Raw genomic sequence first — 57,671 nt, forward strand, 5'->3', positions numbered from 1 at the left:
TCGAAGGTCTGGCCACCGGGCGAGGTAAGGGTGCAGTTGAAGCCGTAGAACCGGTTTCCGGCGGACCAAAAGTTCTTCAGCGCGCCCGGGTCGACCCGGTAGCCGCGATCGGTCAACGTCGCGAGCAGACCCTCGATCGCCGGCCGGTAGTCGCCGCCCGGCGGCAACACCAGGGAGAAGCGCAGGACATCGTTCACACTCTGAGCGAATTCGGTGACGGGAATGCCCTCAGAAACCGCCTCGTCGTCGTACTTGCGGGCCAGGGATTCGGCGCTCTTGAGGCGGTTTTTCACGCCGGTCAGCGCGATGGTCCGGTCCAGGCCCAAGGCGGCCGTGACCGCCTCACCCGCCGCCACCAGATCTTGCTGCACCCCGTCGGCGGTGTCGTGGGCCTGCCGCCGCAGGTCGTCGAGCACCGCCTGATCGGCTGCGTTGAGCTGCACCGGACGGGTCGGGCTCGGCGGTCTGCCGAGCAGGACCGGCTCGCGATCGGCACCGAAGAGATGGCCCGGCAGCAGGCTCCGCTGTTCGGCCGCCCGGAACAGCGCGATCTCACCGAAGGTCTGGGGCACGGTGCCTTTCGCGTACGCGACGCGCCCCTCGGCGCCACCGGGCACCCAACTCCCGTTCGGCAACTCGATGATGTCGACGCCGAGCGCGGCATCTTGCTGTCGGCCCGGCGACCACTCCCGTGGCCAGTCCGCCAACCGGTCGCCGGGGGCGTGCACGACCATCGGCACCACCGTCAGGCCAGCCCGACGGGCCGCCCGTAGGCGCTGATTGTCCAGCGAGACGAGCGAACCGTCGCCCCAGCGGACACCGTGCACCGGCCCGCCCCGCCACCCGCTGGCGCGCATATCCTCGACCAGATCCTGGGCGGTCGTGCCGTCGCTGGTCCGTGGACTCACGCTTCGCCGGCTGAACTGAATCTCGGCGGGCGAAACCAGGGCGGTACGCGAGAGCGTGGCAGCATATCCCGCACGCTCCTCCCGCGAAAGCGTCCGTGGGTCGAGTCCCAGGTCGGCGAAGCTGGCCGAGCCGACACCGAGCGCCAGCAACTCGTCCGGGTCCGGGTCACGCAGCATCTCGGCCGGTGCGAGCCGCACCGGGCCGGTCCCACCGGCCGACGGCGGAACGGCGGCGCGCGGGGCAGACGTGCCGGGCAGCGCCTGGTCGAGCAGGTGCAGGCGATTGACGTACGCGTCGTCGCCGGTGGCGGTCGGGGTGACGGTGGCCGTTGGCCGGGGCGGCTCCGGGGTTCGTGGCGGCGCCGGCAGCGTCCCCTGCCCGTCTCCCGGGCTGACCCGCTGATGCGGGATCGAGGACGTGACGTTGCCGGTCCCGGCCGCCACGGCGGGGACGGCCGGTGCCGTGGCTGTCGGGACCGTACCGGGCCCGGTTGGGTTCGGTCCCGCCGATGCTGGTGGTGCCGGCGGCTGGACCGGCACCTCCGGACCGGTAGCGGGAGCGGGTGTGACCGAAGAGAGCGTCGGCGCGGTCGAGGTCGCCGGTACGGGCGGCACGGTCGCCTCGGCAACCGAGGTGGCCGCCGCCCCGATCGTCGCCGGGTTGATCGGGTTTTCGGCGGCGCGGTCGATCGCCGGATCGGTGGTGTCGGTCGGGACAGCGATCGTGTCGGTCGGGACGGCGATCGTGTCGGTCGGGACGGCGATCGACCGGGCCGGAGCCGGGACGGGATCGGTCTGGCCGCGCACTGCGGGTTGTGCGGGGCTGGCAGCGACGGGATCGGCGGCGTCGAAGGGCACGGCGGAATCAGGGCTCATCCCCACAGGTGGAGGGGACGGGGACGGGGACGGGGACGGGGACGGGGACGGGGACGGGGACGGGGACGGGGACGGGGCATCGAGCCGCAGGTCCAGGCCGTCGCGCAACAGGTCCGTGGTCTGGCCGACGGCGGCGCCGCTCGCCCCGGAGGTCGCGGCCCGCGCCGCGTCCTCCAGACCGCTCAGGCCCTGACCGGTGGCGAGACCAGCCGCGTTCTCCGCCAGTATCTCGCCGAGCGCCTCCCGGCCGACCTGCTCGGCGAAACGACCGCCCCGGCCGCTGACGTGGTTGCCCAGTCCGGTCACCGAGGCAGCGGCGCCGCCCGCGAACCCGCCCACCGCCGACGTACCGAGCGAGCCGGCGTCCAGGCCGTCGCGGCGTCCGGTGCCGTTCTGGTAGAGCTGCGTGCCGAGATCCGTGGCGACCTCCTCGGCCGCCTCGGTGAGCCCGTCCGCGCCGGCGCGGCGCGCGAAACCGCGTACGCCCCGGTCGGTCACCTCACGCGCGGCCTTCTCGGTGGCCTCGCGTACGCCCTGCCGCAGTGTCTTGGCGGCGAGCCGGGCCACCAGCCGGCGGAAGATCTGCTGAACCACCGCCCGGGTGGCCGCCATCGCCGCCACGGCTGCCGGGGAGGCCGCGCCGAGGGTGAGTACGACCGCCACGGTCATCGCGAGCAGTTCCACGACCAGGATGCCGACCTGGATCCACACCTCGATTTTGGCCGCCTCGATGTCGCAGCCGCACTCCTCGACCAGGGTCCCGAGTTCGTGACTGACCCTCAGCAGGAGCAGCATCGGCGCGTCGTCGCCAGCGGCGAGCCGGCGCCACGCCTGGTCGAAGGCGGCGCCGACCTCGCCGGTGTGGCCGTACCCGGCCAGCGCCTCCCGCGCCGAGGCGTACGCGTCGTCAACCGGCCCGGCCATCGCGGACGCCGCCGCGAACCACTGGTCGGCGAGGTCCCAGACGGCCCGCTCGTCGCCCTCGGGCCATTCGGCGCCGAGCACCCACTCCAACCCTTCGTGCACCCAGCCGGGCACCTCCCAGGGCAGCAGGTCCAACGGATGCGGGACCGGACTGGGCAGCACGCTCATGCGACGGACGCCTCTCGGGATCGTCGTGGCCGGTGGTCAGGTCGCGTCGGTGGTCAGGTCGCGTCGGTGGTCAGGTCGCGTCGGTGGTCAGGTCGCGCTTCGTCCGATCCGGTGACCGCTGGCGGCGTCGGTCGCCACGGTCGCCTCGACCGAGTCCGCGAGGTCCCCACCGAGTTGCTCGAGACGGGAACCCACACCGCGCCAGGTGGCCAGGACGGCGGCTTCCAGCCCCCGGTACTGCCGTTCGAAGGCCGCGCCGATGTCGTCCGTGCCCCACGGCTGGGTCGCGCTCGCGGCCTCGATCTCGCCACCGAGCCCGGTCCACTCGGCGCCGATGGTCGTGCCGGAGCGGGCCAGGTCGGCGGCGGCCCGGTGGACCCGATCGGGATCGAGCCAGAGGTCCCGCTCAGCCATCCCGGTCGGCCTCCGCCCGCAGTTGCGCGTCGCCCCGCCGCAACAGCGCACCGAAGTCACCGTCGCGTACGAAGTCGAGCGCGCCGGAGCCGGCCGGCAGGTAGCCGCCGACGAGGTGCTGCACCGAAGCGCTCACGGCGCTGGCGGCCCGTTGCACGGTCTCGGTGATCGTCGCGGCCAGGGCCTCGGCGTCCCGATCCCGGTAGATGCCCGGGTCCAGTTCGAGCCGGAGCAGTTGACCCCGGGGGCCGACGGTCGCGCAGACGCGGCCGTCGGCGGAGCGCTCGGTAGCGGTGAGGTCGGCCAGCCGCTGTTGCAGTTCGTCCAAACCGGACCGGAGCTGCTGGTACTGGCCGTACACCTGGTCGAAACGGGCCCTGCGTGCCCGGTTCGCGTCCCGGTCCGCGGTCTGCGCCACCGCCACCCTCCCCCACGCCGTCCCGGCACCGGGCCGGCGGAAATTAACTGTCGGTATCGCAGGACCATACCGGCTGACGCGAAGCGACGGGGTCCGGTAGTTTCGCGGACGACGTCCGGCTGACGGGAACGGGGAGACTTACACATGATCAGCCGCCAGGAAGCAGAGGCGATCGCCGATACCTGGGCCCAGCGGGAGACGCTACGGCTCGGCCGTCCGTGTGTTCCGACCCTGGACGAGTTCGACCTCGGCTACCTGGTTTCGACCAACCCGCCGCTGCGACCGTCCACTGTCACCGGCGCCGCGACGACCACGGTGATCGACAAGGAGACCGGTGAGGTGTCGAGCTGGCCGGGGCTGTCGCCGGAGGTCGTACGCGAGTTGTACCGCACCGACCGGGTCCGGCGTACCGGGCGGTTGGATCCGGCGGTGGCGCCGGAGCGGACGGCCCACCGGCAGCCGACGCCCGGCGCCCGCGCCCACCTGACGGTCCAGCACGACCTGCACATCGGTCACGCGGCAAAGGGCGACCTGCGGCTCCGACACCACCGTCTGGTCCGGGACCACCTCGACGGCCTGCCGGCGGGACATCTCGTACGCGGCGGCGACCGGCACGCCGAACTGGTCGTCGTCTCGGACGTGCTGCACGAGTACGACCGCCGACGGCGGGCGACCGGCCAGCCGCCACTGACCCAGCGGACGGCCCGGGAACTCTTCGACAGCGCCCGGCTGGAGGTGTTCCGGATTCGGGAGCCGGGTGACCCGGCCGGCGGGGCGACCGAGCGCCCCTGTGACTCCTGCGTCCGAGCGCTCGTCCACTTCGGACTGTTGCCCTGGTCGTACCTGGCCTTCGTGGAGGAGTGGCGGCCGTCGCCACAACCGCTGCCCGACCCGGAGCGGTTCCCGGCCGAGGTCGGTTACGCGCTGGTCGACGGGGGTTGGCGCCCCGGCTTCGGCGATCGACTGCTGGCCACCGAGGCGATCGCCAAGGTGTGCGCGGTCGCCGGTCGGCAACACCGGCACCGGGGCTTCGAGGCGGCCGAGCGTACGCTGACCGCGTTTCCCGGGCTGGTCTGCGGCCGACGCGGTCCGGGTGAGCGGGTGTGGATCCGGCGGTTCGAGATCAACCCGAGCGGGGCCGCGCACAGCGTGGAGAGCCTCGCCACCTTCGGTGCGCTGGTCGGCGTACGGCTCTTCCCGATCGGCACCGAGGACGGCGACAGCATCCTGGCGGTGGACGAGCGGGGGCGGATCTTCGCGCTCGACGAGGCGGGCGAGTGGTTCCTCGGCGCCGACATCGACACCGCGCTCACCAACCTGCTGCTCGGTCGCCCGCCGGCCCGGGTGCGGGACGACGGCACCTGGTGACGGCCGTCCGCTACAGGTCGATGCCGGTCAGGACCATGGTCCGGGTCTCGGTGTAGTCGTCCATCGCGCTGCGTACGCCCTCACGACCGACCCCGCTCCCCTTGACCCCGCCGTACGGCATCTGGTCGGCCCGGTACGACGGCACGTCGCCGACGATCACGCCGCCGACCTGGAGCGTGCGGTGTGCGGTGAACGCGGTTTGCAGGTCGTGCGTGAAGACCCCGGCCTGCAACCCGTGCGCCGAGTCGTTGACCACGGCGAACGCGGCCCGGTCGTCGGCGACCGGGGCGACCACCAGGACCGGCCCGAACGCCTCCTCGGTCCAGACCTTGGCGTCGCCGGGCACCCGGGTCAGCACGGTCGGCGGGTAGGAGTTGCCGGACCGCCGGCCGCCGATCACCAGCGTGCCACCGGCCGCCACCGCCTCGTCCACCCACTCCTCGACCCGCCGCGCGGCGGCCTCGTTGATCAGCGGTCCGACCTCGGTCCCGTCGTCGAACGGGTCGCCGGTGCCCAACGCCGCTACGGCGTCCACCAGCCGGGGCAGGAAGGCGTCGTGCAGCCGGTGGTGCACGAAGACCCGCTGCACCGCGATGCAGCTCTGTCCGGCCTGGTAGTTGGCGAAGGTGGCGATCCGCCGCGCCGCGAAGTCCAGGTCGGCCTCGCCGGCCCAGTCCGCGCAGACCACCGCGGCGGCGTTGCCGCCCAGTTCGAGCGTGACGTGCTTGTCCGGTACGGCCCGGCGGATCGCCGCACCGACCGGCCCCGATCCGGTGAACGACACCACCGGCAGGCGCGGGTCAGCGGTCAGCTCGGCGGCCCGCTCGTTGGGGAGCGGCAGCACGGAGAGCAGACCCGCCGGCAGGCCGCTGCCCGGCCCGTCCGGCTCGGTAACCTCGGCCAGCAGCTCGCCCAGGAGCAGGGCGCTGAGCGGGGTCGCCGGTGCCGGTTTGACCACGATCGGGGCGCCCACCGCGAGGGCCGGCGCGACCTTGTGCGCGACCAGGTTGAGCGGGAAGTTGAACGGCGTGATGCCGAGCACCGGGCCGCGCGGCACCCGCCGGACCAGTGCCAGTCGGCCGGTGGCGGTCGGCTCGGTGTCCAGTCGCTGCAACTCGCCCGCGAACCGGCGGGCCTCCTCGGCAGCCCAGCGGAAGGTCGAGACCGCCCGCGCCACCTCGATCCGGGCCCACCGGACCGGTTTCCCGCTCTCCGAGGTGATCAGCCGGGCCACCTCTTCGGCCCGCTCGGCGAGTCGATCCGAGACGTGGTCCAGCGCGGCGGCCCGGACGTGCGCCGGCAGCGCGGCGGCGTTGGCGGCGACCGCGTGCGCCGCCGCCACCGCCCGTTCCACCTGTTCCGGGCTGGCGACACTGGTTCGGCCGACCACGCGCCCGTCGTACGGGTGCCGGACGACCACCGGCTCGTCACCGTGGGTCGGTCGGCCGGCGACGAAGATCGGGGCTGGTTCCACGACCGGCAGCCTACTTCCGCCCGGAGCCGTGGCGCCCGGTCGCGCTGGTGTGATCAGCCGCGCACCCTTGGCTCCACCCGGTCGCGGTGGCCGATCAGCTACGCACCCTCGCCTCGACCTCGCGGTACTGCTCGATCGGACGCAGCGGCACGCCGCCGGGTACGTCCATCGCCGCCAGCAGGGCCGAGCCGTCCGGGTCGTCCGGGATCTCGCCCTCGGTGCCGAGGAAGTAGTGGACCATGAACTGGTGCAGCGGCGGGCTGGCCATCGTGTCCGCGCCGTCCGGGCCGTACAACTCGGGGGCGACGTGCAGGGCGAGCAGCAGCAGTCCGTCGACCCGGGCGAGCCCGGGGGCGAGCGCCGGTTGCAGGTAGGGCACGTCGAGCAGTCGCGCGCCGCGCCGCTGGTAGAACCGGAGCCGGGCCGCCGGGTCGCCGTACGCCGGACTGCCGGTGTGGTGGGTCGGGCTCTCCACCTCGGCCAGGATCGCGCACGGGGCGTACCCGGACCGCCAGCCCTCGACGACCTCGGCGTAGAGGTACCCGCCGATGCCGGTCCCCCTGGCCCCCGGCGCGACGACCAGGTAGCTCAGCAGCATCAGCCGGGTGCTCGGCGACCACTCGCCGACCAGCCCGGCGAGCAGGCCACCGTCGCCGTCGACCACCACCGACGCGACCAAGGTGCCGGCGCCGAGCTGCTCCCGCAGGTCGTCGAGGGTGACCAGTTGGTCCGGGACGAACGAGGTGGCGAGCAGCTCGCGGTGGAACGTCTCCAGCAGTGGCCCGTCGGCGAGGTCGACCAGCTTCATTCCCTTGTCCCTCCGACCACCCCGGCGGTGGTTGTGTTGGCCCGGCGCTTGCGTGGGCGACGCGACCGCCGGTTCGGGACGGCGTCCCGCTGGATGCGGTGCAGGCCCCAGCCGACGACGGTCGCGAGCAGGACCACGATCGCCACCAGGCCGGTGGCATAGAGCCGCTCGACGTTGTAGCCGGCCTGGATGATCTGCATGAGACCGGAGAGACCGACGGTCGCGATGGCGCCCAACAACACATCGTTCCAGTGCCGGTTCGCCTTGTCACGCCGTTCCTGCCGCTCGGCCTCCTCCCGTTCCCGGGCCTGGCGAGCCCGCTCCTCCCGTTCCCGCTGCTCCCGCTCGGCCTGCGCGGCGTACGCCTCCCGCTCGCGCAGCGTCCGGGCCAGCGCGTCGTTGCGCTCCCGCTGACGGCGTACGGAGGCGTCCACCAGCGCACCGATCCGGTCGCCGAGCACGTCGTCGATCATGCCCTCGAACTCGCCGCGCAGGGCGTCGAACTTGGCGGCGGCGAGGAGCCGGTCGATGGTCAGCCGCACCACCGGCGACATCACCAGCGACGGCGCGGTGACGAACATCAGGCTGAGCCGGCTCGCCATGACGAACTGGTGCAGGCGGAGCTGCTGTGCCTCCAGCCCGCCCTGCATGTCGGCCAGTTCCTGGGTCACCCGCTCGTACTCGGCCGGGTCGGTGCCGTCCGGGTCGGCGGTCGCGTCCCGCCGCTCCAGCCGCTCGACCATGGTCGACAGTTGCGCCATCACCTGGTCGTAGTGCTCGGCGATCTGGTCCTGCCAGCCGGCGAACATGCCCTCCAGGGTGGCCACGAACTCGGCCGTCTCCAGCACCATGTTGGCCGCGTAGTCGGGCGTCCCCGGCACCACCATGAGCGTGGTGTTACAGGTACGCAGCAGCAGGTCACCGGCGAACGCGGGCGCGTCCACGATGGGCAGCGCACCCGGTTCCACCCGGTAGCGCAGCCACTCGGCCATCGAGTTGATGCCGTTGCGGATGGGATGGACCAGCGGCTGCGCGCCGACGGCGGTCGCCGCGTCCCGGGCGAGTGCCACCGGCACCGGCTCCGCCCCGTCCGGCGGGACCAGGGAGCCCCGCTCGACCGAGACCATCACGTGGTACATCCCGGGCCGCCCGCTGCGGCGTACCGCCAGGCCGGAGCGGTCGGCTAGGTGCTCGGTGACGTCCCGGATCACGTCGGTGGCGAAGTTGGCCAGCCTGGGCCAGACCCGATCGGCGGGGCCGGGCGTGGCCGAGCGTAGCGGGCTGCCGAGTTCGACCAGGTCGCCGTACTCCGGCACCGGCCGGATCATCGCCGCGTAGACCTGTTGCGGTGTCGCCCCGACCAGGTCGCACTCCAGTCGCAGGTAGTGGTTGCCCAGCTCGGACAGGCGCAGCTCGACCTTGAGTACGGTCGGCTCCGCGTCGGGCCGGTCGATGTCGGCGAGTTCGAGGTCGGGCAGGGTGACCGCCATGCCCCGGTACTGCCGGCCGAGCGGGTCGTCGCCCTTCCAGATGTCGTCCAGCAGCAGGTCGCGGGTGACCATCGCCTGCGGGTGCTCGGCGATCGACCACCCGGCCACCGTCCACTCCTCGGCGGTACGGCGGGCGACCTCGACCATGTGCTGGGAGAAGGTCGAGGTGCCCTGCTCGGGTACGGCGTGCGCCGGCCGGACGGGTCCGGTGCTGCCGTACAGGCCGAACGGGTAGAGGTAGACGAGCTTGGCGTGGTCGATCCGGACCCACGGCTCCTCGGCCACCTCGGCGAGCGCCTCGACGTTGTGCCGGTGGGCCCGCAACTCGCTGCGTTCACAGTCGTCCGGACGGCCCTCCTCGGCGGCGCGCAGCGCTTGCGCCGCACCGACGAGGTCGCTGCCGCCGTACTCGAAGTGGTCGTGCACCGCCTGCGCGGCGCGCGCCAGCGACGCGTAGTAGCTCTCGTCCCGCCGTGCCTGCACCGCGAGGTGTTCGGCGATCGCCGACGGTCCGACCGCCTCCGCTCCCTGCGCCACGGCACGCGCGAGGTCGCGGGTGTCGCCGGACATCCGGGCCCATGCCGCCAGGCTCCCGCAGGACGCGGCGTTGAAGGTGGCGATCTCGCTGATCAGCACGCCGAGCAGGTCCAGCGCGAGCCGGGTCAGTTCCGGATCCGCGCAGCGGCCGGCGGCGACGAGCCGCGCCCCGGACCGGCGGGCGAATCCCATGACGGTCACGATCAGGTCGATGTCCCAGGCCGCCTGCCACGCCTGGTCACACCGGAACTTCAGGTAGAGCAGCAGGAGCGGGCCGCCGTACGGCACCGGAGCCGCGGCCTCCAGGGCACGTTCCAGCGCGGTGGTGACCAGCCCCTGCGCGTCGCGGTTGTGGTCGTCGGCGTTCCAGAACGCCAGCCGGTCCAGGAGTCGGAGGTCGGCCTCGGCACACGGGCTCTCCGGGGTGAGCAGGTGCTCGCCGAGCCACTTGCGCAACGGTCGCATGTCGCCGTCGGCGAGGGCGTCCAACAGTTCGGCGTACGTGTCGTCGACCCGAGCGTTCATGGCGACTCCAGAGGGCTCCGGGTGCTGGTGGGCTCCCTCGCACTATCCCCTGTGGAGGCAAACGCGCATAGATGTCCGTACCGCCCCTTGTCGGGGACGGTCGGTGCACTCGTTGTGTCCGCTCGGTTACTTCGCGGGCGGAATCACCCTCAGATGGCCTCGCCGACCGGTCTGTTGCCCGGTGGGCAGGTCGATGTCGACCTCGTCCTGGCGTTGCACCGGGCGGGCCGCCTCGCGCACCGCCTCGGCGAGGGCGACCAGGTCGTCGGTGGTGGGTGGCGGCGGCTCGAACTCGCCCTCGTGCCGCACCACGTCCCAGCCGCGCGGGGCGGTCAGGCTACGGGCGTGCTGCTCACACAGGTCGTACGTGTGCGGCTCGGCGAAGGCGGCGAGCGGACCCACCACGGCGGTCGACTCGTTGTAGACATAGGTCAGCGTGGCGACGGCCTGACGGGGACAGCCGTTACGCGAACAACGCCGTGGTGACCTCACGGCGGCACGGTATCTCTCTTACCGCCTTCAACACACCGCTTGGCGGTACGACACGCCGATCGTCTCAGCCACAATTCGGGCAACCGCCCCGGCGCCGACCGATCCCGCTCCGACACGGGTCGATCCGCGATCCGGGATCCGGCCAACCTGGGTCTACCCTGTGCACATGACCAGTCCGGACCATCGCCGGCCGGGACCAGGGCACCGTACCCGTCGGGACCGGCACGGCCGCGGCCTGCGCGGTCGGCTGGTGCCGGCGACCGTGCCGCTGGCGCGTACCAAGGCCGAGATCTTCGACGATCTTGTGTTGGACACCGTCGAGACGCTCGAACGGCGTTTTGCCAAGGAACTCGCCGGCGTGGAGTTCGCCGTCGAGGACGTACCCCCGGACCTGAACGTCTACGACTCGGACGTGCTGGAGGACGGCGAGGTGCCGTTGGCCCGGCTGCTGCCGGGCCGGCCGGGCCGGCAGGAGGTGCCGCCCCGGATCGTGCTCTACCGCCGGCCGCTGGAGTTCCGGGCGATGGACCGGGAGGACCTGGCCGACCTGGTCCACGACGTGATCATCGAACAGGTCGCGAACCTGCTCGGCGTCGATCCCGACGAACTGGCCTGAGCCGGGCGGCCCCCACCGCCCGGCCGGCGTACGTCAGGCGACCCGACGCTTGAGCTTGCGGCGCTCCCGCTCCGAGAGTCCGCCCCAGATGCCGAACCGTTCGTCGTGCCCGAGCGCGTATTCCAGGCATTCGGCCTTGACCTCGCAGCGCGAGCAGATCCGCTTTGCCTCACGGGTCGAGCCGCCCTTCTCGGGGAAGAACGCCTCGGGGTCAGTCTGCGAGCAGAGCGCCCGCTCCTGCCACTCCGGCGCATTCCCGAGCAGGTCGGCCACCTCGAGTCGGCCGTCCATCAGATGCCTCCTTGATCGCGCGCCGGCAACGAGGCCGGCGCAACCCCCCACGCGGAAGGCGTGTTTTTGTCCGTACGGTGGCAGTTTGATGTGCTCCGTTCGAACGACCCCACCCGAAATTACACGGGTGTAATGCGTGCGTCGTCAAGCCGAACCTGATAAGTGGGGTCACTCTCCCGGTACGTCCCGGACCACTCGCGGAGCCGTCCGGTGTCGACGCCTGCCCTACCGATTGAGACCGGTCAGGAGTAACGCCCCATCGGCGAGTTGCTATCGAAATCCGGCGTGGCGCGAGCCGACACGCCAAGCAGGCTCGCGGCGTGTCCCGACAACTGTCGGATATCCAACCCTGGATCCGATCGTCCCGCAGGTTGGTCCGGCGCCTCCGTCGCGCCGGCCGGGCACAGCCATCCGGCCGGGCACCGCGAGCCGGCCCGGGTGCGTCCTCCGGTGAGGATCAGCCGGCGTGACCGTAGGCGGTGGTGCGGCGCCGCGCCGGGCGGCCGGCAGCCGCCGCGATCGCCTCCAACTGCGCGACCGTACGGGCGGAGCCGTTGTCCGAGCCGGCCATCCGGGAGATGGTCTCCTCCATCAGGGTGCCGCCGAGGTCGTTGCAGCCGCCCCTGAGCATCTCCACCGTGCCCTCGTCACCGAGCTTCACCCAGGAGCACTGGATGTTGTCGATCCGGCCGTGCAGCAGCAGCCGGGCCATCGCGTGCACCACCCGGTTCTCCCGCCAGGTCGGGCCGGGACGGGCGATGCCGGCCAGGTAGATCGGCGCGTTGGTGTGCACGAACGGCAGCGCCACGAACTCGGTGAAGCCGCCGGTGCGGTCCTGCACCCCGGCCAGCACCCGGAAGTGGCCGAGCCACTGCCGGGGGTGGTCGACGTGTCCGTACATCATGGTCGAGCTGGACCGGATCCCCAGCTCGTGGGCGGTGCTCACCACCTCGACCCAGGTCGCCGCCGGCAGTTTGCCCTTGGTGAGCACCCAGCGCACGTCGTCGTCGAGGATCTCGGCGGCGGTGCCCGGGATGGTGTCCAGGCCGGCGTCGCGCAACTCGGTGAGCCAGTCCCGCACCGGCACGCCCGCCTTCGCCGCCGCGGTGACGATCTCCATCGGGGAGTACGCGTGCACGTGCATGCCGGGCACCCGCGCCTTCACCGCCCGGACGATGTCCGCGTACGCGGTGACCGGCATCTTCGGGTCGATGCCGCCCTGCATGCAGACCTCGGTGGCACCCGCCTTCCACGCCTGCTCGGCCCGGTCGGCGACCTGCTCCACGGAGAGCCGGAACGCGTCGGCGTCCCGCTCCCGCTGGGCGAAGGCACAGAACCGGCACCCGACATAGCAGACATTGCTGAAGTTGATGTTGCGATTCACCACGTACGTGATGTCGTCACCCACGGCCGAACGACGTACGTCGTCGGCGATCCGGGCCAGTTCGTCCAGGGCCGCCCCGTCGGCGGCGAAGAGCGCCATCGCCGCGTCCTCGTGCCGTGGCTCCAGCAGCGCCGCCGGATCCTCGGCCGCCAGCTTCAAGCCGGCCAGCAGGTCGGCCGACGGGCGTTCGGCCGCCGCGCCACCGGACCGGGCAACCGCCTGTGCGTCCAGGCTGACCTGGGCCGCGAGCTGCGTCCAGTCACCGTAGACACTGTCGAAGTCGCCGCGCCGGTCGTCGGTCCGCCCGGTGGTGTCGATGGTGGCGTGCAGGTCGGTACGACCACCCGGCACAAAAGCGTCCTCCGGCTCCTGCCACGCTCGGCCCACCGGCCGGGCCGACTCGACCGCGAGCCCGGTCGCCGGGTCGGCGAGCGCGCTCACGTGCGGGTCCAGCCGGGGGTCCAGCCACGGGTCGCCGCGCCGGACGTACTCCGGGTAGATGGTCAGCCGTTCGCGCAGGGTGAAGCCGGCCGCCGAGGTCTGCTCGGCCAGCTCGTCGAGCTGCGGCCAGGGACGCTCCGGGTTGACGTGGTCCGGCGTCACCGGCGAGACCCCGCCCCAGTCGTCGATGCCGGCCCGCAGCAGCAACTCGAACTCGCCCGCGATCAGGTTCGGCGGCGCCTGGATCCGGGCCCCCGGACCGAGCAGGATCCGGGCCACCGCCACGGTGGCGGCCAGGTCGTGCAGTTCGGCATCGGCCATGCCGCGCATCGCCGTGTCCGGCTTGGCGCGGAAGTTCTGCACGATGACTTCCTGGATGTGACCGTATTCCCGGTCGCTGCGCCGGATCGCGAAGAGCGCGTCGACCCGCTCGGCCGGAGTCTCACCGATGCCGATCAGGATGCCGGTGGTGAACGGCACCCCGACCCGACCGGCGTCGTCGAGCACGCGGAGCCGTACCGCCGGCTCCTTGTCGGGTGAACCGAAGTGCGGGCCACCCGGTTCGGACCAGAGCCGGGTGGCGGTCGTCTCCAGCATCATGCCCATGCTCGGCGCCACCGGCTTGAGTCGCTGCAACTCGGCCCAGGAGAGCACACCGGGATTCAGGTGCGGCAGCAGTCCGGTCTCCTCCAGCACCGCTACCGCACAGGCCCGTACATAGTCCAGTGTGGAGTCGAAGCCGCGCTCGTCCAGCCACTGGCGGGCTGCCGGCCAACGTTCCTCCGGGCGGTCGCCGAGGGTGAACAGCGCCTCCTTGCAGCCCTGGGCGGCACCCTCGCGGGCGATCGCCAGCACCTCGTCCCGGTCCAGGTAGGCGGCCGGCAGCCGGTGCGGCACGGTGGCGAAGGTGCAGTAGTGGCAACGGTCCCGGCAGAGCCGGGTCAGCGGGATGAAGACCTTCTTGGAGAAGGTGACCACGCCGGGGCGGCCGGCGTCACGCAGCCCGGCGTCCCGAATCGCGCCCGCGACCGCGAGCAACTCGTCCAGCAGGTCCCCGCGCGCGGTGACCAGCGCCGCCGCCTCGTCGGTGTCCAGCGCCCGACCGTCGGCCGCGCGTCGCAGCGCCCGGCGCACACTCGCCTCGGTCGGACCGGAGTCGTTACGATCAGCCACCCGTGCAGCCTAGGCCGTGCCGGCGACAAGATCGCAGGATGCCGGTCACATCGAAGACAAGGACTTCGAGCGCCTGACCGAGCCGCGCCGCCGGCCGCCGGCCGCCCGCCGTACGGTGCCTGGCGTACGGCGCCTGGCGGACGGCGCTGTACGACGCCGGAGCGGGACGTCCGACGACGCCCCGCTCCAGCCACCGCTCAACGCTGGTACGGCTCCGTCGGCTCGTCGCCGATCCGGGTCGCGGGCGGCTGGGCCCCCGCCGTCGGCTGCTGACTCGCCGGGTTGATCAACTGGGTCCGCTCCTCGGCGTCGCCGCTCTCCGCCGTCCGCTGCTGGATCACCTCGGTCGACTCACCACCAGCGCCGCTGGCCGACGCGAAAGCCGACGGCCCGGAAGCCGACGGCGTGGAAGTCGGGGCGGCGAAGGGCGAAGCGGGAGCCGGAGGAGGGCTGAACGGTGCCGGGCTGAACGGTCCGCCGGAGGCCGGAGGAGCGAACGGTGGCGCCGAGGCCGGAGTCGGGCTGGCCGCACCCGGAGTGGCCGGCGGGGCCGACACCCCGGGCCCGGAGGTGGGCGCCGCCGGAGGCGCCGAAACCGGTGGCGCGGAGGCCGGAGCCGGTACGCCGTATCCCCCGCCTGGCTGCCCGTACCCCGGCGCAGGGAAGCCCGCCGGGTACGACTGCTGCGGGTAGCCCGGCTGCGCCGCCCCGGCCGGTGGGTAACCCTGCGGGTAGCCCTGCTGCGGGTAGCCCTGTGCCGGATATCCCTGCGGGTAGCCCTGCTGGGGGTAACCGGGCTGACCGTAGTAACCCGGCTGCGGCTTCGGCTTGGGCACGTAGTAGAGCGTCCGCCAGACCCTGAACACGGTGTACGCGGCGACAGCGAAGATCGCCAGGTACGCGAGTCGGGCCAGCAGCCCGGTGAACGCCTGCCGGAACTCCGCCTCGGCCAGGGTGCCGACCAGGTAGGCGAGCACGGTGATGATCCCGAAGAACGCGGAGATCGCGTACTCCACCACGGCGATCTGGGTGATCAGCTTGGCCCGCCGGACGACCGGCTGGACGTGGGTGGCGAGCAGCACGGCGAGCACCGGCAGCAGGATCGCGGTGAGCCCGACGAAGTCGAGGAAGCTGTCGCCGGCCCGACGGGTGAACTCGTCGCCCTCACCACGCGGCACCAGCAGGTTGATCACCGCGACGAAGAGCAGCAGCGCGTTGGCGCTGACCAGCGCCAGGGCCGCCGGCTCCCGCAGCGGCTGGGTTATCTGTCGGGCCTGCGCCGGGTCGACCGGCGCGGGCCCAGGCTGACTGGTCAAAGCTCCCCCTGGGGCGGTTTGCGGACGGGTGCCGCGGTCGAGCCTAGTCGCCAACCCACACGACGGCGCGGCACGCGGGGTGAGCGAGGATGGACGGATGCACATCGTGGTACTGACCGGCGGCATCGGCGGGGCCCGCTTCCTGACCGGCGTACGCGCCCACGCGCGGGAAACCGGCGACGAGGTGACCGCCGTGGTCAACGTCGGCGACGACGTGATCATGCACGGGCTGCGGATCTGCCCCGACCTGGACAGCGTGATGTACACCCTGGGTGGTGGCGCGGATCCCGAACGTGGCTGGGGTCGGGTCGGCGAGACCTGGACGGTCAAGAACGAACTCGCCGCGTACGGCGCCGAGCCGAGCTGGTTCGGCCTGGGTGACAAGGACATCGCCACCCACCTGGTCCGGACCACCATGCTCAACGCCGGCTACCCGCTCTCCTCGGTGACCGAGGCGCTCTGTGCCCGCTGGCAGCCCGGCGTACGGCTGCTGCCGGCGACCGACGACCGCCTGGAGACGCACGTGGTGGTCGACCTGCCGACGCCCGAGACCGGCGCGGACGGCGACGGTGGCGGGCAGCGGGCGATCCACTTCCAGGAGTGGTGGGTGCGTTACCGGGGTGAGCTGCCGACCCACCGGTTCGTCTTTGTCGGCGCCGAGGCGGCGAAGCCCGCGGCCGGCGTGCTCGACGCGCTCGCCGGGGCGGACGTGGTGCTGGTGGCGCCGAGCAACCCGGTGGTGAGCATCGCCCCGATCCTCGCCGTACCGGGACTGCGCGAGGCCCTGACCACCGGCCGGGCACCGGTGATCGGGGTGTCGCCGATCATCGGTGACGCGCCCGTGCGCGGCATGGCCGACCGGTGCCTCTCCGTGCTCGACGTGCCCTGCACCCCGGCCGGCGTGGGCGGGCTGTACGGCGCGCGCGCCACCGGTGGCATCCTCGACGGCTGGCTGGTGGACACCACGGACGCGGCTACCACGGTGCCCGACCTGACGGTACGGGCCGCCCCCCTCTGGATGACCGACGAGGCCGCGACCGTGGCGATGGTCCGCGCCGCCCTGGCAATGGCATGAGCACCACCGGCGCTGGCGTGTCGACCACCAGCACCACCAGCGCTACCAGCACCGCCAGCGCTACCAGCGAAGACGGCATGAGAACGGCACGGGAGATGGCGTGAAACTGGAGATCATGCCGGTGCTCGGCATCGGCGACGTGTCCGAGGGAGACGACCTGGCGGCACTGATCGCGACCGCCGCACCGTGGCTGCGAGACGGTGACGTACTGGTCGTGACCAGCAAGATCGTGTCGAAGGCGGAGGGTCGCCTGGTCGACGTACCGGCGGACGACGGGCCGGAGCGGGACGCCGCCCGGACGGAGATCCTGGCCGCCGAGACCGCCCGGCCGGTGGCCGCTCGCGGCCAGACCCGGATCGTGCAGACCCATCACGGCTTCGTGATGGCCTCGGCCGGCATCGACGCCTCCAACGTGGACCGCTCCCGACTGGTGCTGCTACCCAAGGACCCGGACGCCTCCGCGCGCGGGCTGCGGGCCGCGCTACGGGAACGGCACGGCGCGGACGTGGCCGTGATCGTCTCGGACACGATGGGCCGGCCGTGGCGCAACGGCCTCACCGACGTGGCGCTCGGTGTCGCCGGCATGGACGCCATCCGGGACCACCGGGGCGAGATCGACCCGTACGGCAACCAGTTGAGCATCACCCAGATGGCCGTGGTCGACGAGTTGGCCGGCGCGGGCGAGCTGGTGAAGGGCAAGTGCGACCAGGTGCCGGTCGCGGTGGTCCGGGGCTACCTGAGCGCGGCCGACCCGGCGGACGGCCACGGCGCCACCGTGCTGGTCCGTGACGCCGAACTGGACCTGTTCTCGCTCGGCACCGCCGAGGCTCGGGCCAGCGGCCTACGCGCGGCGGCGACCCTCACCGACCGGGCGACCGGCGACGCCGGCGACGCACCGGCGAGCGTGGACCCGACGGCGTTGCACCGGGCGATCACCGCCGTGTCCGGCGTGATCGCCCCCGGCACGGTCTTCTTCCCGGTCGAGGACCAAGAGGTACGCCACCGCCTGGCCGCCACCGTACCGGACTGGCCGGCCGGCGCGACCGCGATGATCCTCTGCGCTCCCCCGGAGCAGCCCTCCCCGACCCCTCCCCGAGCACTCATCCGCTTCGGCGCCGACCTGCACCGCCTGCGCGCCGCCCTCGCCGCCGAGGGCCTACCCGCCACGCTCACCTCCGCACCCCCCGACACCCCCGCCCAAGCCGCCCTAGCCCTCTAACCCCCCACACCCACACCCAGAGCAGCAAACAAAAGGCCCTCCACCCACTGAAGCTCCCCCTCGCGGAGCACATCAGTGGCAAGCCCCAGCGGACGACAGGGTTGGGGCCCACCGTGCCCGGCGCAGAGATCAAGCCTGACCGCTCGAAGCCGGGCACGGTGGGCCCCAACCCCAACCCCAAGAACTCACTGATGCAACATCGCCCGCCCCAACGGCGTCAACGTATGCCGCACCGTGTTCCGATCCCGCTGCGACACCAACAGTCCCGCGTTGCGCAGCACCGTCGCGTGCTGGCTCGCGGCAGCCGCCGAGATGTGCAACCGGCGGGCCACCTCCCCGGTGGAGCAGCCGTCGTCCACCACCTCCAGCACGTTCGCCCTGGTCCGGCCGAGCAGCGCGGCGAGCGCGTCCCGACCGCCGCCACCGGCCGGCGCCAGGCCGGCTCCCTCCCCGGGCGTGGGTGCCAGCCCGCCGAGCCGGTCAACCGGGTAGACCAGCACCGGTGGCAGATCGGGGTCGAGCAACGCGACCGGCGTACGCGAACAGAAGAACGACGGGATCAGGGTCAGTCCCCGGCCGCCGAGGTGCAGCTCCCTGGTGTCCGGGTAGTCGAGCACCTCCAGCACCCCGGCGGACCAGCGTACGGCCGGACGGAGGCTGGCCAGCAGCCCTTCGGCCCCGCCGTCGAGCAGCGCCCTGGCCCGCCGGATCCGGTCCGCCTCGACCGCCGCCTCGATCCGGTCCCAGTACGGCTCCACCGCCACCGACCGGTACTGCCGGATCGAGTCGGTCAGGCGTGCCAGCACCTCGGGCTCGCCCCGGGCCACCGCGGCGGCGGCGCTGGGCAGGGCGTTCTCGGTGGCGAGCACGGTCAGGTCCCGGCGCAGCAGCCGGGCCGGGGTGGACCGGATCGCGTCCAGCCCCGCCTCGAAGCCCTGCGCACTCTGCTGCGGGGTGAGGAAGTCGGGGAAGTAACCGCGCGACGGGTTGAGCGCGAAGAGCAGCCGCTGCTGGGCGGAGGCGTTCTCGCGGCGCAGGCCGCGGTAGACGTCCCGCCGCCAGCCCGACATCACCGGGTCGTGGGTGCGCCCCTGCAACAGGTGCAGGCTGAGGATCAGCTCCCAGATCGGGTCTGCCACGGCGGCGACGCGGGTCCGGGTTATGTCCTCACTGGAGAAGAAGATCCGCAGCATCCAGTGCTCCCGGTGGTGGCGGCGAGGTGGCTTTCCGACACCTGTCGCACTGTACCCGGCGGCATCCACCTGCGTCTTTCAGCCTGAACTGAAACATCTCGACGCTTGCGCCGCTCGGCCGGCATGCTCGCTATGCCCAGCGAGGCGAGTCCTACCGGGGGCAAGGGGAGGAACGGACGTCCGGGCGGTTCACCACGAGGTTTCGCGGCCACTGTTCCGCGAAGGTGCCGCCCGGGCGTCCCACACCACCGACGGCCCCGACCAGAGCCCGATCCGCTGGTCCTCGTCGGTCACGTAGAGGTGGCCGCCCTCCACTTCGGCCAGGCCCTCCACATTGCGCAGCGGCGCGAGGTCGGCGACGAGCTTCGCCGGGGCCTCCCAACGACCGGGCCGGTCGGTCGCAGGTGCCGCGCCGACCGGCCCCTCGGGCAGCCGGAAACGTACGTGCCGCGAGGTCACCTCGCCGCCGGCCGGGTGGTCGTCGAGCAGTACCGAGCCCTTGCCGATCGCGTCGATGGAACCGATCACCGCCGAGTACGCGCCGTCGGCGTCCGCCGACAGGGATCGGAACCCGGTCAGCGCGCCGGGCGGGGTCACCCCGGTGAGCGCGTACGCCCAGACGGCGTGCGGCCAGGAGCCCGACTCGAACATCTCCGCCATGCCCGCCACCTCGACCAGGATCGGTTCGCCCTGGTCGGTCACCGGAAAGCGAAGCCCGAGCAGCAGCGAACCCGCCGGGGTGAAGGCCGCACCCTCCACGTTGAGTGGCAGGTCGTCCGGGGCCAGTCGGCTCACCCAGGTCTTGGCCCGAGCCGTCCCCCGGGCGACCGTTTCGGCGATGAAGCGGTGCCGGACCCGGTCGCCCGGGGCGAGCGTGCGGATCTCGGCACCGGCCAGCACGTCGTTGACCGCCCGGTGCAGCCGGAACTGGTTGCGCACCACCCGCATCCGGAGCAGCCCGACGGCGGCGTCGGCTTCCCTGAACCGGGCCACGAAGGCCCGCCGGGGGCGCAGCGGGCCGGCCTTCGAACCGAAGTGGGATCCGAACACGTAGACCCACTCGCCGAACCGGGCCAGTGCCTCGCCGTCCTCGGTACGGCCCTGCTCCGGCCCGGCGTCGGCGGCGACCGGGTACGCCGCCCAGCCGCCGCCCACGTCCTCGACCAGCAACGCCATCGCCCGGTCGACCGGTGCCTCGTCGAGCACCGTCCAGAACGCCCGCCGGGCGCGGTACGCGGCGAGCACCGCCGGCGAGCGTACGGCGAGCAGGTCACTGGCCTCGTTGCCGCCGAGGACGAGGTCGACGAGGGGCACGGCTCCGGTCATGTGGATCAGGGTACGAAGCCGTGGCCAGGCCCGGCCGGCTCAGGCGTAGCCGTCCTCGCCCCGCTGCTTCAGCTCGTCGACCAGCTTCTTCACGTCCTGGGCCCGGTCCCGGGGGCAGATCATCAACGCGTCCGGGGTGTCCACCACGATCAGGTCCCGTACGCCGAGCGCGGCGACCAGCCGGTTCGAGTACGGCACCACGACCAGGTCGGAGCTGTCCCGGAGCAGCACGCCGGACTTCTCCAAACCGTCGCCGCCGAGGACCACGTTGCCGGCGGAATCGGCCGGCAACACCTCGCCCAAAGTGTGGAAGTCTCCGATGTCGTTCCAGCCGAAGTCACCGGAGACGGTGGCCACCCGACCCGCCGCGGCCGCGCCCTCCATCACCGCGTAGTCGACGGAGATCTTGGTCAGCGTGGGCCAGATGGCCGCGAGCACGTCCTCCCGCTCGTCGGTGTACCAGGCCGCCGCGATCGCGGTCACCCCGGCGTGCAACTCGGGCTCCTGCCGGGCCAGCTCGGCGAGGAACACCCGCACCCGCCAGACGAACATGCTCGCGTTCCAGAGGTAACGGCCGGACCGGACGTACGCGTCCGCGACGTCGGCCGCCGGTTTCTCCTTGAACTCCTCCACCCGACGCAGCGGGCCGCCGTCGATCAGCGGGCCGCACTGGAGGTAGCCGTAGCCGGTCTCCGCGCGGGTGGGGGTGATACCGACCGTCATCAGCAGGTCCTGCTCCGCGCCGACGATCGCCTGCCGCACCGTCTCCACCCAGCGGGCCGGGTCGCCGATCAGGTGGTCCGCCGCGAACGACCCCATCACCGCGTCCGGCTCCCGCAGCGCGATCACCGCCGCCGCCAGGGCGATCGCCGCGCAGGAGTCCCGGGGCGAGGGCTCCACCAGGATGTTCTCCTCCGGCAGGCCGGCGAGCTGACGGGCGACCGCTGTGACGTGCGCGACCCCGGTCACCACCAGGGTCCGGTCGGGGGTGGTCAGCGGCGCCACCCGCGCGACCGTCGCCTGGAGCAGGGACGCGTCGGTGCCGGTGAGCGGGTGGAGGAACTTGGGGTGTCCGGCTCGGGACAGCGGCCAGAGGCGGGTGCCGCTACCACCAGCCGGAATTACGGCGAAAAACATCAGCACATCATGCCGGACGGGAGGGCCGTGACATGCCTGGTTGACCCCAGGGCGGTCCGGAGCCGCTCAGGCACTGATCCGACTCCAGGCCGCGAGATGCACCTCGGCGCTCGATTCCCAGGTGAACTCCTTGGCCCGGTCGAGACCGGCCTTGGCCAGTGCCAACCGGCGTGCCTCGTCGTCGAGCAGCGCGCCGAGATCGACGGCGATCTGGTGCGGGTCCTCGCTGGTGTACGCGACCGCGTCGCCCCCCACCTCGGGCAGCGACAACCTGGGCGTGGTGAGCACCGGGGCGGCGCAGGCCATCGCCTCCAGGATCGGCAGGCCGAAGCCCTCGCCGTAGGACGGATAGGCCGCGACCAGCGCACCGCCGAGGAACCCGGGCAGGTCGGCGTAACGCAGGTAACCGGGACGGAGCAGGCGAAGGTGCGCCGGCACGTCCGCGACGGCCTGGTCGATGTCGTCGTCGTGTCCCTGACCACCGGCGATCACCAGGGCCGGCGGGTCGGGCCGGTGCTGTACGGCGGCCACCCAGCCCCGGATCAGGTTCGGTACGTTCTTGCGTGGCTCCTTGGCGCCGAGGAACGCCACGTAGCTGTGCCCGCCGAGCCCGAGCCGGGCCCGGACCCGGGCCTTCTCCTCCTCGCTGGGCGCGTGGAAGGCCCCCTGGTCGACCCCGTGGTAGGCCACGTCGATCCGGGTCGGGTCGGCGTCGAGCAACCGGATCAACTCGTCCCGGGTGGCCTTGCTCGGCACGATCACCCGGTCGGCCCGGCGCAGCGAGGTCTTGATCGCGCTCCGGAAGAACGTACGCCGGGACTTGTCGTAGTGCTCCGGTTCGGTGAAGAAGGTCGCGTCGTGCACCGTGACCGTCACCGGACATCCGGCCCGCAGCGGGCAGGTGTAGAACGGCGAGTGCAGCACCTGCGCGCCGACCTGCTGGGCGAGCAGCGGCAACCCGGTCTGTTCCCAGGCCAGCCGGGCCGGGCGGTGAGCCACCGCAGCCGGCGCGGAGATCACTTCGGCGGCCGGCAGCATCCGGGTGTAGCGCTCGGCGTCGGTACGCAATCCGACCACGGCGAGATCGACGCCGCCGGATGCGCAGAGCTTGCCCAGAGCGCCGAGCAGTCCGTCGACGTATCGACCGACGCCACCCCGGTCAGCGGGAACGCTGGTGGCGTCGATGAGTACGCGGGGCGGTCGACCGGGGGTCACTTGGCGACTCCTCAAACTGCGGGGTTGTGGGGAACAACACTCTTGCCAAGCCTACGCCGCCCCGCTGACCCGCCGTCGACTGCGACCCGACAGCCCGCTGTCTTTCCGGCGACTCTTCCCGCCGGCGGCCGGACCCGGTGCCGTTCCGGAACGCTATCCTCAGTGGCGATGACGGACAAAACCACGGCCGACACCATCGCGCGGGTGTTCGCCGCAGCGGTCGCGGCCGACCCGACCCGACCGCTGCTGACCTGGTACGACGACGCGACCGGCGACCGTACGGAGCTCTCCGGGGCGACGCTGGCCAACTGGGTGGCGAAGACCGGCAACCTGCTGGTCGACTCGGCCGGACTGGCGCCCGGTGACCGCGCCGCCGTGCTGCTCCCGCCGCACTGGCAGTCCGCCGCCGTGCTGCTCGGCTGCTGGTCGGCCGGGCTGGCGGTGCACGGGTCCGGGGTCGCCCTACCCGCCGCCGGTCCCGGTGACCTGGCCGAGCCCGCCGACCCGCCGCGTCCGGTCGACGTGCTCTTCGTCGCCGCGGGCCGCCTCGACGCGGCTTCGGCCTGGCCGTCCGGCGACCGGTACGCGCTGGCCCTGGCCCCGCTGGCGGCGCCGCTGCGGGCGGTGCCGCCGGGCTTCGCCGACTACGTGGTGGAGGTGCGCGGTCACGGCGACCACTACACCCCGACCCCGACCGGCGGGCCACAGGACGCCGGGCTGATCGCGCTCGCGGCGCAGCGTGCCTCGGCGCTCGGGATCACCCCCGGCGCCCGGGTGCTGATCGACGCGGATGGTCGCCCCGACCCGGTGGAGTGGCTGCTCGCACCGCTGCTCGCCGGGGCCAGCGTGGTGCTCTGCGGCGCGCTGGACCGGTCCCGGGTGGCGGGCCGGGTGGCCGACGAACGGGTCACCCTCGACCTTTCCTGACCCCGCCCGACGGACCGGCACCCCGCCTTTGACGGACCAACACCCACCCGACAGACCAACACCCACCCGACGGACCGGCACCCCGCCTTTGACGGACCGCCACCCGCCCGGCGGACCGGTCGGTCACAGCTCGGCGGGCACCACCTCGCGCAGCTCGCCGTCCGGGCCGCACCGGTAGAACCCGGCGATGTCGTCGAGCCAGGGTCGGGCCCGCGCCTGCGACGGCGTGAGCACGGTCGTCTGGACCCGGAGCACCACGGACCGCCCCCGGCGCGGGTGCCGCCCGGTGCCGAGCAGGCCGTCGACGAGCGCGGCACGGCGACCGGACGGGAGCGCTCCGTCGACCACCCAGTCGGTGGGCAGGTGGCACCAGGCGGTCCGGACCACCCGCGCGAGCGGGTTCAGTGCCTCGGCGTCGGTGGCCGGATCGACGGTGTCGGTGATGGTCAACTGCAGGTAGGCGCCCACGGGAAATGAAACGCTTTCGACCCGTACTCACGTTGTCGGTCGTACGGGCCGAGTGCGCCGCCACCCGTCGTGGGCGACCGACCGGTCAGCCGTTGGCCCGTGCCCGGGCGAGGAGTTCGAACGCGAGCAGTGACTCCGGGTTCGCCAGTGCCCCGGTCGCGGCGGCCGACGCCACCGGCGTACCGGTGAGGATCTTCTTGACCGGCACCTCGAGCTTCTTCGCCGAAAGCGTGCGGGGCACCGCCCGGACCTGGTGGATCTCGTCCGGTACGTGCCGGGGTGACAGGGCCGTCCGCAGCTCCCGGGCGATCTTCGCCCGCAACGCCTCGTCGAGTTCGAGCCCGTCGGCGAGTACGACAAAGAGCAGCAGCTCGCCGGCACCGCCCTCGTCGTCCTCCAGGTGCACCACGACCGAGTCGGTGACCTCGTCCAGCCCCTCGACCACGGAGTAGAACTCGGCCGTGCCGAGCCGCACCCCGCCCCGGTTCAGGGTGGCGTCGGAGCGACCGGTGATCACGCAGCCGCCGCGCTCGTTGATCGTGATCCAGTCGCCGTGCCGCCAGACGCCCGGGTAGTGGTCGAAGTACGCCTCCCGGTAGCGCCGCCCGTCCGGGTCGTTCCAGAACCCCACCGGCATGCTCGGCATCGGGGCGGTGATCACCAGTTCGCCGAGCTGGTCCAGGACCGGCCGACCGTCGGCCGAGCGGGCCTCCACCCTGGCCCCCAGCGCCCGGCAGGCGATCTCACCGGGGTAGACCGGCAGCAGCGGCACGCCGCCGACAAACCCGGTGCAGACGTCGGTGCCACCGGAGAGGGACTGGAGCTGGAGATCCGCGCTGACCTCGTCGTACACCCAGGTGAAGCCCTCGGCGGGCAGCGGCGCGCCGGTCGAGCCGAGGCCACGCAGCCGGCTCAGGTCGGCGATCTCCTTCGGCCGTACGCCGGCCTTCCGGTTGGCCAGCAGGAACGGCGCCGAGGTGCCGAAGTACGTGGTGCCGGTCGACTCGGCGAGCCGCCAGAGCGCGCCGAGGTCGGGTTCGGCCGGACGGCCCGGCTCCACCCGTACGGCCGGGTTTCCGTCGTAGAGCACGATCGCCGCGCCGACCGCCGGCCCGGAGACGAGGAAGTTCCACATCATCCAGCCGGTGGTGGTGAACCAGAAGAACCGGTCGGCCGGACCGAGGTCGTGGTGCAGGGCGAGCATCTTGAGGTGTTCGAGCAGGATGCCGCCGTGCCCGTGCACGATCGGCTTCGGCAGCCCGGTGGTGCCGGAGGAGTAGAGCACGTAGAGCGGGTGGTCGAACGGCACCGGATCGAAGGCCAGTGGCTCGTCCGTCTCGGCCGCCAACTCCGCCCAGCCCAGCGCCGCCCCGGTCGGTTCGGCGCCGGGGTGCAGGTAGTCGAGGAGCACGGTGTGCGCCACCGACGGCAGCGCGGCCCGGATCGCGTCCACCTCGGCGCGCCGGTCGACCGGCTTGTCGCCGTAGCGGTACCCGTCGACCGCGACCAGGATCTTCGGCTCGATCTGCTGCCAGCGGTCGGTGACGCTACGGGTGCCGAACTCGGGCGCGCAGGAGGAGAAGATCGCGCCGAGGCTGGTGGTGGCGAGCATCAGCACGAAGGTCTCGGGGATGTTAGGCGCGTACGCGGCCACCCGGTCGCCCCGGGTCACGCCGAGCCGGCGCAGTCCCGCGCGGACCCGGCGTACCTCGTCGCGCAGTCGCGCGGCGGTGAGGGTGACCGGCGGACGGGTCTGGCTGTGCGCGATCACCATCGGGGCGTCGTCGGCGACTCCCGGCATCCGCAGCACGTGTTCGGCGTAGTTGAGGGTGGCGCCGGGGAACCACTCGACGCCGGGCATCCGGTCGCCGCGCAGCGTCGCGCTGGCCGGGGTGTGCGCGACGACCTCGAAGTAGTCCCAGATCGAGCGCCAGAAGCCGTCGAGGTCGGTGACCGACCATTCCCAGAGCGCCGGGTAGTCGGCGAAGTCGAGCCCGCGCCGTTCCCGCAGCCAACGCAGGTAGTCGCCGATCCGCGTGGTCTCGCGGACATCGGCCGGCGGCGCCCAGAGCACGTCAACCATGGTCCTCCCCTCCCCGGGCCTGCCACAACACCGTGGTGTGACCCAGCCGCCATCCTGCCGTACGTCAGGGCCCCATTCTGCGCACCGCCCACCCCACCCGAGACGTGCCCACCCCACACCCTTCCGCCCCACCCATGTGCCCCACCCCCACCCCTGCCGCCATCTCCAGCTCGCGATCCAGGGCAGATCCGCGCTTCTTGATCTCCACACCACGTGGTTCTGCCCTAGATCGCGGCCGTGGGGGGTGGGGGTGGGGCAGGGGGGGTGGGGGTGGGCGTTGACAGGGGATCTGGGGCGGCCATAGCGTGGCGTCGATCGTTCGGCAACGCCCTGGTCACCCCCTGACCAGCCGGACGAAACGAAAGGACCACATCATGAATACCGGTACCCGTACGCCGCCGACGACCAGAAGAATGGTCCGGCTCCTGGCGCTTTTCCTGGCGCTGCTCTGCGTGTCGTCGGCCCCCGCGATCGGTGGCGCAAAAGCGTCCGCCGCGGCGCCCGCCTTCAAGGTGATCGCCTTCTACAACGGCAACTGGGACGCCGCGCACATCAGTTTTGTGCAGGAAGCCAATCAGTGGTTCCCGCAAATCGCCGCGCAGAACAACTTCACCTACACGGCGACGAACAACTGGAGTCAGCTCAACACCGCCAACCTGGCCCAGTACCAGGTGGTCATCTTCCTCGACGACCTGCCGCCGGCCGCGCAGCGCCCGGCATTCCAGCAGTACATGCAGAACGGCGGGGCCTGGCTCGGTTTCCACGTCTCCGCGTTCAACACCAATCCGGGCGGCTGGGACTGGTACCACAACCAGTTCCTCGGCACCGGCGCGTTCCGGAACAACACCTGGGGACCGACCACCGCCACCCTCCGGGTGGAGGACCAGACGCACCCCTCGACCGTACGGCTGCCGTCGACCTTCACCTCGTCGGTCAGCGAGTGGTACAGCTGGAACAACGACCTGCGCAACAATCCGAACATCGACATTCTGGCCTCGGTCGACCAGAGCAGCTTCCCGCTCGGCACCGACCCGAACCAGACCTGGCGCAGCGGTTACTACCCGATCATCTGGACCAACAAGAACTACAAGATGCTGTACGCGAACTTCGGCCACAACGCGATGAACTACGAGACCAACACGCCGTTGTCGTCCACCTTCGCCAGTGAGGTCCAGAACCGTTTCCTCGTCGACGGCCTGCTCTGGCTCGGCGGCGGTGGCGGCACCACCCCGCCCCCCACCGGCGGACCGATCTCCCCCACCGCCTGGTACACGGTGGCGAACGCGGGCAACGGGAAGTGCGTCGACAGCCGCTCCGCCGGCACCGCCAACGGCACCGTGATCCAGCAGTACGCCTGCAACAGCAGCTTGGCGCAGCAGTTCCAGTTCCAGCCGACCAGTGGCGGTTTTGTACGGGTGAACAACCGCAACAACAGCGCCCGGTCGCTCGACGTCACCAACGTCTCCACCGCTGACAACGCGCCGATCCAGCTCTGGACCTACAGCGGCGGCAACAACCAGCAGTGGCAGGCGGTCGCCGAAGCCGGCGGCACCTACCGGCTGGTCAACCGGCTCAGCGGCAAGTGCCTGGACGTTCCGGGCGCCTCGACCGCCGACAGCGTCCAGCTCGTGCAGTACGCCTGCAACGGCTCCGCCGCCCAGTCGTTCCGTCTGGTGCAGCAACCCTGACCGACCGACCCGTACGGCCACGGCGGCCGTGACCCACCCAGGTGGGTCACGGCCGCCCGCTGGGGTGCACTACCGTCCGGCCGCGCCGGCCAGCGGGGATTGAAGATCCCTGAGACGGACCAGCACGGTCGCCCGCGTTCCGATCTTGAGCCGTGCCGTCGCACGGACGCCCTCCGGCAGCCCGACGCGGCGTCCTCGCGTCGTCAACGCGACCATCGTGTCGGCGGGGAGCGCCGAGACGAGCGTCTCCAGCAGGCCGGGAATGCCCTCCTCCGGACGCGAACCCAGCCACGAGGTCTGTTCGCCGTACGGCAGGTCGGTCAACACGAGCCCCGGCGGTGGTGACGCGGTCAGCAGAGCGGCCACCTGCTGTCGGTCGAGGACGTCGGCCCGTCCGACCAAGCAGGGCAGGTCTCCGCCACCCTGGGCAAGCAGCTCTTGCAGGCGTTGTGCGGCCTCTGCGGATTCCCCGTGGGAGGGGCGGCCGAATCGGCGGGCCAGCTCTTCCAGCTCGGCTCTCCGCTCCCGCATGCCCTCGGCGGACAGGAGAGCGAGGTTCGCCCGGGCGAGCCGGAGCGGGCCGTCGGCGATGTCCGAGGCGACGAGTCCCGCGATCTTGTCCCGATGCAGCAGGCCCAGCACGGTGAGCAGATACCCGCTGCCACAGCAGGGATCCCACACGGTCAGCGGCCGGGGTTGTCCCAGGGCGTGCCACGCGCGGAGGAACACCTCCGACGCGAGGCGGACGGGGAAGCCCGGATGCCCCGGTGCCGAACGGAGCACCGCCCCGCTGGCCAGGTCGGAATAGTCGTGTCGCTCCGTCACGAACCGATAGGTCATCGCACCTCCGAGTAGCCACCACTGCCCCCGCCACGTAGCTGCGGCGTCAACCTCCGTCGCCCGCGCCGCGCGGCCACATCCTCGTGCTCATCATGGCCGAGCCGCCGAGCAGCGCGTAATCGCACGAGGTCAAACAGCCGGCGCTCAAGACATGACATGCCCGACGTCATCTCGTTAGCCCTTCTGGATCGGTTTTCACCCGTACTCGGAAGCGTGGGGCAGGCGAATGGTCGCGACGGCGTCGGGTCCAGCTCTGTCGGCCGACGGCACCGACACGCGTGCCGGCTCCCGCGCCATTCGGGAAGAGAAACGACGAGTCGCCGCGCCACGGGTTGTTCTCGCCGCCGCGCTGACGGTGGTTGTCCTCGCGCCGGTCGTGCTCGCGGTGGTCTCCGGCAGTCTCGCCATCCCGCACAACGACGCCTGGTCCTACAGCCGGATCGGGCAGCGGTTCGGCGAGACCGGGGAGATCCGACTGCTCGGCTGGAACCGTTCGGCACTGGTCGGCCAGATCGTCGTACTCGGCCCGCTCGCCGCGTCGGTCACCGCGCAGCAGATCTTCGTCGCGCTGCTGGCTGGCGTGGCGGTGCTCGCCTGCTACGACCTGCTCGCGCCGGCCGTCGGCCGGTTCCGCGCCGCGCTCGCCGCGCTGGTCCTCGCGATCTGGCCGGAACTCGGCCTGCTCGCCACCTCGTTCATGAGCGACGTACCGGCGCTGGCCGCCGTCCTCGGTTGCCTGGCCCTGGGCCGCCGGGCGCTCGCCCGTGGTTCGCTGCCACTGCTGGCCGGCTCGCTCGCGGTCGGGCTCTGGGGGGCGACGATCCGGGAGCAGGCCCTCGCCGCGCCGGTCGCGGTGCTGCTCGCCGCGCTCGGCTCCGCCGACCCGCCCGGGTGGCGCGGTCGGCCGATCGGGGCGACCGCCGCCGTACCGCCGGGTCGGCCGATCGGGGCGACCGCCGCCGTACCGCCGGTCGGTGGCGAGGTCGGGTCGCCGGTCCGAGCGGCGATCCGGTTCCTGGCACGGCGGCGGGCGGTGCTCGCGGCGGGTACGGCCTTCGGCGTCGCGTTCCTGGCGTTCGAGTGGTGGCGGCGTACGCTCACCGGCGACGACCCGCCCGCGCCGCTGCCCGACGACCCGGTCCTGCCGGACCTGCTGGACGTCACGGTACGGGGATACTTCCTGCTCGCCATCGCCGTCTCGCCGGTGGTGCTCGCGGTCGCCCGCCCCTGGCGTTGGCGCGCTCCGGCCCGGCTGACCGCCGCGGGCGTCGGCGCGGTGGCGGTGCTGGCCTGGCACGACTACCGGCTGCACGGCTTCCTGATGAGCGACTACCTGCTGCCGAGGGGGCCGTATCCGGCCGCGTTCCGGGGCGACCGTTCGATGTTCGGCGAGCCGGTGTTCCAGGTGCTCGCGCTGCTCGCCGCGGTGTCGGGCGTGCTGCTGGCCGGGCTGCTGGTGCAGCGGTGGCGGCGGCTCGACCCGATGGCGCGCTGGTTCCTGCTGGTCACCGTGGGCGGCCTCCTGGCGACCAGGGCCGCCGGGCAGACGGTCTTCGGGCGTTACCTCGTCGTGCTGGTCCCGGTCCTGCTCCTGGTCGCCCTCGCCGGGCCCCGGCGTCCCCGCCCCGGGTGGGCCGGGGTGGTGACCGGGCTCGGCGCGGCCGGGTTCCTGGCCGCGCTCTCGCTCGTGGTCACCGCGTACGGGTCGGCGCTGGACGCGGCACGGTGGCGCGCGGGCGAGGAGTTGGTGGCGTCCGGGGTGCCGGCGACCGACATCGACGCCGGCTTCGAGTGGTCGGGCTACCACGCGCCGAACGGCGTCGACTACGTCCCGAAGGGCACCTCCCTGGTCAACTGGTACGGCGCCAAGTTCGCCGACAACCGGCCCTGCTACGTCCTCGCCTCCTCGGCGCAGTCCGAGCCCGGCTGGCACCTGGTCCGTACGGTCGACTACCGCTCGTACGTCCTCGCCGGCACCGCCCGGCTCTGGGTGTACGACACCAACCGCTGCCCGCCACCCTGACCGCGTCACCTCACTTTCCGGGTACGGTCACCAGCAGCGCCTGGAATGTTTAAGTTGGGCAGGTGTGACCGATTCCTCCGCCGTCCTGAACCGTAGGGTTCCCCCCGGGCCACCGTGCCCGGGACGGGACGGTTGATCGATGCCGAACGAGCGTCGGCCCGGACTGATCCGCAGCTCGGACTCGCCGGAGCGGGCGACCCTGCTGGAGTTGCTCTTCGACGTGGCGTACGTCGCCGCGCTCGCCCTCTCCTCGATCCGGCTGGCCGAGAACCTCACGCCGGTCGCGGCCGCGGAGTTGTTCGTACTGCTGGCGGCGATCTGGTGGACCTGGTCGATCACCGCGCTGCTGACCGATTTCTACAACCCGGAGCGGTTACCGATCCAGGCCATGATCGCCGGCAAGATGCTCGGCAGCATCCTGCTGGCGGCCACCCTGCCGCACGCCTTCTCGGAGATCGGCGCGGTCTTCGCCGGTTCGTACGTCGCCATGCACGTCGGCCGGGGAATCGTGCTGATCTCGGTCCTGCGCGGGCACACCGCCCAGGTACGGGCGACCCGCTTCCTCTTCTGGTTCGTCGTCTCCGGAACCTTCTGGATCGGTGGCGTCTTCTTCACGGACGGACTCCGGCTGGCGCTCTGGGCGGTGGCCATCACGATCGATTTTGTCGCCGCCGCACTGCGCTATCCCACGCCCTGGCTGGGACGGGTGCCGCTGGAACAGTACGACCAGGCCAGCGCGCATCTCGGCGAGCGCTACCAGCAGTTCATCATCCTCGCGCTCGGTGACCTCCTGCTGGTACCCACCCTGCGGATGGGCGGCAGTGACTTCACCGTCGAGCGGGTCGGCGTCTTCGTGCTGGCCCTGGTGACCACCCTGCTGCTCTGGCAGATCTACGTCTTCCGGGCCGGCGCCATCCTCCAGGTCGCCGTCCGGAGGAAGCCGGGTCGGATCACCCGCTGGGCGCCCTACACACACCTGCTGCTGGTGCTCGGCGTCGTCTCCAGTGCGGCCGGGTTCGACCTGGTCATCGGCCGTCCCGCCGGCACGGTGCCGACCGGCTGGATCTGCGTGATCTTCGGCGGCCCGACCCTCTTCCTGATCGCCCGGACCGTCTTCGAGTACGAGGTCTTCCAGACCTTCTCGCGCTCCCGGCTGGCCTGGGTGCTGGTGCTGCTGGCGGTCGCGCCGGCGATGGTGGGAGCGTCACCGATCGTGGCCGTCGCCACCAGCACCGGCATCCTGTTCGGCGCCGTGGTCTCCGACACGCTCCGCGACCGCCGGGGCAAGTCCGTCAGGCCGGACTTCCACCTCGAGAGATGACCCAGCGGCAACCGTGGCGCCGCGCCGCAACCCCGCCCCGGGGCGTCAGCCGGCCGCGCGGTTGGCCTGGATCGCGTTCCGCTTCGCCAGGCGGTGCGCCCGACGGATCTCCGCCTCCCGCCACCGCCGCTCGTCCTCCAGCGTCTCCGGCAGCACCGGGCGCACCTCGCGCGGGTTGCCGGCGACGTCGACGGCGACAAAAACGAGGTACGCGGTGACCACCCGCAACGGCTCGTCCTCGGCACTGTCCCACCGCTCGGCGACCACCTTCACCCCGACCTCCATCGAGGTGCTGCCGGTCCAGTTGACCTGGGCGTGCGCGTGCACCAGGTCACCCACCCGGACCGGCTCGGAGAAGACGATCTCGTCGATCGCGGCGGTGACCGCCGTACCGCCGCTGTGCCGGGCACCGGACGCGCCGGCCACGTCGTCGACGAACTTCATCAGCACCCCGCCGTGCACGGTGCCGTACAGGTTGACGTCGACGGCGGTCATGATGCGGCTCAGCGTGACCCGCGAGTACGAGGTCGGCTTGCCCACCAGCGAAGGCGGCGTCGGCTCGGTCATGCCCCAGACGGTACGGTCCCGCCCCGAGCACCGGTACGGACACCGGCGGGTGGATGACCTGCGTCTCCGCTGGCCCTCCACCCGCCGGGTGGCCGCTCGCCACCGACCCGGCGTCAGTGGCACCTACCGGGCGTGATCGTTACTGGTAGACCCGGACGTAGTCGACGAGCATCCGGGACGGGAACGGGGTGCTCGGGTCCACCGGACCGGGGAAGTCACCGCCGACCGCCAGGTTCAGGATGATGTAGAAGGGATGGTCGAAGACCCACGGGCCACGGGTCGACTCGACGGTGGCCTTGCTGGCGTAGAAGACCGTCGTACCGTCCAGCTTGAAGGTGATGCCCCGGCTGTCCCACTCCGCGGACCAGACGTGGTAGTCCAGGGAGAGGTCGGCGTTGCCGGGGGTGGTGTACTTCTGCCCGTAGCCGCCGCCGCCGTTGTAGGCCGGCGCGTGCAGGGTGGAGTAGCCCTCCTGGGTGTTGCGGCCGAGCACCTCCATGATGTCGATCTCGCCGTTGTACGGCCACGGGCGGCCGGTGAGGAAGTCGGCGCCCATCATCCAGAACGCCGGCCAGAGCCCGTTGCCCTTCGGCACCTTGACCCGGGCCTCGATCCGCCCGTACTGGACGTGGAACTTGTTGCCGGTGTTCATCCGGTGCGAGGTGTAGTCCCGGCCACCGGCGGTCTCCCGGCGGGCCTCGATCACCAGGGAGCCGGTGCCGTCCATGTTCGCGTTGTTGTTGTTCGTGTAGTACTGGATCTCGTTGTTCTGCCCGGTGCCCGGGTCGATGGTCCACTTCGCCGGGTCCGGCTTGCTGCCGGCGGCACCGTTGAACTCGTCGCTCCAGACCAGCCGAGTGGCCGGGAAGGTCGGGTCGGCCGGCTGCGCCGGGGGCGCGACCGGGGCGCCGCCGGTGCCGTACACCTGGAACTCCCAGAGCGAGTAGCCGTAGGCGGTGCCCCGGGCGGTGCCGTACATCCGGACGTAGCGGCCGGTGCCGGAGACGTTGAGCGTCTCCTTGAAGCCCGCGCCGGTGGTGGTGGAGTAGATCGTGGTCCAGGTGGTCGCGTTCGGCGAGACCTGGATCTGGTACGCCCGCCCGAAGGCCGGGTCCCACTGGAGGACGACCTGCGAGATCGTCGCGGTGGCGCCCAGGTCGACGTAGATCCAGCCCGGGTCGACCCAACCGGTGGTGGAACTGGTCGCCCACCGGCTGGCCGGGTCGCTGTCGAACGCCTTGGCCGGCGTGCAGCCGAAGCAGTTGACGTCGTTCTGGTCGCTCGACGCGACCGCCGGCTTGCCGTACGACAACAGCCGGGTGCCGCCGGCTGGCGGGGTGGTCGGCGGCGGAGTGCTGGGCGGCGGCGGGGTGGTGGTCGGCGGCGGGGTGGTGGGTGGCGTGGTGGGCGGGGTGGTGCCCCCGGTACGCACCTGGAACTCCCAGAGCGAGTAGCCGTACGCGGTGCCCCGGGCGGTGCCGTAGACCCGGATGTAGCGGCCGGTACCGGAGACGGTCAGGGTCTGCGTCCCGCCGGTGCCGGCGGTGGTCGAGTAGACGGTGGTCCAGGTGGTCGCGTTCGGCGAGACCTGGATCTGGTACGCCGTGGCGTACGCGGTCTCCCAGCTCAGCGTCACGCCGCAGATCGACTGGCTGGTGCCGAGGTCGACCTGGAGCCACTGCGGGTCGGTGAAGAGGCTTCCCCAGCGGGTGGTCGCGCTGCCGTCGGTCGCGGCGCTGGCCGGGGTGCCGACCGCCTCGATGGAGGAGGCGGTGGTCGGCCGGTTCAGGGCCGTGTTCGTGGTGCCGCAGGCGTTCGGCGAGGTGGGGCCGAAGACCTGGAACTCCCAGAGCGAGTAGCCGTACGCGGTGCCGCGCTGGGTGGCCAGCATCCGGACGTAGCGCCCGGTGCCGGAAACGGTCAGCGACTGGGTCCCGCCGGTGCCGGTGGTGGTCGAGTAGACCGAGGTCCAGGTGGTGCCGTTGGCCGACACCTGGATCTGGAAGGCGCGGGCGTAGGCACCCTCCCAGACCAGGTCGACCCGGTTGATCGTCTGGCTCGATCCGAGGTCGACCTGAAACCACTGGGCGTCGCTGAACGCGCTGGACCAACGGGTGCCGGCGTCGCCGTCGACCGCCGCCGAGGCGGGCATGGCCGCCGACTGCACCGAGGACGCGGTTGCCGGGCGGCCCTGGGACAGCGGTGGCTCGGCCGCCCCGGCCCGGTCGGCGGAGATTGCCACGTACGCGCTGAGCAGTGCCACGAGGGCGCTCAACACGACGATCGGGCGCCACCGGCTCATCCGGCGGCGCTGGACGTCGGGCAGCAACACGGCCCCATCCATCGTTCCTCCTTGGACTGGCTAACCGAGGCATGGGTCGGCTCGGTTACGCGACGATGTCGAACATGTGTGAGAGCGCTCTCTTAATCGCTCACTTTCACCCTCGCGACGATCGGAGTCAATGCCTTGCCGGTTCCGGAACTTGGCGGAGTTTCCCATCTCGGGCACGTACGGAAGATCACCATCAGAGAAGGGCAGAAGCGGACACGAAGCGCGACCCCGTCATCACGGACCACGGACGCCTTTCCCGGCAGCCGGGCGCGCTCCGCCCGCTCCCAACGGAACCGGTACGGTGCGCCAATGCGACATCTCTGGAGCTTGCTCGCCGGAGTGGTGGCGGCACCGTTGACCTGGGTTCTGATCACGCTCGGTCAGGACGGGTCGACCCGCACAGTCACCCGCTGGCTGGAAATCGGCAAGTACAACACGGCGAACCTGATCGAGCCCACCGTCTACCTCGCGGTCGTCGGCATCCTGCTCGGTCTCATCGGGACGCTGCGGGTGTCACCCCTCGGCCCACTGGTCGCCGGACTGGCACTGGTCACGCCGTACGTCGGCCTGTTCGTCAATCCCTTCTGGGTGCGCGACACGGTGCCGGCGAACTGGAAGGTCCTCGGTGATCCGCTGCCGCTGCTCCAACCGGTGGAGAACGGCACCCTGTTCTTTGTCGGCCTGCTGTTGGTGATCGCGGTGTTCAGCGGGGAACGCTGGCGGAGGTGGCCGGCGGCCCCGGCCACGGTGGCGCCGGCGACGGTCGAGAGCGAGACCGACACCGAGACGTTCACCCGTACCGACTGGTCGGCGCTCCAGCCGGACCTGGTCGACCGGGACACGGCTCCCCCGACCCTGGGCTACCCGGACCCACCGGCGCCAACGGCCACCCCCGCCGCTACCGCACCTACCCCGCTGCCCCGGCGCAGCGACAGCGAGAGCCCCTGGTCGGCACCGCCTCGCGGCGGCACGCCGAAATCCGGGACCCCGCCCACCGCCGGGGCAGCACCGAAGTAAGCCCCGACCCCTCCGACCCCCGACCCTCCGAACACGACCCCCGACCCCTGCACCGACTCACGGGAAGCGTGGCCGCCGCACCTCGGGTGGCCACGCTTCTCCGCGTCAGCCGGAGCCCTGATCGGCGGCGGTGACCAGGCCCGTGTGCTGGAGGGTCCCGGCCAGCTCCCGCAACTCGGGCACCTCCTCGGCGTCGCGTAGAGCGCGGACGAGCGCGGCGTCGTGGACCGGTCGCGCCCGGTCCAGGAACTCGCGTCCGGCCGGGGTGAGCTCGGTGTAGATCCCCCGGCGGTCGTCGGCGCAGAGGATCCGGGTGAGCAGGCCACGCTCCTCCAGCCGGTTGACCAGCCGGGTGGTCGCGCTCGGGCTGAGCGCGGCGGCACGGGCGAGCTGCTGCATCCGCATGTGCCAGCCGTCCTGCCGGGCCAGGGCGTCCAGCACGGTGTACTCGACCACGGAGAGCTCGACCTCCCGGGAGAGCGCTCGCTCCAACGTCGTCTCGATCAGGCCGTGCAGCGCGGCCAGGGTCCGCCAGCCCTGCGCGCGTACCTCGACGGCGTCGTCACCGATCCCCATCTCGCCCTCCCGGCGGCCAGCCAACGATAGTTGCGTACGCGCACTACCCGCGTGTATAACTAGATAGCAGGCGTTTGCAACTAACAGCGTACGCGTTGTAGCTGCCGCGAAACAGACGGAGAGGGAAACATGCCGCTCGGACTCATCGCACTGGCCCTCGGCGGCTTCGGCATCGGGCTGACCGAGTTCGTGATCGCGGGCCTGCTGCCCGAGGTCGCGGCCAGTTTCTCCGTCTCGGAGGCCGCCGCGGGCTGGCTCATCACCGGGTACGCGCTCGGCGTGGTCGTCGGAGCGCTCGTGCTCACCGCCGCCACCACCCGACTGCCCCGCAAGACGGTCCTGCTCGCCCTGCTGGTGCTCTTCATCGCCGGCAACCTGCTCTCCGCCGTGGCACCCGACTACGGGCTGATGCTCACCGGGCGGATCGTCGCCGCGCTCTGTCACGGCGCCTTCTTCGGCATCGGCTCGGTCGTGGCCGCCGGTCTGGTGCCGCCGAACCGGAAGGCCGCCGCCGTGGCGGTCATGTTCACCGGTCTGACCGCCGCCAACGTGCTCGGTGTGCCGCTGGGCACCCTGCTCGGCCAGCAACTCGGCTGGCGGTCCACCTTCTGGGCGATCACCGTGGTCGGTGTCCTGGCCCTGCTCGGCATCGCCGTCCTGGTACGCATCCCGCGCGACTCGGCCGGTCCGGGCAGCCTCCGGTACGAGTTGGGCGCCTTCCGCTCCGGTCAGGTCTGGCTGTCGCTCCTGGTCACCGTGCTCGGCTTCGGCGGCATGTTCGGCGCCTTCACCTACATCGCGTACACCCTCACCGGGGTCAGCGGCTTCCCCGGTGCCGCCGTACCCTGGCTGCTGATCCTCTTCGGCGGTGGTCTCTTTGTCGGCAACATCGTCGGCGGCAGGTTCGCCGACCGGTCCGTCGACCGGACCCTGATCACCGTCCTGGCCGGACTGGCCGTCGTGCTGGCCCTGTTCGCCCTCACCGCCGAGAGCCGGCCCGCCACCTACGTGTCGCTGCTGCTGATGGGGGCGTTCGGGTTCGCCACCGTACCCGGGCTGCAAACCCGGGTGATGAGCCACGCCGCGCACGCGCCGACGCTCGCGTCGAGCGCCAACATCGCGGCGTTCAACCTCGGCAACGCGTTCGGCGCCTGGATCGGTGGCCTGACCATCTCCGCCGGCCTCGGCTACACCTCGCCGATCTGGGCCGGCGCGGCGATCACCGTCGCCGCCCTGGCCGTCCTGGTGGTCGCCCGCACCGCCGGGCGAACCCGCCGCCCCGGCGACCCGAGCACGCCCGCTCCCGCCGCGCCCAGGGTGCCGACACCGACCGTCTGACCCCTGCACCGATCGAAGACCGGTTGATTGCGCGAGCCATTCACGAATTGTCGACGCGACTCGTCGCCACCGTACGCATTGCCGGCCCGGGTAATTCCCGGACCGCCGCGACAGGTTACGGGCCGTGGCGAACAGCACTCCACCCGAGTCGGACTGGCAAGTAACACGCGTCACGGGGCAGAGTGACCGCCGGAGCGAGGCGACCCGGCGACCACGGGAGGCAACCGATGGACGGCAGAGTCCGCATGGACCCGTCGACAACAAGACGGCGAATGAGCGTCGGATCCGCGCGGTTCTGAGGGGAGATCCGCCGTGCACACGAGGGTACAGAAAATGCTCGCCGTCGCGATCCTGACGGCTTCACTCGGCGCCTGCGGTACGGCGGCGCACCCGGAATGGCGACCGGCCGCCGCCGCGCCGACCCCGAGCCGTCCGGCCACGACCACCGGCCCACCCACCGCCCCGCCGACCCCTTCGCCGACTCCCAGCCCGGCTCCGCCGCCGATTCCCACGGACGCGGAGATACCGAAGAAGGGAACGGGCAAGTTCAGCGCCGCCAAGGGCAGTACGAAGCCGATCGGTTCCGGCAAGACACTGATCACCTACCGGGTCGAGGTCGAGACGGGGATCGCCTGGGGTGATCTCACGCCCTGGACACCCGCCTCGTTCGCCGAGTCGGTCGACACGACACTCGCCGGACCACTCGGCTGGACGGCGGCCACGAAACGGCCCATCACAGACACCAAACAGGGCATGAAGAACGCGTCCTGGCGGTTCCAGCGGGTCGACGGCGCGGAATTCGACATCCGGATTCGCCTGGCGACGGCGAAGACCGTGGACCAGCTCTGCGCGACCGCGGGTCTCGACACCGAGGGCAAGTACTCCTGCCGCTTCGGCAGCACCGTGATGATCAATCTTCAGCGCTGGTTGCAGGGGGCGCCCGACTTCCCCTTCACCATTCCCGAGTACCACGACGGCGTGATCAACCACGAGATCGGTCATGCTCTCGGTTTCCGGCACATGGGTTGCGGTGGCAAGGGCAAACTCGCGCCCGCGATGATGCAACAGACCGTGGCCCTCGACGGCTGTCTGCCCAACCCGTACCCGTTCGACGAGGACGGCCGGTTCGTCACCGGTCCCTGGCAGCCCTCGTAACCGGTCCCTGGCAGCCCTCGTAGGCCGCCCGGCCGAAGTCCGGGGACCAGGCCGAGGGCTCTACCGGACGGCGTCGATCACGTCGTCGACCATCCGACGCGGGGTCGGCCAGCCGGGTTGGCCGTACCCGATCCGCATGACCATCTGCGGCGTGCCGTACTTGCCGAGCGCCAGTCGCAGTTGCTCCCGGGCCCGGGGCACCTCGATCGGCTGGGAGAACATCGAGACGGCGAGCCGGGCGTCGGTGGCGGTGAGCAGCACGCGTTGCAGGGCCTGCCCGGCGACAACCTGGTCGGTGAGTCCGTTCCCGGTGGACCCGAGTACGGCGACCAGCGGCTCCGGTTCGAAGTCCCGCCCCGGCGCCCGGGTCCGTACGCCGAAGGCCCGTTGCGGGAGCAGGTCCTGTGGTTCGCCGACCGGGCCGCCCGACCCGACCGGGACCCCGTCGACGGCGGGGGCGGTCCGGATCCACCCGGCCAGTTCGGCCCGGTAGTCCGGGTCCCGTTCGAGCACCCGGTTGGCGCTTCGGGCGATCTCGGCGACGGCCTGGACCGGGGCCGTTCCGATGACCATCTCCAGCCACGTCCCCTCGGCACGGGCGGCCTCGACCAGCCGCCACCGCGCGTCGGCCGGGACCGGATCGGGCCAGAACGGTGCGCGGTTGCTGTGCCGGCGGGTGACGGCCGCGTACAGGTCCCGTTCGGCCGGGGTCGCGGGGCGTGGGCGGCCGGGAACGAGCCGGGCCACCACGTCCAGGTCCTGCGGGTACGGGTGGAGCCGCACCTCGGCCGGCGTGCCGGCGACCGCGAGCGCCAGGCGCAGGTTGAACACGGCCGCGCCACAGCTCATCCGGGCGGCCCAGCGGCCGGGGTCGCTCACCGGCAGCAACCGACCCGGGTCGATCCGTACCTCGATGCCGCCGTCGCGCAGCCGGAAGCGCCACGGTTGGCTGTTGTGCACCGACGGTGCCCGGACCGCCGCTGCCACCGCGATCCGCAGGTCGGTGATGGTGAACCCGGTTGTGATCATGACGTGCCTCCGGTGTCGGTCCCGAGCCTCCACCATCGCCTCGACCGCGCGGCCGGGGACAGGGCCGGACGCCCCGGGCCACCGGGTCCGAATCCCCGAACATCCGTGCGGTGACGGGACCTTCGGCCCTGTGCCGGCGGCTCCCGTACGGGATAGAAACAGCACATGATCCGTGTCTTCCTCCTCGACGACCACGAGGTCGTCCGGCGTGGTTTGGCCGACCTGTTGCAGAGCGCCGGCGACATCGAGGTGGTCGGCGAGTCCGGGTTGGCGCAGGAGGCCACCGCCCGGATCCCGGCGCTCCGGCCGGACGTGGCGATCCTCGACGCCCGGCTTCCCGACGGCAGCGGCATCGACGTGTGCCGGGACGTCCGCACCGTCGACTCCTCGATCCGGGGACTGATCCTCACCTCCTACGAGGACGACGAGGCGCTGTTCGCCGCGATCATGGCCGGGGCCGACGGGTACGTGCTCAAGCAGATCCGTGGCACCGACCTGGTGGACGCGGTCCGGCGGGTGGCGGCGGGTCAGTCCCTGCTCGACCCGGCGGTCACCCAGCGGGTGTTGGAACGCATCCGCCGTGGTGTCGAGCAGCCGCGCGAACTCCAGTCCCTGACGGAGCAGGAACGACGAATCCTGGAGTACGTGGCCGAAGGGCTGACCAACCGGGAGATCGCCACCAGGATGTTTCTCGCCGAGAAGACCGTGAAGAACTACGTGTCGAGTCTGCTGGCGAAGCTGGGGTTGGAACGGCGTACCCAGGCGGCCGTGCTGGCGACCCGCCTGCTCGGCCAGCGCTCCTGAGCGTCAGCCTGCTCGGACCAGCATTCCTGGCGTCAGTCGGTCAGCGGGACGCTCCACCGCACCTCGGTCCCGCGCGGTCGCCCGGGCTCGACCGCGAACTCGCCACCGTGCCCGAGGGCCCGGTCCCGCATGTTCACCAACCCGCTGCGGGCCGCGTCCGGACCGGCGCCGACCCCGTCGTCGGTGACGGTGAGGAGGAGTCGCCCCCGGTCGACCCGGACCAGGACGGTGACCCGGGTCGCCTGGGCGTGCCGTACCGCGTTGGACAGCGCCTCCCGCAGCACCGCGAGCAGGTCCGGACGTACGGCGTCGGGCACGGCGCTGTCGACCGGGCCGGAGATCTCCAACGCCGGCCGGAAGCCGAGCGCCTCCGCCGCCGCATCGACGGCGTCGCGGATCTCGGTGCGCAGGGCGGCACTCATCGGCGTACGCAGCTCGAAGATGGCCCGCCGGATGTCACGGATCGTGGAGTCGAGCTCGTCGACGGCGGCGTTGATCCGCCGGCCGACCTCGGCCCGAGCGGTCAGCGGGACGGTGCTCTGCAACTGCAACCCGGTGGCGAACAGCCGCTGGATCACCACGTCGTGCAGGTCGCGGGCGATCCGTTCGCGGTCCTCCAGGACGACCAGCAGCTCGCGCTCCTCCTGTGCCCGCGCGCGTTCCAACGCCAACGCCGCCTGCGCGGCGAAGCTCGTCAACAGGGGCACGTCATCCGCCTGCCGCGCCTGACCCGCCGGATGGGCCACGATCAGCACGCCGTGCAGGGTGTCGGTGGCAAAGAGCGGGGAGACGATCGCCGGTGCCTCGGTGACCGGGTGCGGCCAGGGTGCGGCCTTGGCCAGGCTCTCGACGAGCAGGTGCCGCCGGTCGGTCGCCGACGCGGCGAACGTCGTCTCGGCGGCCGGTAGGACCAGGCCGACCAGCGGCGGCGCGGGCTCGACGGCGGCGTCGACGACCTCGACGGTGAACTGCCCGGCATCCTCGTCGTGCAGCAGGACCAGGACCAGCTCGGCCTCGGCTACCTCACGGGCGCGCCGCGCGACGAGGGCCAGAGCGTCCGTACGCCGCACCTCGCCCAGCAGCACCGTGGTGATCTCGGCCGTCGCGGCGAGCCACCGTTCACGGCGATGGGCGACGGCGTAGAGACGGGCGTTCTCGATCGCCACCCCGGCGGCGGCGGCCAGCGCGACGGCGATCTCCTCGTCGTCCTCGGTGAACTCCCCGGCGCCCCGCTTCTCGGCCAGGTAGAGGTTGCCGAAGACCTGGTCGCGGATCCGGATCGGCGCACCGAGGAAGCTGTGCATCGGCGGGTGGTGGGGCGGGAATCCGTACGACTGCGGGTGCTGGGTGATGTCGGGCATCCGTACCGGTCGGGGGTCGGCGATCAGCAGGCCGAGCACCCCGCGCCCGTGCGGGAGGTCACCGATCCGGGCTTGCAGGTCGGGGTCGATGCCGTGCGTGATGAACTCGGTCAGCAGCCGGTCCGGTCCGATCACCCCCAGCGCGCCGTAGCGGGCGTCGAGCAGCTCGCAGGCGGCCTCGACGATGCGTCGCAGGGTGCTGCGCAGGTCGAGATCGGTGCCGATCGCCACCACCGCGTCGAGCAGCGCACGCAGCCGCTCCCGGCTGGTGACGACCTCACCGACCCGGTCGAGCATCTCCTGCAACAACTCGTCGAGGCGCACCCGGGACAGCGGGCTGAGCCCCAACGAGGGCCGGTCGTGCTGGTCGTTGTCGTCAGGCGGGTACGACGCGTCCACCCGCCGATGCTAACCGGCGACCGACGTACGCGATCTGCCCGACGGCCTCGCGCAGGTCACCCGATCGCGGTCTCGACCACCTGGTCGGACCGGAGTCGCGGGGTGTGCGCCGGGCCGGCGTGGTCCGGGTCGGCAAACCCGACCCGCAGCACGAGGTACGGGTGGCCGAGTCCGGAGAGCACCTGGCGCAGGGCCTGCCGGGTGCTCTCGACCTCGATCGCCTCGCTCAGCGGCAGCACCGACACGCCCAACCCGACGGCGGTCAGCCAGGCGGCGGAGAGCGCCTCACCGGCGCGCAGCCAGCTCGACTGCTCGTCGTCGTCGCCGAAGAGCAGCAGGTAGCTTGCCGCCGCGTCGTGACCCGGCCCGACCGGAAGGGTTCCCGGTCGGCCGAAGTCGCGCTCCGGCACCGTCGTCCGGGGCGGTTCGCCGGGGACGACGTGTGCCGGCAGACCGGCGCCGGCCGGCGCACCCCGCCCGGTCCAGTACGCGAGTTCGTCGCGGACCCGTGGGTCGTCGGACTCGACCGTCGCGGCCCGACTCGCCGCCGCCGCGAGACCGAGGACCTGGTCGCGGGTGAGTACCTGCAACCGCGCCGCGCCGGCGACGGCGGTGGTGATCGCGGCCAGGGTCGAGACCGGCACCGGCTCGTCGGTGACCGGCCGGCGGTCGGTGTGTCGGACCTCGGCCGCCTGGAACAGTCGTCTGGCCCGTGAGGTCACCGGGATCGGTCCGTCGGGGATCAGCCTCGCCAGCAAGTCCGGTTGCTCCGGGTCCGGCAGCCGGGTCACCTTCGAGGCCCAGCCCTGTGCCGCGAGTGCGACCGTCGCGTGGTGCAGGGCGGTGCCGCAGCTCAGCAGGAGCAGCCGCCCGTCCGGGTCGGTCACGGAGAGCTGACGGGTACGGTCGGCGAACAGTTCCAGCCGCTCCGACTCGACCCGCCAGTGCCACGGCTGCGTGTTGTGCACCGAGGGCGCGTACCCCGCCGCCACGGCGGCCCGGGCGAGCGTCGCCGCGAGCGGCCGTTCCGGAACCTCGATCTGCTCGACCATCGCACTCCTCCTGTAGTCGGCTCTCCCGCTGCCAGCCTGCTCCGGCCGGGGTCGTCGGCGCAGAGGCCAAGGCCCCGGTCGGGCCGGGACCTTCGTCCCCCCGTACGCACACCGTGCTGTCGGCGCCGGGTTTTGTAGTTCCCGCGTGGCGAAACATCACGATTGAGACGATCCGGGGGGACGTCCCCGGCGACCTGCCGGCGCTCGTCCGCACGATTCGACGCGACGGAGGGCGGTAGGAACGACGTGAGAGCGTTCGTCTACGGCGGGGCCGGGCAGAGCGACTGGACGGAGGCGCCCGATCCGCGTGTGATCGATCCGACCGACGTGGTCATCCGGGTCGACACCGTCACCATCTGCGGTACCGACCTGCACATTCTCGCCGGCGACGTGCCCGAGGTGCGGCCCGGCCGGATCCTCGGTCACGAAGCCGTCGGAACCGTCATGGACGCCGGTGCCGCCGTGACGACGGTACGTCCCGGTGACCGCGTCCTTGCCTCCTGCATCTCCGCCTGCGGGCGCTGCCGCTTCTGCCGGTCCGGCAGCTACGGCCAGTGCACCAACGGCGGCGGTTGGGTGCTGGGCCACCTGATCGACGGCGTGCAGGCGGAGTACGCTCGGATCCCGTTCGCCGACCTGTCCACCTACCCGCTGCCGGGAAACGTCACCGACGAGACCGCCGTCCTGCTCGCCGACATCCTGCCGACCGCGTACGAGGTCGGGGTCCTCAACGGGCAGGTTGGTCCCGGCGACACCGTTGTCATCGTGGGAATGGGCCCGATCGGCCTCGCCGCCGTTCTCGCCGCCCGCCTCTACTCCCCCGCGCGGGTCATCGCCGTCGACAAGGCCGAGAACCGGCTGCGGGCCGCCGAGCGGTTCGGGGCGGACGTCACCCTGCTGTCCGACCAGGACCCACGGGCCGCGGTGCTGGCCGCCACCAACGGACTCGGAGCCGATGTGGCCCTGGAGGCGGTCGGCTCACCGGAGTCGTTCGAGCTCTGCACCACTCTCGTACGCCCGGTCGGGCGGGTGGCCAACATCGGCGTGCACGGCAAGCCCGCCACCCTGCACCTGGAAGAGCTCTGGGATCGCAACCTCACCATCACCACGGGCCTGGTGGACACCAGGACCACCGCCGCCCTGTTGGACATGGTGTCGGCGGGGCAGTTCGACCCGACCCCGATGATCACCCACCGGTTCGCGCTCGACGAGATCGTCCGGGCGTACGACGTCTTCTCCCGAGCCGGCGAGACCGGTGCGCTGAAGGTGGTGATGGCCCGGCCCTGAGCCCGGACGCGTTCGACCCGCCGGGATCGGTCCGGCGGGTCGAACGCTCGGGGCTGATTCGTCGGCTTTGTCGGCTTCGTCGGCGTCCGACGGGCCCGGGTGCCTACCTGAGCCAGGGGTTGCGTCGCACGATCGGCAGCCGGGCCCACCCTCTGCCCAGGCCGAGGGTGTCACCGGCGGCCGTCAGCGCGATTCCGGCGAGTACGGCCGCGTCGATGAGGTGGTCGTCCAGGAAGGGGTTGTTCTCCGGGGGCAGGACCGCCGTCCACATCATCAGGAGCAGCAGGCCACCGGCGACCGCCGTGACCCGCAGGCCGATGCCGAGCAGCAGCGCCACGCCGATGGCGACGAGCGCGGCCATGAAGAGCCAGTCGGCCCACGCGGCACCGGCGATGCCGTTGTAGAAGCCCTTGAACGGTCCGGCGGCGCCGAACTTGAGGAAGCCCTCGGTGGGGCTGCCACCGTTGATCCAGGCCGCCTTCGCCTCGGTCTCGTGGCCGAGCCCGAAGAGCTTGTCGAGAAAGGCCCAGAGGAACGTCCACCCCAGGGCGATACGGAGACCGGCCCAGACGTACCGGACGGCCCGGTGCGGGGCGGCTTCGGTACGCCACTGCTCGTCGACCGCCCGGTCGACCCGGGCGGCGGTGGGGCGCTCGGCAAATGCGGTCATCGTGTCCACGTCCCTTCTGAACGGTCCCGGTCGGGTGCTCCGGCTGGTTCCATTCGACTCCGGTCCGTACGGCGCGGGCAGGGCCGGCGGTCCCGTCATCGGGCGGGACCTTCGACCCGTCCCGCGCGGTACGTCCGGCGCGACCCGTACGGCGCACCCCGTCCGGGGAGCGGGACGGGACGGGACGGCGGGTGGGCGTCAGGCGTTCGCGCGTACGCCGTTGATCGTCGTGGTTCCCCACTGGGCCGGAAACCCGAAGGCGTTCAGGAAGGCGGCCGGGAAGTTGAGGTCCGGGGTGGTCAGTCCGTCGAGTTCGGCGAGCTGCTCCGCGGAGAGGACGACGTCGAGCGAGGCCAGGTTCGCCTCCAGTTGCCCGACGGTCCGGGCACCGATGATCGTCGAGCTGACCATGGGCTGCTGACGGACCCAGGCCAGCGCGACCGAGGCGACCGTGGTGCCGAGCGTGTCGGCGATCCGGCGGAGCGCGTCCAGCACTTGGAAGGTGCGCTCGTGCAGGTGTCGGCCGACGAACGCCCCGCGACCGGCACCGGCCGGGCTCTGGTTGTCGCGGGTGTACTTCCCGGTGAGCATGCCGTTGGCGAGCGGGCTCCACGGAATCACGCCGAGACCGAGTTCGCGGGCCGCGCCGAAGAGTTCACCTTCGGACGTACGCTCCAGCAGGTTGTACTCGACCTGGATCGCGGCGAACGGGGTCCACCCGCGCCATTCGGCGATGGTCGCCATCCGCGCCACCGCCCAGGCCGGCGTGTCGGAGAGCCCCACGTAGCGCACCTTGCCCTGACGGACCAGGTCGTCCAGGGTGGAGACGGTCTCCTCCACGGGCGTGTGCGGGTCCCAGTTGTGCTGCCAGTAGATGTCGAGATAGTCGGTGCCGAGACGGCCCAGCGACTCGTCGACGTGGCGGCGGATCGCCTTGCGGCCGGTGCCACCGTTGTTCGGGTCGCCGGGATCCATGCTGAGCGCGAACTTGCTGGCGATGACCAGGCGGTCCCGCAAACCGGGATGTTTGCCGAGGTACGCGCCCAGCACCTCCTCGGCGCGGCCGCCCATGTAGACGTTGGCGGTGTCGACGAAGTTGCCGCCGGCCGCCAGGTAACGGGACAGGATCTCGGTGGAGGTGGCCTCGTCGGCGCCCCAGGAGGGATCGCCGAAGGTCATCGTGCCGAGCGCGAGCGGGCTGACCCGGAGACCGGTGCGACCCAGGGTGCGAAAGTCGGTCAGACTCATTGGAACTCGTCTCTTTCCTCAAATTTCAGTGAAGTTGGTGGTAAATCACGCCTGAGCGAAGGCTGGTTCAGCCGGGAAAGTCGGTGGCGGCGGCGAGCGCCCTACCCGCCTCGAGTTCGCCGAGCCGTCCGGTCAGCGCGCCCCGGATCGCCCGGTAGGCGTCACTGCCGAGCACCAGCCGACGCGGTGCCGGGGTGACCTCGGCCGATTCGATGATCGCCTTGGCGACCCGGTACGGATCGCCCGGCGCGGACCCGGTCAGGTTTCCGCCGGAACCCTCGATGTAGCGGCGCACGTCGCCAACGGGCGTCTTCGCGTACGCGTCGCTGGCGGGCGCGATCGACATGGCCGCACCGAACCCCGTACGGACGCTGCCGGGCTCGACCATGGTGACGCCGATGCCGAACGGCGCGACTTCACCGATGATCGATTCGAGGAAGCCCTCGACGCCCCACTTCGATGCGTGGTAGATGCTGGCTCCCGGGCTGCTGATCTGGGCGCCCATCGTGGTGGTCTGGATGATCCGGCCGCCACCCTGTGCCCGGAGGAAGGGCAGGACCGCCCGTACCAGTTGGATCGGACCGGTCATGTTCACCGCGACCTGCTCCGCGATCACCTCGTCCGACAGTTCCTCCGCCGCCCCGATCGCCGCCAGTCCGGCATTCGAGAGGACCACGTCGATCCTGCCCAGTTCCGTGAACGCGCGGGCGGCGACGGCTCGCACCGCCGCCGTGTCGGTGACGTCCAGGGTCTCGGTCCACACCTTGCCCGGGTAGGCCCGCTCCAGATCAACCAGCCGTTCCGTCCTGCGCGCTGTCGCGGCGACCCGATGGCCGGCGACCAGCAACCGCTCGGTCACGGCCCGCCCGATGCCCGCCGACGCACCCGTCACGAACCACGTCGCCATCTCCGCACCCCTCACAAATCAAATCCAACCGGTTGGTTGGCTCCAACGCTAAGGAGCGGCGCCGGGAGAGTCAACCATCCAGTTGGTTTCATGCTGTGACTCGCGTCTCACCGGCGGGGGCGGGTCGAGTAGGACGCGTCGTCAGGCTCGACGAATGGCAACCAACCAGTTGAATTGTTAGCCTGGGGTCATGTCCTACGACTCGGCAGCCACCCGCGCCCGCCTGCTGGAAGCGGCCTACCGGGAGTTCGCGGAGCGAGGGCTGGCCGGCGCCCGGGTGGACCGGATCGCCGCCGCCGCACAGGCGAACAAGCAGGCGATCTACGCCTACTTCGGCTCGAAGGAGAACCTGTTCGACGCGATGCTGGCCGAGCGCCTGAGCGTGCTGTCGGACACCGTGCCGTTCGACCCCGACGACCTCCCGGGCTACGCCGGGGCACTCTTCGACGCCCTCAACGCCACACCCGAACTGCTCCGCCTGACCAACTGGCGGGCGCTGGAACGCAACGACACCGGCCCCGGCTGGGTGGAGTCCCACACGGCGAAGGCAAAGGAACTGCGGGCCGCGATGGGCCTGCGGGACGAGGCGACCGCGATCGACATCCTGGAGATCGTGATCGCCGTCAGCAGCGCCTGGGTCAGCGTGCCCAGCGAGCTCAGGACGGTTGGCAGCGAGGATCCGGACAAACGGCAGCACGCGCACCGCGCGGTTGTCGTCGCGGCGGTCACGGCCATCCGGGACGCCCTCACCAACGACTGACAAAACTCCCCGCCGAGTGGCGGGCGTCACAGCCCCCGAGGTTGACCCTGACATTAATGTCAATCTTTAGCTTTGGCTGAGCAAGCGAAACCAGCCGAACAGCGTAAGGAGATTGCGATGCCCGGGGCTTTGACAGGACGGAGCGCGCTCGTAACCGGAGGGTCGCGGGGTATCGGGGCCGGGATCGCGCGCCGGTTGGCGCGCGAAGGTGCGGATGTCGTCATCACCTACCGGAAGTCGCGCGAGCAGGCCGAAGAGGTTGTCGCCGACCTGGCCGCTCTCGGGGCGAAGGCGTTCGCCGTGCAGGCGGACCAGTCTGTTCCGCACGAGGCGTCCACCGCCGTCGAGCAGGCCGCCGGATACCTGGGCGGCCGGATCGACGTGCTGGTGAACTCCGCCGGCGTGGCCGTCATGGGCACGGTCGACCAGGTGGACCTGGACCTCCTCGGCGGGATCCAGCAGATGATGGCCACGAATGTGCTGGGAACCATCGTCACCACCCACTCGGCGGCTCGTTTCCTGCCCGATGGCGGGCGCGTCATCCTGGTCGGAAGCATCGTCGCCCACCGCATCCCCACCCCCGGCGTCGCCGAGTACGCCGCGAGCAAGGCGGCGATCGGTCAACTCGGTCGCGGCTGGGCACGCGACTTCGGCTCACGCGGCATCACCGTGAACGTCGTGCAGCCGGGAGCGACCGACACGGACATGAACCCCGCGGACGGGCCGAACGGAGCCGCCCAGGTGGCCATGACGCCGCTCGGACGCTTCGGCACCACGGACGACATCGCCAGGGCGGTCGCCTTCTTCGCGAGCGACGACGCCGCGTTCATCACCGGCTCGTTGTTGACCGTCGACGGCGGCATCAGCATCTGATCCGGTAGCGACACACGAAGCTCCGCCGCCGGGGACGGTGGTCGACGGCGGGTGCGGGCGGCCTGCCGCCGAAAGACGTGGTCAGAGCCTCCCCGACGACCTGGGGAGGCTCTGACCACTACCGCTGGCGGATCGGTTGGCTACCTCAGAGGCGCGGGTCCTGCTGGACCTTCAGGGCGTTGAGGATCGGGTCGCCCTCGCCCTTCTCGCGGGTGAACTGGATCTTCAGATCGCCACCGGTGTGCTCGACGGTGACCATGTTCGTGTCCGCTGTCAGCGCACCCACCTTCGCCTGCACGTCGTGGTCGTAGAGCACGACCTTGCCGTCGACCAGCACATCGAAGGCACGCTTGCCGGCCTTGACCTTCTCGATCTCCGCGAAGTCGAGGCCGATCCGGTACGTCCCCGCAGGGGCGTTCCTGAACACGTAGCTGAACGTCTCGTCGCTCCGCTGGGTGCGGAACAGCGCATCGTCCCTGGTGCCGGCGATGTCGGCCTTGGTGGTACGCACCCTGCCGCCGACGTAGCCCCACGACCGCGAGCCGAGCGCCTGGTCGGGTGACCAGACGAAGCCGTCCGCCCCGACGTATCCGGATCCACCCACGTCGACGCCCTTCCAGTAGGCCGAGGTCGCCAGACGAACCGGCTTGAGCTGGGTATCGCCCTTGGCGGCGTTCGCCACAACGAGCACGTCCCCGACAAGCACGCCGGGCGCGACGCCGGCGTTGTTGGCCGTCACCGTGACCGTGGTGGACTTGCCGACCGCGAGCGTGACCGCGCCGGACACGGCCGCGCCCGCGAGGGTCAGCCACGGAAGGTCGGCGGCCTCGTGCCCGCCGTCGCTGGTGCGCTTCTGCTCGCTGATCCGCACTTCGAGCGGGGCGGAGCCGGTGTTGGTGACGGTCATGTCGGCCGTCGCCTTCTGGCCCCGGTCGAGGAGCCAGTCGAGATCAGCTCCGGTGACGGTGGCGACGCCCGTGGTCAACGCCGTGTCGACCACCTCGGCCTGGTCCTTCTTGGCGAGGGTCACGGGGCGGCTGACGGTGACGTAGTTCGGCGCCTCGACCTGCACGGTGTTCCCGCCGAGCAACGCCTGTGCCTTCCACCGGCCCTTCGCGTCGGTCGTGATGACCCGCTCACCGGCCGGTCCCCGGAGCGTGACGATCGCGCCCTCGATCGGCTTGCGGTCGTTCGCGTCGGTGACCGTGCCCTCGATCGTGCCCGCCGCCGGGAGGCTGTACTCCAGCCCCAGGCCGGCCTTCAGGACTGGCTGGTCGAAGGAGTACTGGCTCGCGGGGTTGCGCGTCAGGCTCTCCAGCCCGACCGTCGCCGACGACCCCCGGGTGAGCGGGTTGTCGCCGCCCACGCCGTCGCCGTACCCGATCTGGATCCGTCCGTCCGCGATCAGGGTGACCGAGAAGCTCACGCGAGCCGTCGGGTCACTGTAGAAGGCGACGTTCCGCCACTCGACGACCTGCGCCGCCAGCCCGTCGACCTCGGTCGTACCGAAATAGATGCCCGCCTCGTCGTCGACGACGAGGTCGTCCCAGAGCGGATAGATCGCGTCGATCGGGTACGGCGACGGCAGTGCCGTGTTGCTCCCCGACGTGTCGGCGCGGTCGAAGGTCAGCGTGCCGTTTGTCGTCACGCACACGCCGTCCCAGGCCGTGTCGTAGAACGGTTGGAGGAAGTTCGAGCCGAACCACAACACGCCGCAGAGGTCGTCGCCGTGCCACCCGGACTCCTCCGTGCCCTGGCGGTAGAGCCCGTCGGTCACCTTCATCGAGTACGAGCGACCGGCGGGAGCCACCGGCACGGGACCCGGATCCGGCTGCTCGGGCTGTTCCTCCGGCTCCGCCTCGTCCGCGCGTGGGTCGAGCGTCACACGCAGCGCCGCGATGGTCGGGGCCGCCAACCCCTTCGAGCCCCGCAGTTCCACGGTCAGCGGACCGCCCTCGTGCTTCACGACGGCGGTACGCCAGTCGGCGGCGTTCGGCCCCACGGACGCGGCCGGATCGTACGCGTACTCCGTCAGCGTTCCGTCCACGAGGACGTCGAACACCCGCTTGCCCCTGGCCACCCTCTCGATCTCGGCAAACCCGAACTCGATCGCGTAGGTGCCCTTGGGCGCGTCGGGGAAGCGATAGAACAGTTGCTTGTCCGGCGTGGTGCGCTGCGACTGGAACAGCGCGTCGTCCGTCGTGCCGGCGATCCCGGCCTTCGTGGAGGTGACCTTCGTCTTGCCCTCGTAGCCCCACGACTTCTTGCCGGCGGCCTGGTCGGCGAACCAGGTGTAGCCCGAGCCGTCGGTGAGCTTCGAGCCGCCGACGTTGACGCCGACCTGGTACTTCGTGGTCGTGAGCGTTACCGGGACGTAGGTCTTGGACTGGCGTCCGGAATCGGACCGCACCACGACGTTCGCGCCGAGGACTCCGGGCTTGGCGCCCTTCGAGGAGATCGAGACCTTGACGGTCGTCGACTGACCCGGGGCGAGGGTGCCGCCGGTCGACGAGAGCGACAGCCACGGCAGGTCGGTGATCAGGTCGTCCTCGACGTCGACAAGCACGACGTCGTCGGCGATCTGGTCCGCCGCCCACAGCGCGCCGGTCGAGTCGGTCTCCAGGCCGCCGCCCTGACCCGCCTTCTGGCCCGGGAACCACCACGCGTTCACCAGCGAGCAATCGTCGGGGTCGACCTGGAGCAGGCGGGTGGGCCTGTTCGAGGTGAGGTCGGTGTACCAGATGGTGTCGGACGCCTGGTTGTAGGCCAGGCCCATCACCTCGGGCAGCGGCGGGGCGCAGAAGGACAGCAGCGCACCCGGATTGTCGTGCGACGTACCGGCGACGGTCCCGATCATGCCGTTCGCCCGGCCGCCGACGTAGAACACGTCCTCCGTCGGGTTGTAGGCGAGTCCAGTCAACTGCAGGGTGGACCAGTCACCCTTGATCTGCCTCGTCTCCTTCCCGGTCTCCCGGTTGAAGCAGTGGATGTAGCTGGCGGGGCTGTCCTCCATCTGGCACATGTCACCCGTCTTGGTGTCGAGTGCCATGTCGAACGCCCGGTACGCGGGGTTCCACGACGCGTCGAAGACCTTTCCGGTCCGCTTGCCGGTCACCGTGTAGGCGGTGTTGGTCCGCGCGTTGTAGTCGTGGACCCAGACGTCGCCGTCGTACCCGATGCCGGAGGGCTCCTTTTCCTCGGTCCTGCCGGGGATGGCGATCCGGGTGATGACGTCTCCGCCGGAGGTCGCGCCGATCTTGGCAGCCGCCTGCGCCTCCGCAGCGCTCGACGTGGCACCCTTGCCGTCGACGCTCGACGGTTTCATGCCGCTCGCGCCGGTCTTCCAGGCGGCGAGGTCGATCGTGCTGGCCGCACCCGTGCCGGTGCGTCCGGTGGCGCCGGCGGCGTCAAGGTCGGGGTGCCGCGCGGCCTCGCCCAGGTTGTACGTGAGTGGGGCGGAACCGTTGTTGGTGAGCGTCAGCGAGCCCACGCCGTTCTGGTCGGTACCCAGCAGCGCGTCGAGGCCGTTGGCCTTCAGGCCCGCGACACCCGTGGCCAGGCGTGCGTCGATCTTCGCCTTCGCGTAGAGCCGGTCGAGTGAGAAGGGGTAGGTCGCGGTCGTGTAGTTCGGCGAGTCGACGGTCATGGTGTAGCCGCCGACCGGAAGCTGGCGGTGCACGATGCCCGTCCCGTCGGTCGTGACGGTCTCGACGAGCCCGTTGCCGTTGCTGAAGGAGACCTTGGCCCCGGCGACCGGCAGCCCGTCGTTCTGGTCGACGACGGTCGCGTCGAGGTACCCGAAGTCAGGCATGTCGTAGCTGACGACCATCCCGTCGTGCAGCACCGGGGCGCTGTCGGAGAACCGGATGCCGTCGACGCCGGCCCAGCCCTGGATGCCGGTGGTGGCGTGCGCGCCGGCAGTCACCGGGTCGTCGGTCCCGACGCCGTCGCCGTACCCGAAGATGACGGTGCCCGAACGGGTGAGCGTCGCCGAGAAGTTGACCGGCTCCGTGTACTCCGACCGGGTCGGATAGGCCCAGAGCCTGGCGTTGCGGTACTCGACGACAAACGCGTCCTCACCGTTGACCTTGGTGGCTGCCGTGAAGACACCGCCGCCGGGGGCGAACTCCACCGGACTCTCGACGTAGAACGGGAAGATGCCCGCGCCGCCGTAGCCGGGTCCGGTGGCGCCGTCCGGGGCGATCACGCCGCGCAGGCCGATGCCGAGGGTGTCGTGGCTGCCGTTGTAGAGCGCGATCGGGAACGGCAGTTTCACCGTGGCCCAGACACCACTGCCGAACGTGACCGGTTCGGTGCCGCGCAGGTACTCGCCCGCCGAGACGGCGCAACTGTAGCCGCCCTCGTCGACGACGAGCCCGACCGGGATCTCGGGTGACTCGTTTTGCGCGCCGACGGTCAGCGGGACCGTCGTTGGCGAGAAGCAGGCGTTCGGCTTCACGGCCAGCTTGTACGCACCTTCGGGGACGGCGGCGATCGTGAACGCGCCGTTGGCATCCGTGCGTACCGGCTTCAGCGGCGTGTCCATGACGGAGACGTCGGCGTTCAGGACGGGCCGCCTCTTGTCGTCGACGACCCTGCCGCTGATGTCGTGCCGCACGGCGGCCGTGAGCGGCAGCTTGACGGAGGTGTCCTGGCCGAGGGAGACCGTGACGTTGGCGGACGCGGTCAGGTAGCCGAAGACCTTGGTGCTCAGCCGGTATTCGCCGACCGGGAGGTTCGTCGTGAACCGGCCGTCCTTGTCGGTCCCGATCGAACGGCTGAACGGGCCGCTGATCGTCACGTCAGCGGCGGGGACCGGGGCGCCGTTGGCGGTGACGACACCGGTGAGGGTGCCGCCCTGCCGGGGCGCGAGTTCCAGCAGGCGGACGAGGTCGAGCCGGCCCTCGCCGTACTTGTTGTTGACCTCGGCGGTGCCGCCGCACTCGGAGTCGTCGACGTCGACGGCCGACTCGGCGAGCAGGCGGCGAGTCTGGTCGACCTGCCCGATCAGGGTCGGGTCGTAACTCCAGAGCGCCGCGACGCTGCCGGCGACGTGGGGTGCCGCCATCGATGTGCCGGACATCTCGACGTAGCCGTTGTTCGGGTAGGCCGAACGGACGCCGGCACCCGGAGCGGAGATTTCGGGCTTGATCCGGCCGCCTTGACCCTCACCCTTGCGGGAGAACGACGCGAGCGTGCCGTCCGACGCGTACGCGCCGACGGAGTAGGCGCTCTCGGCGGAGCCGGGCGAGGAGACGGTGTCGCAGGCCGCGTACGGCGTCGTGTTACCCGATGACCAGACGCTGAAAATGCCGGCGGCGGTCCATGCCTCGTCGATGGCCTGGAAAAAGTCGTCGAAGTTGTGCTCGACGGTCTGGCCCCACGAGTTGTTGATGACGTGGGGGCGCTTGGACGGGTCGGGGTTGTTCCCCTGGACGTCGGTCGGGGCGAGCAGCCACCAGCCGGACCGCAGCAGCGACTCGACGCCGGTGCTGTCGCAGCAGCCGTTCGTCGCGATCCACTGCGCGTCCGGGGCGACGCCGACGTGGTTGGTGCCGTCGTCGCCGACCATGGTGCCCATGGTGTGCGTGCCGTGCCCGTTGTCGTCGCAGGGCGCGCCCGTGCACGAGCCTCGGGTGGCCATCCAGTTGTAGTTGTGGTCGACGGAGCCGTCGGGCTTCGTGCCGCGGTACTGGTGCGTCAGGGCCGGGTGGTCGAACTGGACGCCCGAGTCGAGGTTGGACACGGTGATGCCCGCGCCGGTGGCGCCCATGGCCCACGCCTGCGGGGCGCGGATGGCGTCCAGACCCCACGTGACGGTGTCGTCCTCACCGGCGGCCTTCGGGGTGGCGGGTCGGGCAGACTGGTCGGTGGGGAGTTTCTCGTCCACGGGCTCGACCAGCGCGACCTGCGGCGTCGCGTGGATCTCGGCGACCTGCACCCGCGTGGCCACGTCGAGGGCGAGCTTCTCGGTGCCGCCCTTGACCAGCACGGCGTTGGCGATCGGGTAGGAGGTGTACTTGACGCCGGCCCGGTCGAGTTCGGTGGAGACGGATCCCAGGGAGTCCTTCGCCGCCGTGGTCAGAGCGTCGTAGACGAACTGACCACGGGCGGTCCAGTCGGCGATCCTCTTCGCTGGTCCGAGGTCGGCCCTGGTCTCGAACGTGATCCAGAAGTCGGAGGCCGGCTGGGTGCGGAAGCGGTCCTTCAGGGTCGGCGCGATCTTCTTGGCAGCCGTACCGGGATCCGGCTCGGCCGCGGAGGCCGGTATTGGCTGGAGCATGCTCAGGCCGACCGCTGCGGCCAGCGAAGCCGCGAGGGCTTTGAGTCTCATGGGGGTCCTTCCGCCTACAGGGGCTGGTAGGGGTCGTGGCTCTCGTGGTCGTCGGCGTCGGAGGCGTCGCGGGCGCTGTCGTGCGGCTCGCGCGGCAGCTCGAGAGGTGGCTGGTGCTCGACGGCGGGGTCGTCACGCACGACAGGTCGCTCAGGCATACATCGCCCATGGGCTATGGATCATGGAGTCATGCTCGGGCGACACGAGCGACCTAGCTATCCAGCGAATACGTCAATCTTCACGACGCGTCGTCGAGGGAGTCCTCTTCGGCGAACACTCCGGCCTCCACCGCCTTGACCGCGAGCGCGGTCCGGGAGGTCACCTTCAACTTGCGCATCGCCGCCCGTAGCTGCTGATCCACGGTGGCCGGAGACTTGGCCAGGATCCGGCTGATCTCCCGGTTCGTCTTGCCGGCGACAACGAGTTGGACCACGTCGAGCTCGCGCGGTGAGAGCTGGTCGCCGTACCCGCGTCGGCCGCCGCGCCACAGTCGCGGGACCTCGGCGCCGTGCTCACGGAGCCGCTGTGCGACACGGTCCGCGTCACCACGGGCACCAAGCCTGAACAGCCGTTCGTACTGCGCCGCCAGCAGTTCGCGGCCCTGCTTGAGCTGGCCCTGCGCGATGAGCGCCTCGGCCTGACGCTCGCGGGCGCGGATGGCGTCGTAGGGACGTGGCAACGCGCTCCAGGCACGCCCCGCCCGGCCGTACGCCGTCGCCGCGCGGGCGTGGTCTCCGGCCGCGGCGAGCAGCAGGGCACGGCACACGGTGAGCGCGGCGCGAGGCGCGGGCGCCGTACGGCCACGCAGTCCCCTGGCGAACTGGTCGCTCAGGCGGATCGCGGCGGTCAGGTCGCCTGCGGCGAGGTGCGCCTCGATTCGGGCCGGAACGAGGTCCGTCGCCCAGACCCAGATGCCCTTTCTCCGGACGGTCTCCATCGGCTCGTTCGTGATCTGCAACGCCCTGGCGCTGTTTCCGTCGGTCAGCCAGAGTCTGGCCAGCGCGGCGGCGGCCTCCATCGTGTCGTCGGCCGCGCCGAGACGGGCGGACTCCTCGAGAACCAGGCGGAACTGCTCCTCCGCCGCGCGTCGCCGCCCGGCTGCGGCTGCCAGCCGGGCCGCGAGCCGGATGCTACCGAGGTAGTGCGCCGGCCGGTCGCGGTCGGCGTCGGCGAGTGCCGCGCTCTTCTCCGCGAGACCCTCCCACCGACCGGTGAACCACGCCAGGTTGGCCTGTTCGAGTCGGACGTTGTGCTGCAACCGGGACGCCTGCTCGGCATCGGCGAGGCGCATCGCCACGGCGAGGTGTTCCTCCGCGTCGACGTACCGGCCCCAAAGCAGTGCGCCGGTCCCGACGTTCGCGTGGATGCGGGCCACGTCGAGACGCTCCGCCGAGGTCGCGCCGTCGATGGGCAGGCCGGCGACGACCTCCCAGGCCTCCTCTTCACCGAGCATGAGCAACGCCGCCGCTCGGTTGCCGGCCAGGTTCAGCCGGTCGGCGGGAGAATCGAATCCGGCGGTGAGTTCAGCGGCGCGATCCAGCCAACGCCGATGGGTCGACGCCGGCCACGGCCCCGCGTAAGCCCATCCGAGATAGGTCATTGCCCGAGCTGCCTCGACCGGGTCATGGTCGAGGTTGGCCACCGCCTGCTCGAGCTCGCCGAGTGCGGCCTGCGCCTCACCACCGGTGATCAGGAGCCGACCGAGGGGGTTGCGGATCTCGGCCTGCTCGCGGGCGGAGAGACCGGGGGTCTCCAGCACCGAACGCAGGGTACGGATCACGCGGTGGTAGACCTGGTCGACCGGTTCACGACGGCACAGTGCGG

Annotated in this window: 43 protein-coding genes and 1 pseudogene (2 of these 44 running past the window's edge); 15 read left to right on the forward strand and 29 right to left on the reverse strand. The window is 71.5% G+C overall.

Annotated features, from left to right (window positions below; genetic code table 11):
• From ACI2K4_RS11535 to ACI2K4_RS11545, 3 genes are all read right to left on the reverse strand, one after another.
• Nucleotides 1–2,876 carry the 5' portion of a hypothetical protein gene (locus tag ACI2K4_RS11535; protein ID WP_404510427.1) on the reverse strand. It extends 1,828 nt beyond the left edge of the window, so 2,876 of the gene's 4,704 nt are visible here — the first part of the coding sequence; it begins with the start codon at nucleotides 2,874–2,876; the stop codon falls past the left edge of the window.
• 87 nt (nucleotides 2,877–2,963) lie between these two features.
• On the reverse strand, nucleotides 2,964–3,290 hold the full coding sequence (locus ACI2K4_RS11540; RefSeq protein WP_404510428.1) for a hypothetical protein: 327 nt from the start codon (nucleotides 3,288–3,290) through the stop codon (nucleotides 2,964–2,966).
• Nucleotides 3,283–3,708 carry a YbaB/EbfC family nucleoid-associated protein gene (locus tag ACI2K4_RS11545; RefSeq protein WP_404510429.1) on the reverse strand — a complete coding sequence of 142 codons (426 nt, stop codon included), beginning with the start codon at nucleotides 3,706–3,708 and terminating at the stop codon, nucleotides 3,283–3,285. The genes ACI2K4_RS11540 and ACI2K4_RS11545 overlap by 8 nt, the downstream gene beginning before the upstream one ends.
• Before the next feature lie 144 nt (nucleotides 3,709–3,852).
• Between ACI2K4_RS11545 and ACI2K4_RS11550 the strand changes: the two genes are divergently transcribed.
• A complete protein-coding gene (locus tag ACI2K4_RS11550) occupies nucleotides 3,853–5,076 on the forward strand; it encodes an SUKH-3 domain-containing protein (RefSeq protein WP_404510430.1) in 1,224 nt (407 codons plus the stop codon).
• Between the two features lie 10 nt (nucleotides 5,077–5,086).
• Here ACI2K4_RS11550 and ACI2K4_RS11555 read toward each other — a convergent pair whose 3' ends face one another.
• From ACI2K4_RS11555 to ACI2K4_RS11570, 4 genes are all read right to left on the reverse strand, one after another.
• Nucleotides 5,087–6,550: an aldehyde dehydrogenase family protein gene (locus ACI2K4_RS11555; RefSeq protein WP_404510431.1), complete on the reverse strand. Its 1,464-nt coding sequence runs from the start codon at nucleotides 6,548–6,550 to the stop codon at nucleotides 5,087–5,089.
• Nucleotides 6,551–6,644: 94 nt separating this feature from the next.
• Nucleotides 6,645–7,358: a hypothetical protein gene (locus ACI2K4_RS11560; RefSeq protein WP_404510432.1), complete on the reverse strand. Its 714-nt coding sequence runs from the start codon at nucleotides 7,356–7,358 to the stop codon at nucleotides 6,645–6,647.
• Nucleotides 7,355–9,910 (reverse strand): hypothetical protein, encoded by a 2,556-nt coding sequence (locus tag ACI2K4_RS11565; protein ID WP_404510433.1) that lies wholly within the window; start codon nucleotides 9,908–9,910, stop codon nucleotides 7,355–7,357. The genes ACI2K4_RS11560 and ACI2K4_RS11565 overlap by 4 nt, the downstream gene beginning before the upstream one ends.
• A gap of 126 nt (nucleotides 9,911–10,036) precedes the next feature.
• Nucleotides 10,037–10,402 (reverse strand): DUF3499 domain-containing protein, encoded by a 366-nt coding sequence (locus ACI2K4_RS11570; protein WP_404510434.1) that lies wholly within the window; start codon nucleotides 10,400–10,402, stop codon nucleotides 10,037–10,039.
• 166 nt (nucleotides 10,403–10,568) lie between these two features.
• On the opposite strand from ACI2K4_RS11570, the gene ACI2K4_RS11575 reads away from it, so the two are divergent.
• Nucleotides 10,569–11,018 (forward strand): metallopeptidase family protein, encoded by a 450-nt coding sequence (locus ACI2K4_RS11575; RefSeq protein ID WP_404510435.1) that lies wholly within the window; start codon nucleotides 10,569–10,571, stop codon nucleotides 11,016–11,018.
• 33 nt (nucleotides 11,019–11,051) lie between these two features.
• On the opposite strand, the gene ACI2K4_RS11580 is transcribed toward ACI2K4_RS11575, so the two are convergent.
• The 3 genes from ACI2K4_RS11580 to ACI2K4_RS11590 form a co-directional block, all read right to left on the reverse strand.
• Nucleotides 11,052–11,309, reverse strand: a complete 258-nt coding sequence (locus ACI2K4_RS11580) for a WhiB family transcriptional regulator (protein WP_101367926.1) — start codon at nucleotides 11,307–11,309, stop codon at nucleotides 11,052–11,054.
• Between the two features lie 457 nt (nucleotides 11,310–11,766).
• The gene (locus tag ACI2K4_RS11585) at nucleotides 11,767–14,307 is read right to left on the reverse strand and encodes a bifunctional FO biosynthesis protein CofGH (RefSeq protein WP_404510436.1); all 2,541 of its coding nucleotides are present in this window, start codon (nucleotides 14,305–14,307) and stop codon (nucleotides 11,767–11,769) included.
• A 197-nt stretch (nucleotides 14,308–14,504) separates the two neighbouring features.
• Nucleotides 14,505–15,623 carry a hypothetical protein gene (locus ACI2K4_RS11590; protein WP_404510437.1) on the reverse strand — a complete coding sequence of 373 codons (1,119 nt, stop codon included), beginning with the start codon at nucleotides 15,621–15,623 and terminating at the stop codon, nucleotides 14,505–14,507.
• Between the two features lie 97 nt (nucleotides 15,624–15,720).
• Here ACI2K4_RS11590 and cofD point away from each other — a divergent pair, with 97 nt between their 5' ends.
• Both cofD and ACI2K4_RS11600 read left to right on the forward strand, forming a co-directional pair.
• On the forward strand, nucleotides 15,721–16,698 hold the full coding sequence (gene cofD, locus ACI2K4_RS11595) for a 2-phospho-L-lactate transferase (protein ID WP_404510438.1): 978 nt from the start codon (nucleotides 15,721–15,723) through the stop codon (nucleotides 16,696–16,698).
• A gap of 100 nt (nucleotides 16,699–16,798) precedes the next feature.
• The gene (locus ACI2K4_RS11600) at nucleotides 16,799–17,917 is read left to right on the forward strand and encodes a coenzyme F420-0:L-glutamate ligase (protein WP_404510439.1); all 1,119 of its coding nucleotides are present in this window, start codon (nucleotides 16,799–16,801) and stop codon (nucleotides 17,915–17,917) included.
• A 185-nt stretch (nucleotides 17,918–18,102) separates the two neighbouring features.
• On the opposite strand, the gene ACI2K4_RS11605 is transcribed toward ACI2K4_RS11600, so the two are convergent.
• The 4 genes and pseudogenes from ACI2K4_RS11605 to ACI2K4_RS11620 form a co-directional block, all read right to left on the reverse strand.
• On the reverse strand, nucleotides 18,103–19,110 hold the full coding sequence (locus ACI2K4_RS11605) for an ArsR/SmtB family transcription factor (RefSeq protein WP_404510440.1): 1,008 nt from the start codon (nucleotides 19,108–19,110) through the stop codon (nucleotides 18,103–18,105).
• 255 nt (nucleotides 19,111–19,365) lie between these two features.
• Nucleotides 19,366–20,436 (reverse strand): annotated as a pseudogene (locus ACI2K4_RS11610) (hypothetical protein); the annotation flags it as partial.
• A 39-nt stretch (nucleotides 20,437–20,475) separates the two neighbouring features.
• Nucleotides 20,476–21,573 (reverse strand): mannose-1-phosphate guanylyltransferase, encoded by a 1,098-nt coding sequence (locus ACI2K4_RS11615; protein WP_404510441.1) that lies wholly within the window; start codon nucleotides 21,571–21,573, stop codon nucleotides 20,476–20,478.
• A 66-nt stretch (nucleotides 21,574–21,639) separates the two neighbouring features.
• Nucleotides 21,640–22,788 (reverse strand): glycosyltransferase family 4 protein, encoded by a 1,149-nt coding sequence (locus ACI2K4_RS11620; protein ID WP_404510442.1) that lies wholly within the window; start codon nucleotides 22,786–22,788, stop codon nucleotides 21,640–21,642.
• Nucleotides 22,789–22,956: 168 nt separating this feature from the next.
• Between ACI2K4_RS11620 and ACI2K4_RS11625 the strand changes: the two genes are divergently transcribed.
• Complete coding sequence (locus ACI2K4_RS11625) at nucleotides 22,957–23,715, forward strand: TIGR03089 family protein (RefSeq protein ID WP_404510443.1); 759 nt, start codon at nucleotides 22,957–22,959, stop codon at nucleotides 23,713–23,715.
• A gap of 123 nt (nucleotides 23,716–23,838) precedes the next feature.
• Here ACI2K4_RS11625 and ACI2K4_RS11630 read toward each other — a convergent pair whose 3' ends face one another.
• Entirely contained in the window at nucleotides 23,839–24,183 is a 345-nt protein-coding gene (locus tag ACI2K4_RS11630; RefSeq protein WP_404510444.1) for a hypothetical protein, read from the reverse strand.
• A gap of 85 nt (nucleotides 24,184–24,268) precedes the next feature.
• Nucleotides 24,269–26,266, reverse strand: a complete 1,998-nt coding sequence (locus ACI2K4_RS11635) for an acetoacetate--CoA ligase (protein WP_404510445.1) — start codon at nucleotides 26,264–26,266, stop codon at nucleotides 24,269–24,271.
• Between the two features lie 374 nt (nucleotides 26,267–26,640).
• Here ACI2K4_RS11635 and ACI2K4_RS11640 point away from each other — a divergent pair, with 374 nt between their 5' ends.
• Complete coding sequence (locus tag ACI2K4_RS11640; protein WP_404510446.1) at nucleotides 26,641–27,954, forward strand: ThuA domain-containing protein; 1,314 nt, start codon at nucleotides 26,641–26,643, stop codon at nucleotides 27,952–27,954.
• Nucleotides 27,955–28,023: 69 nt separating this feature from the next.
• Here the strand turns inward: ACI2K4_RS11640 and ACI2K4_RS11645 are convergent, their stop codons facing one another.
• Nucleotides 28,024–28,794 carry an rRNA methyltransferase gene (locus ACI2K4_RS11645; RefSeq protein WP_404510447.1) on the reverse strand — a complete coding sequence of 257 codons (771 nt, stop codon included), beginning with the start codon at nucleotides 28,792–28,794 and terminating at the stop codon, nucleotides 28,024–28,026.
• A gap of 226 nt (nucleotides 28,795–29,020) precedes the next feature.
• Here ACI2K4_RS11645 and ACI2K4_RS11650 point away from each other — a divergent pair, with 226 nt between their 5' ends.
• Complete coding sequence (locus ACI2K4_RS11650) at nucleotides 29,021–30,817, forward strand: hypothetical protein (protein ID WP_404510448.1); 1,797 nt, start codon at nucleotides 29,021–29,023, stop codon at nucleotides 30,815–30,817.
• Nucleotides 30,818–30,956: 139 nt separating this feature from the next.
• Nucleotides 30,957–32,138, forward strand: coding sequence for a low temperature requirement protein A (locus ACI2K4_RS11655; protein ID WP_404510449.1), 1,182 nt, complete (start codon nucleotides 30,957–30,959; stop codon nucleotides 32,136–32,138).
• Nucleotides 32,139–32,183: 45 nt separating this feature from the next.
• Here ACI2K4_RS11655 and ACI2K4_RS11660 read toward each other — a convergent pair whose 3' ends face one another.
• Together ACI2K4_RS11660 and ACI2K4_RS11665 are read right to left on the reverse strand one after the other, a co-directional pair.
• Complete coding sequence (locus tag ACI2K4_RS11660) at nucleotides 32,184–32,705, reverse strand: acyl-CoA thioesterase (protein WP_404510450.1); 522 nt, start codon at nucleotides 32,703–32,705, stop codon at nucleotides 32,184–32,186.
• A 139-nt stretch (nucleotides 32,706–32,844) separates the two neighbouring features.
• Nucleotides 32,845–35,049 (reverse strand): discoidin domain-containing protein, encoded by a 2,205-nt coding sequence (locus ACI2K4_RS11665; RefSeq protein WP_404510451.1) that lies wholly within the window; start codon nucleotides 35,047–35,049, stop codon nucleotides 32,845–32,847.
• A 297-nt stretch (nucleotides 35,050–35,346) separates the two neighbouring features.
• On the opposite strand from ACI2K4_RS11665, the gene ACI2K4_RS11670 reads away from it, so the two are divergent.
• Nucleotides 35,347–36,054 carry a hypothetical protein gene (locus ACI2K4_RS11670; protein WP_404510452.1) on the forward strand — a complete coding sequence of 236 codons (708 nt, stop codon included), beginning with the start codon at nucleotides 35,347–35,349 and terminating at the stop codon, nucleotides 36,052–36,054.
• A 105-nt stretch (nucleotides 36,055–36,159) separates the two neighbouring features.
• Here ACI2K4_RS11670 and ACI2K4_RS11675 read toward each other — a convergent pair whose 3' ends face one another.
• A complete protein-coding gene (locus ACI2K4_RS11675) occupies nucleotides 36,160–36,630 on the reverse strand; it encodes a MarR family winged helix-turn-helix transcriptional regulator (protein WP_404510453.1) in 471 nt (156 codons plus the stop codon).
• Nucleotides 36,631–36,759: 129 nt separating this feature from the next.
• Between ACI2K4_RS11675 and ACI2K4_RS11680 the strand changes: the two genes are divergently transcribed.
• Both ACI2K4_RS11680 and ACI2K4_RS11685 read left to right on the forward strand, forming a co-directional pair.
• Nucleotides 36,760–37,968, forward strand: coding sequence for an MFS transporter (locus ACI2K4_RS11680; protein ID WP_404510454.1), 1,209 nt, complete (start codon nucleotides 36,760–36,762; stop codon nucleotides 37,966–37,968).
• 312 nt (nucleotides 37,969–38,280) lie between these two features.
• The gene (locus ACI2K4_RS11685) at nucleotides 38,281–39,123 is read left to right on the forward strand and encodes a DUF3152 domain-containing protein (RefSeq protein WP_404510455.1); all 843 of its coding nucleotides are present in this window, start codon (nucleotides 38,281–38,283) and stop codon (nucleotides 39,121–39,123) included.
• Between the two features lie 60 nt (nucleotides 39,124–39,183).
• Here ACI2K4_RS11685 and ACI2K4_RS11690 read toward each other — a convergent pair whose 3' ends face one another.
• Nucleotides 39,184–40,152 carry an Acg family FMN-binding oxidoreductase gene (locus ACI2K4_RS11690; RefSeq protein ID WP_404510456.1) on the reverse strand — a complete coding sequence of 323 codons (969 nt, stop codon included), beginning with the start codon at nucleotides 40,150–40,152 and terminating at the stop codon, nucleotides 39,184–39,186.
• Nucleotides 40,153–40,317: 165 nt separating this feature from the next.
• Between ACI2K4_RS11690 and ACI2K4_RS11695 the strand changes: the two genes are divergently transcribed.
• Nucleotides 40,318–40,956: a response regulator gene (locus tag ACI2K4_RS11695; protein WP_404510457.1), complete on the forward strand. Its 639-nt coding sequence runs from the start codon at nucleotides 40,318–40,320 to the stop codon at nucleotides 40,954–40,956.
• A gap of 32 nt (nucleotides 40,957–40,988) precedes the next feature.
• Here the strand turns inward: ACI2K4_RS11695 and ACI2K4_RS11700 are convergent, their stop codons facing one another.
• Both ACI2K4_RS11700 and ACI2K4_RS11705 read right to left on the reverse strand, forming a co-directional pair.
• On the reverse strand, nucleotides 40,989–42,614 hold the full coding sequence (locus tag ACI2K4_RS11700) for a GAF domain-containing protein (RefSeq protein WP_404511748.1): 1,626 nt from the start codon (nucleotides 42,612–42,614) through the stop codon (nucleotides 40,989–40,991).
• 158 nt (nucleotides 42,615–42,772) lie between these two features.
• Complete coding sequence (locus tag ACI2K4_RS11705) at nucleotides 42,773–43,768, reverse strand: Acg family FMN-binding oxidoreductase (RefSeq protein WP_404510458.1); 996 nt, start codon at nucleotides 43,766–43,768, stop codon at nucleotides 42,773–42,775.
• Nucleotides 43,769–44,014: 246 nt separating this feature from the next.
• Between ACI2K4_RS11705 and ACI2K4_RS11710 the strand changes: the two genes are divergently transcribed.
• Nucleotides 44,015–45,055, forward strand: a complete 1,041-nt coding sequence (locus ACI2K4_RS11710) for a zinc-dependent alcohol dehydrogenase family protein (RefSeq protein WP_404510459.1) — start codon at nucleotides 44,015–44,017, stop codon at nucleotides 45,053–45,055.
• 103 nt (nucleotides 45,056–45,158) lie between these two features.
• Here ACI2K4_RS11710 and ACI2K4_RS11715 read toward each other — a convergent pair whose 3' ends face one another.
• The 3 genes from ACI2K4_RS11715 to ACI2K4_RS11725 all read right to left on the reverse strand — a co-directional run bounded on the left by ACI2K4_RS11715 (nucleotide 45,159) and on the right by ACI2K4_RS11725 (nucleotide 47,880).
• On the reverse strand, nucleotides 45,159–45,725 hold the full coding sequence (locus tag ACI2K4_RS11715; protein ID WP_404510460.1) for a hypothetical protein: 567 nt from the start codon (nucleotides 45,723–45,725) through the stop codon (nucleotides 45,159–45,161).
• Nucleotides 45,726–45,923: 198 nt separating this feature from the next.
• The gene (locus tag ACI2K4_RS11720) at nucleotides 45,924–46,973 is read right to left on the reverse strand and encodes an aldo/keto reductase (RefSeq protein WP_404510461.1); all 1,050 of its coding nucleotides are present in this window, start codon (nucleotides 46,971–46,973) and stop codon (nucleotides 45,924–45,926) included.
• 67 nt (nucleotides 46,974–47,040) lie between these two features.
• Complete coding sequence (locus ACI2K4_RS11725) at nucleotides 47,041–47,880, reverse strand: SDR family oxidoreductase (protein ID WP_404510462.1); 840 nt, start codon at nucleotides 47,878–47,880, stop codon at nucleotides 47,041–47,043.
• A 190-nt stretch (nucleotides 47,881–48,070) separates the two neighbouring features.
• On the opposite strand from ACI2K4_RS11725, the gene ACI2K4_RS11730 reads away from it, so the two are divergent.
• Nucleotides 48,071–48,640 carry a TetR family transcriptional regulator gene (locus ACI2K4_RS11730; protein WP_404510463.1) on the forward strand — a complete coding sequence of 190 codons (570 nt, stop codon included), beginning with the start codon at nucleotides 48,071–48,073 and terminating at the stop codon, nucleotides 48,638–48,640.
• Nucleotides 48,641–48,757: 117 nt separating this feature from the next.
• Entirely contained in the window at nucleotides 48,758–49,513 is a 756-nt protein-coding gene (locus ACI2K4_RS11735; protein ID WP_404510464.1) for an SDR family NAD(P)-dependent oxidoreductase, read from the forward strand.
• Nucleotides 49,514–49,658: 145 nt separating this feature from the next.
• On the opposite strand, the gene ACI2K4_RS11740 is transcribed toward ACI2K4_RS11735, so the two are convergent.
• The 3 genes from ACI2K4_RS11740 to ACI2K4_RS11750 all read right to left on the reverse strand — a co-directional run.
• Entirely contained in the window at nucleotides 49,659–55,847 is a 6,189-nt protein-coding gene (locus ACI2K4_RS11740; protein WP_404510465.1) for a S8 family serine peptidase, read from the reverse strand.
• Between the two features lie 14 nt (nucleotides 55,848–55,861).
• Nucleotides 55,862–55,987, reverse strand: a complete 126-nt coding sequence (locus ACI2K4_RS11745; protein ID WP_404510466.1) for a hypothetical protein — start codon at nucleotides 55,985–55,987, stop codon at nucleotides 55,862–55,864.
• Nucleotides 55,988–56,085: 98 nt separating this feature from the next.
• Nucleotides 56,086–57,671: the 3' portion of an ATP-binding protein gene (locus ACI2K4_RS11750; RefSeq protein WP_404510467.1), read on the reverse strand. It continues 1,309 nt past the right edge of the window; 1,586 of the gene's 2,895 nt are visible here — the last part of the coding sequence; the start codon falls outside the window, past its right edge; its stop codon occupies nucleotides 56,086–56,088.

It is taken from the genome of Micromonospora sp. NPDC050397 (assembly GCF_044901685.1).
Classification (GTDB): Bacteria; Actinomycetota; Actinomycetes; order Mycobacteriales; family Micromonosporaceae; genus Micromonospora_G.

Excerpts from the sequence above, each read along its gene's own strand:
- ACI2K4_RS11540 (WP_404510428.1), bottom strand. The coding sequence starts at position 3,290 with ATGGCTGAGCGGGACCTCTGGCTCGATCCCGATCGGGTCCACCGGGCC.
- ACI2K4_RS11550 (WP_404510430.1), top strand. The coding sequence starts at position 3,853 with ATGATCAGCCGCCAGGAAGCAGAGGCGATCGCCGATACCTGGGCCCAG.
- ACI2K4_RS11560 (WP_404510432.1), bottom strand. The coding sequence starts at position 7,358 with ATGAAGCTGGTCGACCTCGCCGACGGGCCACTGCTGGAGACGTTCCAC.
- ACI2K4_RS11565 (WP_404510433.1), bottom strand. The coding sequence starts at position 9,910 with ATGAACGCTCGGGTCGACGACACGTACGCCGAACTGTTGGACGCCCTC.
- ACI2K4_RS11575 (WP_404510435.1), top strand. The coding sequence starts at position 10,569 with ATGACCAGTCCGGACCATCGCCGGCCGGGACCAGGGCACCGTACCCGT.
- ACI2K4_RS11580 (WP_101367926.1), bottom strand. The coding sequence starts at position 11,309 with ATGGACGGCCGACTCGAGGTGGCCGACCTGCTCGGGAATGCGCCGGAG.
- cofD (WP_404510438.1), top strand. The coding sequence starts at position 15,721 with ATGCACATCGTGGTACTGACCGGCGGCATCGGCGGGGCCCGCTTCCTG.
- ACI2K4_RS11605 (WP_404510440.1), bottom strand. The coding sequence starts at position 19,110 with ATGCTGCGGATCTTCTTCTCCAGTGAGGACATAACCCGGACCCGCGTC.
- ACI2K4_RS11615 (WP_404510441.1), bottom strand. The coding sequence starts at position 21,573 with ATGTTTTTCGCCGTAATTCCGGCTGGTGGTAGCGGCACCCGCCTCTGG.
- ACI2K4_RS11625 (WP_404510443.1), top strand. The coding sequence starts at position 22,957 with ATGACGGACAAAACCACGGCCGACACCATCGCGCGGGTGTTCGCCGCA.
- ACI2K4_RS11635 (WP_404510445.1), bottom strand. The coding sequence starts at position 26,266 with ATGGTTGACGTGCTCTGGGCGCCGCCGGCCGATGTCCGCGAGACCACG.
- ACI2K4_RS11640 (WP_404510446.1), top strand. The coding sequence starts at position 26,641 with ATGAATACCGGTACCCGTACGCCGCCGACGACCAGAAGAATGGTCCGG.
- ACI2K4_RS11645 (WP_404510447.1), bottom strand. The coding sequence starts at position 28,794 with ATGACCTATCGGTTCGTGACGGAGCGACACGACTATTCCGACCTGGCC.
- ACI2K4_RS11650 (WP_404510448.1), top strand. The coding sequence starts at position 29,021 with ATGGTCGCGACGGCGTCGGGTCCAGCTCTGTCGGCCGACGGCACCGAC.
- ACI2K4_RS11655 (WP_404510449.1), top strand. The coding sequence starts at position 30,957 with ATGCCGAACGAGCGTCGGCCCGGACTGATCCGCAGCTCGGACTCGCCG.
- ACI2K4_RS11660 (WP_404510450.1), bottom strand. The coding sequence starts at position 32,705 with ATGACCGAGCCGACGCCGCCTTCGCTGGTGGGCAAGCCGACCTCGTAC.
- ACI2K4_RS11665 (WP_404510451.1), bottom strand. The coding sequence starts at position 35,049 with ATGGATGGGGCCGTGTTGCTGCCCGACGTCCAGCGCCGCCGGATGAGC.
- ACI2K4_RS11670 (WP_404510452.1), top strand. The coding sequence starts at position 35,347 with ATGCGACATCTCTGGAGCTTGCTCGCCGGAGTGGTGGCGGCACCGTTG.
- ACI2K4_RS11675 (WP_404510453.1), bottom strand. The coding sequence starts at position 36,630 with ATGGGGATCGGTGACGACGCCGTCGAGGTACGCGCGCAGGGCTGGCGG.
- ACI2K4_RS11680 (WP_404510454.1), top strand. The coding sequence starts at position 36,760 with ATGCCGCTCGGACTCATCGCACTGGCCCTCGGCGGCTTCGGCATCGGG.
- ACI2K4_RS11690 (WP_404510456.1), bottom strand. The coding sequence starts at position 40,152 with ATGATCACAACCGGGTTCACCATCACCGACCTGCGGATCGCGGTGGCA.
- ACI2K4_RS11695 (WP_404510457.1), top strand. The coding sequence starts at position 40,318 with ATGATCCGTGTCTTCCTCCTCGACGACCACGAGGTCGTCCGGCGTGGT.
- ACI2K4_RS11700 (WP_404511748.1), bottom strand. The coding sequence starts at position 42,614 with ATGCTCGACCGGGTCGGTGAGGTCGTCACCAGCCGGGAGCGGCTGCGT.
- ACI2K4_RS11705 (WP_404510458.1), bottom strand. The coding sequence starts at position 43,768 with ATGGTCGAGCAGATCGAGGTTCCGGAACGGCCGCTCGCGGCGACGCTC.
- ACI2K4_RS11715 (WP_404510460.1), bottom strand. The coding sequence starts at position 45,725 with ATGACCGCATTTGCCGAGCGCCCCACCGCCGCCCGGGTCGACCGGGCG.
- ACI2K4_RS11720 (WP_404510461.1), bottom strand. The coding sequence starts at position 46,973 with ATGAGTCTGACCGACTTTCGCACCCTGGGTCGCACCGGTCTCCGGGTC.
- ACI2K4_RS11725 (WP_404510462.1), bottom strand. The coding sequence starts at position 47,880 with ATGGCGACGTGGTTCGTGACGGGTGCGTCGGCGGGCATCGGGCGGGCC.
- ACI2K4_RS11730 (WP_404510463.1), top strand. The coding sequence starts at position 48,071 with ATGTCCTACGACTCGGCAGCCACCCGCGCCCGCCTGCTGGAAGCGGCC.
- ACI2K4_RS11735 (WP_404510464.1), top strand. The coding sequence starts at position 48,758 with ATGCCCGGGGCTTTGACAGGACGGAGCGCGCTCGTAACCGGAGGGTCG.
- ACI2K4_RS11740 (WP_404510465.1), bottom strand. The coding sequence starts at position 55,847 with ATGAGACTCAAAGCCCTCGCGGCTTCGCTGGCCGCAGCGGTCGGCCTG.